The sequence below is a fragment of the Actinomadura violacea genome (genome assembly GCF_017573465.1).
In the GTDB taxonomy this organism is placed as follows: Bacteria; Actinomycetota; Actinomycetes; order Streptosporangiales; family Streptosporangiaceae; genus Spirillospora; species Spirillospora violacea.
Window position 1 is genome coordinate 277,867 of record NZ_JAGEPF010000010.1, and the last position, 51,061, is coordinate 328,927.

50 protein-coding genes and 4 tRNA genes (1 of these 54 cut by a window edge) are annotated in these 51,061 nt (G+C 71.0%); 25 read left to right on the forward strand and 29 right to left on the reverse strand.

The genetic code is table 11. The features are described 5' to 3' along the window. Window positions 1-235: the beginning of a potassium channel family protein gene (locus J4709_RS17920; protein WP_151545913.1), read on the reverse strand. It extends 425 nt beyond the left edge of the window; 235 of the gene's 660 nt are visible here — the first part of the coding sequence; its start codon is at window positions 233-235; its stop codon lies off the left edge, out of view. After that, window positions 235-900, reverse strand: a complete 666-nt coding sequence (locus tag J4709_RS17925; protein WP_208242143.1) for a potassium channel family protein — start codon at window positions 898-900, stop codon at window positions 235-237. Before J4709_RS17925 ends, J4709_RS17920 begins: the two co-directional genes overlap by 1 nt. Window positions 901-1,126: 226 nt before the next feature. Between J4709_RS17925 and J4709_RS17930 the strand changes: the two genes are divergently transcribed. From J4709_RS17930 to J4709_RS17940, 3 genes are all read left to right on the forward strand, one after another. Next, window positions 1,127-3,160, forward strand: coding sequence for an APC family permease (locus J4709_RS17930; RefSeq protein ID WP_208242145.1), 2,034 nt, complete (start codon window positions 1,127-1,129; stop codon window positions 3,158-3,160). A gap of 70 nt (window positions 3,161-3,230) precedes the next feature. Further along, window positions 3,231-4,547, forward strand: coding sequence for a class I SAM-dependent RNA methyltransferase (locus tag J4709_RS17935; RefSeq protein WP_208242264.1), 1,317 nt, complete (start codon window positions 3,231-3,233; stop codon window positions 4,545-4,547). Window positions 4,548-4,593: 46 nt separating this feature from the next. Beyond that, entirely contained in the window at window positions 4,594-5,781 is a 1,188-nt protein-coding gene (locus J4709_RS17940) for a GNAT family N-acetyltransferase (RefSeq protein ID WP_208242147.1), read from the forward strand. Window positions 5,782-5,806: 25 nt separating this feature from the next. On the opposite strand, the gene J4709_RS17945 is transcribed toward J4709_RS17940, so the two are convergent. After that, the gene (locus tag J4709_RS17945; RefSeq protein ID WP_208242149.1) at window positions 5,807-6,838 is read right to left on the reverse strand and encodes a glycoside hydrolase domain-containing protein; all 1,032 of its coding nucleotides are present in this window, start codon (window positions 6,836-6,838) and stop codon (window positions 5,807-5,809) included. Window positions 6,839-7,050: 212 nt separating this feature from the next. On the opposite strand from J4709_RS17945, the gene J4709_RS17950 reads away from it, so the two are divergent. Together J4709_RS17950 and J4709_RS17955 are read left to right on the forward strand one after the other, a co-directional pair. Further along, window positions 7,051-8,121 carry a DUF11 domain-containing protein gene (locus J4709_RS17950; RefSeq protein ID WP_208242151.1) on the forward strand — a complete coding sequence of 357 codons (1,071 nt, stop codon included), beginning with the start codon at window positions 7,051-7,053 and terminating at the stop codon, window positions 8,119-8,121. Window positions 8,122-8,165: 44 nt separating this feature from the next. Next, entirely contained in the window at window positions 8,166-9,092 is a 927-nt protein-coding gene (locus J4709_RS17955) for an LLM class F420-dependent oxidoreductase (RefSeq protein WP_208242153.1), read from the forward strand. 196 nt (window positions 9,093-9,288) lie between these two features. On the opposite strand, the gene J4709_RS17960 is transcribed toward J4709_RS17955, so the two are convergent. Further along, on the reverse strand, window positions 9,289-11,034 hold the full coding sequence (locus J4709_RS17960; RefSeq protein WP_208242155.1) for an MFS transporter: 1,746 nt from the start codon (window positions 11,032-11,034) through the stop codon (window positions 9,289-9,291). A gap of 169 nt (window positions 11,035-11,203) precedes the next feature. Here J4709_RS17960 and J4709_RS17965 point away from each other — a divergent pair, with 169 nt between their 5' ends. Continuing rightward, the gene (locus tag J4709_RS17965) at window positions 11,204-11,944 is read left to right on the forward strand and encodes a TetR/AcrR family transcriptional regulator C-terminal domain-containing protein (protein ID WP_307801325.1); all 741 of its coding nucleotides are present in this window, start codon (window positions 11,204-11,206) and stop codon (window positions 11,942-11,944) included. 27 nt (window positions 11,945-11,971) lie between these two features. On the opposite strand, the gene J4709_RS17970 is transcribed toward J4709_RS17965, so the two are convergent. Further along, window positions 11,972-12,799, reverse strand: a complete 828-nt coding sequence (locus tag J4709_RS17970; RefSeq protein ID WP_208242157.1) for a TIGR02452 family protein — start codon at window positions 12,797-12,799, stop codon at window positions 11,972-11,974. Window positions 12,800-13,303: 504 nt separating this feature from the next. Here J4709_RS17970 and J4709_RS17975 point away from each other — a divergent pair. From J4709_RS17975 to J4709_RS17985, 3 genes are read left to right on the forward strand one after another with little or no spacing between them, the layout of a single operon-like run. After that, entirely contained in the window at window positions 13,304-14,083 is a 780-nt protein-coding gene (locus tag J4709_RS17975) for a DUF3152 domain-containing protein (protein ID WP_208242159.1), read from the forward strand. A gap of 38 nt (window positions 14,084-14,121) precedes the next feature. Continuing rightward, on the forward strand, window positions 14,122-15,573 hold the full coding sequence (locus J4709_RS17980; protein WP_208242162.1) for a 3' terminal RNA ribose 2'-O-methyltransferase Hen1: 1,452 nt from the start codon (window positions 14,122-14,124) through the stop codon (window positions 15,571-15,573). Beyond that, window positions 15,570-18,125: a polynucleotide kinase-phosphatase gene (locus tag J4709_RS17985; RefSeq protein ID WP_208242164.1), complete on the forward strand. Its 2,556-nt coding sequence runs from the start codon at window positions 15,570-15,572 to the stop codon at window positions 18,123-18,125. Before J4709_RS17980 ends, J4709_RS17985 begins: the two co-directional genes overlap by 4 nt. A gap of 117 nt (window positions 18,126-18,242) precedes the next feature. Here J4709_RS17985 and J4709_RS17990 read toward each other — a convergent pair whose 3' ends face one another. The 3 genes from J4709_RS17990 to J4709_RS18000 all read right to left on the reverse strand — a co-directional run bounded on the left by J4709_RS17990 (window position 18,243) and on the right by J4709_RS18000 (window position 21,286). Further along, entirely contained in the window at window positions 18,243-18,500 is a 258-nt protein-coding gene (locus J4709_RS17990) for a TFIIB-type zinc ribbon-containing protein (protein WP_208242166.1), read from the reverse strand. Between the two features lie 79 nt (window positions 18,501-18,579). Further along, complete coding sequence (locus tag J4709_RS53385) at window positions 18,580-19,536, reverse strand: phosphotransferase family protein (RefSeq protein ID WP_307801326.1); 957 nt, start codon at window positions 19,534-19,536, stop codon at window positions 18,580-18,582. 43 nt (window positions 19,537-19,579) lie between these two features. After that, window positions 19,580-21,286: an AMP-binding protein gene (locus J4709_RS18000; RefSeq protein WP_208242169.1), complete on the reverse strand. Its 1,707-nt coding sequence runs from the start codon at window positions 21,284-21,286 to the stop codon at window positions 19,580-19,582. A 129-nt stretch (window positions 21,287-21,415) separates the two neighbouring features. On the opposite strand from J4709_RS18000, the gene J4709_RS18005 reads away from it, so the two are divergent. Continuing rightward, the gene (locus tag J4709_RS18005; protein ID WP_208242171.1) at window positions 21,416-22,255 is read left to right on the forward strand and encodes an MBL fold metallo-hydrolase; all 840 of its coding nucleotides are present in this window, start codon (window positions 21,416-21,418) and stop codon (window positions 22,253-22,255) included. Between the two features lie 34 nt (window positions 22,256-22,289). Here J4709_RS18005 and J4709_RS18010 read toward each other — a convergent pair whose 3' ends face one another. Then, on the reverse strand, window positions 22,290-22,781 hold the full coding sequence (locus tag J4709_RS18010; protein ID WP_208242173.1) for an Lrp/AsnC family transcriptional regulator: 492 nt from the start codon (window positions 22,779-22,781) through the stop codon (window positions 22,290-22,292). Window positions 22,782-22,887: 106 nt separating this feature from the next. On the opposite strand from J4709_RS18010, the gene J4709_RS18015 reads away from it, so the two are divergent. After that, window positions 22,888-24,078 carry an MFS transporter gene (locus J4709_RS18015; RefSeq protein WP_208242175.1) on the forward strand — a complete coding sequence of 397 codons (1,191 nt, stop codon included), beginning with the start codon at window positions 22,888-22,890 and terminating at the stop codon, window positions 24,076-24,078. Window positions 24,079-24,096: 18 nt separating this feature from the next. On the opposite strand, the gene J4709_RS18020 is transcribed toward J4709_RS18015, so the two are convergent. Beyond that, window positions 24,097-24,402, reverse strand: coding sequence for a hypothetical protein (locus J4709_RS18020; protein WP_208242177.1), 306 nt, complete (start codon window positions 24,400-24,402; stop codon window positions 24,097-24,099). An 86-nt stretch (window positions 24,403-24,488) separates the two neighbouring features. After that, entirely contained in the window at window positions 24,489-25,256 is a 768-nt protein-coding gene (locus tag J4709_RS18025) for an AraC family transcriptional regulator (RefSeq protein WP_208242179.1), read from the reverse strand. Between the two features lie 99 nt (window positions 25,257-25,355). Between J4709_RS18025 and J4709_RS18030 the strand changes: the two genes are divergently transcribed. Beyond that, window positions 25,356-26,552, forward strand: a complete 1,197-nt coding sequence (locus tag J4709_RS18030; protein ID WP_208242180.1) for an MFS transporter — start codon at window positions 25,356-25,358, stop codon at window positions 26,550-26,552. Window positions 26,553-26,646: 94 nt separating this feature from the next. On the opposite strand, the gene J4709_RS18035 is transcribed toward J4709_RS18030, so the two are convergent. The 6 genes from J4709_RS18035 to J4709_RS18060 form a co-directional block, all read right to left on the reverse strand. Continuing rightward, entirely contained in the window at window positions 26,647-27,819 is a 1,173-nt protein-coding gene (locus J4709_RS18035) for a site-specific integrase (RefSeq protein WP_208242182.1), read from the reverse strand. Window positions 27,820-27,907: 88 nt separating this feature from the next. Next, window positions 27,908-28,087, reverse strand: a complete 180-nt coding sequence (locus tag J4709_RS53390; RefSeq protein WP_208242184.1) for a helix-turn-helix domain-containing protein — start codon at window positions 28,085-28,087, stop codon at window positions 27,908-27,910. A gap of 154 nt (window positions 28,088-28,241) precedes the next feature. Beyond that, the gene (locus J4709_RS18045; protein ID WP_232383637.1) at window positions 28,242-29,969 is read right to left on the reverse strand and encodes an FtsK/SpoIIIE domain-containing protein; all 1,728 of its coding nucleotides are present in this window, start codon (window positions 29,967-29,969) and stop codon (window positions 28,242-28,244) included. A 59-nt stretch (window positions 29,970-30,028) separates the two neighbouring features. Further along, complete coding sequence (locus J4709_RS18050) at window positions 30,029-30,373, reverse strand: hypothetical protein (RefSeq protein WP_208242188.1); 345 nt, start codon at window positions 30,371-30,373, stop codon at window positions 30,029-30,031. 28 nt (window positions 30,374-30,401) lie between these two features. After that, a complete protein-coding gene (locus J4709_RS18055) occupies window positions 30,402-30,590 on the reverse strand; it encodes a hypothetical protein (RefSeq protein ID WP_208242190.1) in 189 nt (62 codons plus the stop codon). A 159-nt stretch (window positions 30,591-30,749) separates the two neighbouring features. After that, window positions 30,750-30,974 carry a hypothetical protein gene (locus J4709_RS18060; protein WP_208242192.1) on the reverse strand — a complete coding sequence of 75 codons (225 nt, stop codon included), beginning with the start codon at window positions 30,972-30,974 and terminating at the stop codon, window positions 30,750-30,752. A 178-nt stretch (window positions 30,975-31,152) separates the two neighbouring features. Here J4709_RS18060 and J4709_RS18065 point away from each other — a divergent pair, with 178 nt between their 5' ends. From J4709_RS18065 to J4709_RS18075, 3 genes are all read left to right on the forward strand, one after another. Beyond that, window positions 31,153-31,896 carry a helix-turn-helix domain-containing protein gene (locus J4709_RS18065; protein ID WP_208242194.1) on the forward strand — a complete coding sequence of 248 codons (744 nt, stop codon included), beginning with the start codon at window positions 31,153-31,155 and terminating at the stop codon, window positions 31,894-31,896. A 2-nt stretch (window positions 31,897-31,898) separates the two neighbouring features. After that, a complete protein-coding gene (locus tag J4709_RS18070) occupies window positions 31,899-32,375 on the forward strand; it encodes an NUDIX domain-containing protein (protein WP_208242196.1) in 477 nt (158 codons plus the stop codon). Window positions 32,376-32,479: 104 nt separating this feature from the next. Next, window positions 32,480-33,292 (forward strand): hypothetical protein, encoded by an 813-nt coding sequence (locus tag J4709_RS18075; RefSeq protein WP_208242198.1) that lies wholly within the window; start codon window positions 32,480-32,482, stop codon window positions 33,290-33,292. Window positions 33,293-33,297: 5 nt separating this feature from the next. On the opposite strand, the gene J4709_RS18080 is transcribed toward J4709_RS18075, so the two are convergent. The 5 genes from J4709_RS18080 to J4709_RS18100 form a co-directional block, all read right to left on the reverse strand. Next, entirely contained in the window at window positions 33,298-34,668 is a 1,371-nt protein-coding gene (locus J4709_RS18080; protein WP_208242199.1) for a hypothetical protein, read from the reverse strand. Window position 34,669: 1 nt separating this feature from the next. Further along, window positions 34,670-35,488 carry a serine/threonine-protein kinase gene (locus J4709_RS18085; protein ID WP_208242201.1) on the reverse strand — a complete coding sequence of 273 codons (819 nt, stop codon included), beginning with the start codon at window positions 35,486-35,488 and terminating at the stop codon, window positions 34,670-34,672. Between the two features lie 209 nt (window positions 35,489-35,697). Continuing rightward, window positions 35,698-36,246, reverse strand: a complete 549-nt coding sequence (locus tag J4709_RS18090) for an HD domain-containing protein (RefSeq protein WP_208242203.1) — start codon at window positions 36,244-36,246, stop codon at window positions 35,698-35,700. Window positions 36,247-36,295: 49 nt separating this feature from the next. After that, complete coding sequence (locus J4709_RS18095) at window positions 36,296-36,751, reverse strand: GntR family transcriptional regulator (RefSeq protein ID WP_208242205.1); 456 nt, start codon at window positions 36,749-36,751, stop codon at window positions 36,296-36,298. Window positions 36,752-37,195: 444 nt separating this feature from the next. Then, window positions 37,196-37,474, reverse strand: coding sequence for a hypothetical protein (locus J4709_RS18100; protein ID WP_208242207.1), 279 nt, complete (start codon window positions 37,472-37,474; stop codon window positions 37,196-37,198). 170 nt (window positions 37,475-37,644) lie between these two features. Between J4709_RS18100 and J4709_RS18105 the strand changes: the two genes are divergently transcribed. Further along, on the forward strand, window positions 37,645-38,376 hold the full coding sequence (locus tag J4709_RS18105; RefSeq protein WP_208242209.1) for a DUF5919 domain-containing protein: 732 nt from the start codon (window positions 37,645-37,647) through the stop codon (window positions 38,374-38,376). A gap of 931 nt (window positions 38,377-39,307) precedes the next feature. Here the strand turns inward: J4709_RS18105 and J4709_RS18110 are convergent. Both J4709_RS18110 and J4709_RS18115 read right to left on the reverse strand, forming a co-directional pair. Continuing rightward, window positions 39,308-39,919, reverse strand: a complete 612-nt coding sequence (locus J4709_RS18110) for a DUF2637 domain-containing protein (protein WP_208242210.1) — start codon at window positions 39,917-39,919, stop codon at window positions 39,308-39,310. Beyond that, window positions 39,912-40,133, reverse strand: coding sequence for a hypothetical protein (locus tag J4709_RS18115; RefSeq protein ID WP_208242212.1), 222 nt, complete (start codon window positions 40,131-40,133; stop codon window positions 39,912-39,914). Before J4709_RS18115 ends, J4709_RS18110 begins: the two co-directional genes overlap by 8 nt. Window positions 40,134-40,406: 273 nt before the next feature. Here J4709_RS18115 and J4709_RS18120 point away from each other — a divergent pair, with 273 nt between their 5' ends. Then, window positions 40,407-40,667, forward strand: a complete 261-nt coding sequence (locus J4709_RS18120; protein WP_307801329.1) for a sigma factor-like helix-turn-helix DNA-binding protein — start codon at window positions 40,407-40,409, stop codon at window positions 40,665-40,667. On the opposite strand, the gene J4709_RS18125 is transcribed toward J4709_RS18120, so the two are convergent. After that, window positions 40,657-41,538, reverse strand: coding sequence for a LysR family transcriptional regulator (locus J4709_RS18125; RefSeq protein WP_208242214.1), 882 nt, complete (start codon window positions 41,536-41,538; stop codon window positions 40,657-40,659). The genes J4709_RS18120 and J4709_RS18125 overlap by 11 nt on opposite strands. 81 nt (window positions 41,539-41,619) lie before the next feature. Here J4709_RS18125 and J4709_RS18130 point away from each other — a divergent pair, with 81 nt between their 5' ends. The 6 genes from J4709_RS18130 (at window position 41,620) to J4709_RS18155 (ending at window position 45,005) form a co-directional block, all read left to right on the forward strand. Beyond that, entirely contained in the window at window positions 41,620-42,474 is an 855-nt protein-coding gene (locus J4709_RS18130) for an oxidoreductase (protein WP_232383639.1), read from the forward strand. A 234-nt stretch (window positions 42,475-42,708) separates the two neighbouring features. Beyond that, a tRNA-Ser gene (locus J4709_RS18135) sits at window positions 42,709-42,793 on the forward strand. 5 nt (window positions 42,794-42,798) lie between these two features. Further along, window positions 42,799-42,871 (forward strand) — tRNA-Met (locus tag J4709_RS18140). Window positions 42,872-42,893: 22 nt separating this feature from the next. Further along, a tRNA-Arg gene (locus J4709_RS18145) sits at window positions 42,894-42,966 on the forward strand. A 1-nt stretch (window position 42,967) separates the two neighbouring features. Beyond that, window positions 42,968-43,042: transfer RNA gene (locus J4709_RS18150), tRNA-His, on the forward strand. Between the two features lie 103 nt (window positions 43,043-43,145). Next, window positions 43,146-45,005, forward strand: coding sequence for a glycoside hydrolase family 3 protein (locus tag J4709_RS18155; protein WP_208242216.1), 1,860 nt, complete (start codon window positions 43,146-43,148; stop codon window positions 45,003-45,005). Here the strand turns inward: J4709_RS18155 and J4709_RS18160 are convergent. After that, a complete protein-coding gene (locus tag J4709_RS18160; protein ID WP_208242218.1) occupies window positions 45,002-45,907 on the reverse strand; it encodes an NAD-dependent epimerase/dehydratase family protein in 906 nt (301 codons plus the stop codon). The genes J4709_RS18155 and J4709_RS18160 overlap by 4 nt on opposite strands. A 166-nt stretch (window positions 45,908-46,073) precedes the next feature. On the opposite strand from J4709_RS18160, the gene J4709_RS18165 reads away from it, so the two are divergent. Further along, window positions 46,074-47,045 (forward strand): GlxA family transcriptional regulator, encoded by a 972-nt coding sequence (locus J4709_RS18165; protein ID WP_443608433.1) that lies wholly within the window; start codon window positions 46,074-46,076, stop codon window positions 47,043-47,045. A 79-nt stretch (window positions 47,046-47,124) separates the two neighbouring features. Further along, the gene (locus J4709_RS18170) at window positions 47,125-48,357 is read left to right on the forward strand and encodes an ROK family transcriptional regulator (RefSeq protein WP_307801330.1); all 1,233 of its coding nucleotides are present in this window, start codon (window positions 47,125-47,127) and stop codon (window positions 48,355-48,357) included. Here J4709_RS18170 and J4709_RS18175 read toward each other — a convergent pair. From J4709_RS18175 to J4709_RS18185, 3 genes are all read right to left on the reverse strand, one after another. Continuing rightward, entirely contained in the window at window positions 48,335-49,444 is a 1,110-nt protein-coding gene (locus tag J4709_RS18175) for an AAA family ATPase (protein WP_208242222.1), read from the reverse strand. The genes J4709_RS18170 and J4709_RS18175 overlap by 23 nt on opposite strands. Next, window positions 49,441-50,085 (reverse strand): nicotinamide riboside transporter PnuC, encoded by a 645-nt coding sequence (gene pnuC / locus J4709_RS18180; protein ID WP_208242225.1) that lies wholly within the window; start codon window positions 50,083-50,085, stop codon window positions 49,441-49,443. The genes J4709_RS18175 and pnuC overlap by 4 nt, the downstream gene beginning before the upstream one ends. A gap of 93 nt (window positions 50,086-50,178) precedes the next feature. Continuing rightward, on the reverse strand, window positions 50,179-51,061 hold an 883-nt coding region (locus tag J4709_RS18185), incomplete at its 5' end, for a dihydrolipoamide acetyltransferase family protein (RefSeq protein WP_208242226.1).

Below are 51,061 nucleotides of genomic sequence, written 5' to 3' on the forward strand. Positions count from 1 at the left end.
GGTTGACCTTGTCGTCGCCGGACGAGGCGACCACGACCTGGCAGCGCTCCAGCGCCGCGTCGTCCAGCGCGGAGATCTCGCACGCGTCGGCCAGCAGCCACTCCGCGCGCGGCACCATCTCCACCTTGATGGCCTTCGGGCTCTTGTCGATCAGGAGCACCTCGTGGCCGTTCTCCAGCAGCTCCTGGGCGATGGACCGGCCCACCGCGCCGGCCCCGGCGATCGCGACCCGCATCAGGAGCCCTCCTCGTTGCGCGCCGCGACGGCGGCGTTGATCCGCTCGACCTCGCCGGCGGGCGCGATGATGTGCACGATGTCGCCGTCCTGGATCACCGTGTTGCGCTCCGGGACGAGCGCCTCGCCCATCCTGGACAGGAACGCCACCCGGCAGCCCGCGTGCTCCTCCAGCGCCCCGACCTTCTCGCCGACCCACAGGTGCCCGGAGTCCAGCTCCGCGAGCAGCACCGCGCCGGTCGGGTCGCGCCACAGCGGCTCGGCGCCCTCGGGCAGCAGCCGGCGCAGGATCTGGTCGGCCGTCCAGCGGACCGTCGCCACCGTGGGGATGCCGAGCCGCTGGTACACCTCGGCGCGCCGCGGGTCGTAGATCCGCGCCACCACGTTGTCGACGCCGAACGTCTCGCGCGCCACCCGCGCCGAGATGATGTTGGAGTTGTCGCCGCTGCTGACCGCCACGAACGCGTCCGCGTTCTCGATGCCCGCCTCGACGATCACATCGCGGTCGAAGCCGAACCCGGTGATGCGGCGGCCCTTGAAGCCGCTGCGCAGCCGGCGGAACGCCTCCGGGCTCTGGTCGATGATGGCCACGGTATGGCCCTTGTCCTCGAGGATGTGGGCGAGCGTCGACCCGACCCGCCCGCACCCCATGATCACGATATGCACGGCCGTTCCTTCTCCCGTCCAGAGGGGACGTCCCCCCCTGTACCCCCCGTGCCGTGCACGACGTCCGCCGCCGGTCCGCCGACGCCGTGCTGCACCCGAGGATCGCTTTCCTGATTGATCCCTGCCGGGCTGCAAAACTACACATCCGCCCAGGCGAGCACTACCCGCCCGGCCAGAGGGCGGGGCCGGGAGGGCGCGCCGGCGGGACGGGCTAGGCTCTCCTCTCGTGTCAAAGGTTCCGGACCTTGCGAAGCGGCTCATCCTGGGCCGCGCGCTGAGCAGCGCCCAGCAGCACGAGCAGCTGCTGAAGAAGAGGGTCGCGCTGCCGATCTTCGCCAGCGACGCCCTGTCGTCGGTGGCGTACGCCCCCCAGGAGATCCTGCTCGCGCTCGCCGCCGCGGGTCTCGTCACCTACCACTACACCCCCTGGGTCGCCGCGGCCGTCGTGGTGATCCTGCTCACCGTCGTCGCGTCGTACCGGCAGAACGTCCGCGCCTACCAGAGCGGCGGCGGCGACTTCGAGGTCGCCACCACCAACCTCGGCGGCAACTGGGGCGTGGTCGTCGCCAGCGCCCTGCTCGTCGACTACGTCATGACCGTCGCGGTGTCGGTGTCGTCCGGGGTGGAGAACCTCGGCGCGCTGCTGAAGTTCATGCAGCCGCACGAGGTGGCCGTCGCCATCGGCATCGTCGTGCTGCTCACCATCGGCAACCTGCGCGGCCTGAAGGAGGCCGGGGTCGCCTTCGCGATCCCGACCTACCTGTTCATGTTCTCCATCGTCGCCATGCTGCTGTGGGGGATCGGCCGGCTGGTGTTCGGCGCCCACCTGGACGCGGAGACCGCGCACTACCAGATCCGCGGGGACGAGGCGGGCGTCGCCGGGTTCGCGCTGGTGTTCCTGCTGCTGCGGGCCTTCTCGTCCGGCTGCGCCGCGCTGACCGGCGTCGAGGCGATCAGCAACGGCGTGCCGGCGTTCCGCAAGCCCAAGGGCGAGAACGCGGCCAAGACGCTGCTGGCGCTCGGCGTCGTCGCGATGACGATGTTCGGCGGGGTGACCGCGTTCGCCTACATCACGCACGCCAAGTTCGCCTCGCCCGACCAGGGCAGCCACCTGATCAACCCCGCCACCGGCAAGGAGGTCACCGACGCCGACCCGGTGATCGCGCAGGTCGCGCACACCGTGTTCAGCAACTTCGAGGTCGGGTTCGGGCTGGTCACCACGATGACCGCGCTGATCCTGTTCCTCGCCGCGAACACCGCGTTCAACGGGTTCCCGGTGCTGGCCTCGGTGCTCGCGCAGAACCGCTACCTGCCCCGCCAGCTGCACACCCGCGGCGACCGGCTCGCCTTCAGCAACGGCATCATCATCCTGGCCACCATGGCGGGGCTGCTGATCTACGCCTACGACGCGTCCGTCAGCCGGCTGATCCCGCTGTACACCGTCGGCGTGTTCGTCTCGTTCACCGTCAGCCAGGTCGGCATGGTCCGGCACTGGAACCGGCTGCTGGCCACCGAGACCGACCCGGCGCAGCGGCGCCGGATGCGCACCTCCCGCGGCATCAACGCCTTCGGCGCCACCCTCACCGGCATCGTCCTCGTCGTCGTGCTGCTCACCAAGTTCCTGCTCGGCGCCTACATCGTCTGCATCGCGATGCCGCTGCTGTTCCTGCTGATGCGGGCGATCCGGCGGCACTACGACCGGGTCGCCGAGGAGCTGGTGCCCTCCGGCGAGGACGTGGCGCTGCCCGCCCGCAACCACGCCATCGTGCTGGTCTCCAAGATCCACAAGCCGACGCTGCGGGCGCTGGCCTACGCCCGCGCGACCCGCCCGTCGTCGCTGGAGGCCGTCACGGTCGCGGTGGACGCCGACGAGTCGCAGCGGCTCCAGCAGGAGTGGGACGCCCTCGACATCCCCGTCCCGCTGAAGATCCTCGACTCCCCGTACCGGGAGATCACCCGGCCCGTCCTCGCCTACGTCAAGAGCGTGCGGCGGCGCAGCCCCCGCGACGTCGTCACCGTGTTCATCCCCGAATACGTCGTCGGCCACTGGTGGGAGCAGCTGCTGCACAACCAGAGCGCGCTGCGGCTGAAGGGCCGGCTGCTGTTCCAGCCCGGCGTCATGGTCACCAGCGTGGCCTGGCAGCTGCACTCCTCCGACCGGCTCAAGGGCCGGGTGGAGCCGCCGGGCCCGGGCTCGTCGCGGCGCCCGCCGCGGGTCGAAGCGCGCCCGTCCGGCGGTAGTGTTTCGGACCGTGAGTGAAACCGACGGAGTCGGCCCGGGGGGCAGGTCCCCCTCGCGAGGCACCGACTCGGAACCCGATGTCCCCGAGATCCTCGAACTGGAGATCGGCAACGTCGCCAACGGCGGCTTCTGCGTCGCCCGGTACGAAGGCCGCGTGGTGTTCGTCCGGCACGCGCTGCCCGGCGAGAAGGTGCGGGCCCGGGTCACCGACCGCACCAAGAACTTCCTGCGCGCCGACGCCGTGGAGATCATCGAGGCGTCCCCGGACCGGGTCGAGCCGCCCTGCCCGTTCGCCGGGCCCGGCCGCTGCGGCGGCTGCGACTGGCAGCACGCCTCCCTGCCCGCCCAGCGCGCCCTCAAGGCCGCGGTCGTCGAGGAGCAGCTGAGCCGGCTCGCCGGGATCACCCGCACGGTCGTCGTCGAGGAGGTCCCCTACCCGGTCGACGCCGAGGTGATGCCGCGGCCGGGGCTCGGCTGGCGCACCCGCGTCCAGTTCGCCGTCGACGGCGGCGCCGTCGGCCTGCGCAAGCACCGCTCGCACGACATCGAGCCGATCGACGAATGCCTGATCGCGCACCCCGGCGTCGAGCTGATGGGCATCGAGCACAAGCGCTGGCCCGGCGCGTCCGGCGTCGAGGGCATCGTGTCGGCCACCACCGGCGACCGGCTCGTCGTGCTGCGCGGCCGCGACCGCCGCAAGATCCGGGTGCCGCGGCTGGACGTCCCGGTCCGGCTGGTGCGCGGCAAGCCCGAGCCCGGCGCGAACCTGCCGTACGTCCGCGAGTCCGTCTCCGGGCGGATGTTCCAGGTCTCCGGCAGCGGGTTCTGGCAGGTCCACCCCGGTGCCGCACAGCTGCTCGCCGACGCCGTCCTGGACGCGCTCGAGCCGAAGCCGGGCGACATCGCCCTCGACCTGTACTGCGGCGTCGGGCTGTTCGCCGGCGTCCTCGCCGACCGGATCGGGCGCGACGGCCTCGTCGTCGGCGTCGAGTCCGACGGGCAGGCCGTCCGGGACGCCCGGTTCAACCTCCGCGACCTGGACAACGTCGCGATCGAGCGCGGCCCCGTCGAGGAGGTCATCGCCGACCTGGAGTTCGGCCGCGCCTCCGCCGGCTCGCGCACGCAGAACAAGCGCGGCGGCGGCCACCACCGGGGCGAACGCGTCCGCCGCGCCGACGTCGTCGTCCTGGACCCGCCCCGCACCGGCGCGGGCCGCGCGGTGGTCGAGCACGTCACCCGGATCGCCGGCCGCAAGATCGCCTACGTGTCCTGCGACCCCGCCACCCTGGCCCGCGACCTCGGCTACTTCGGCGAGCGCGGCTGGACGCTGGAGACCCTGCGCGCCTTCGACGCCTTCCCGATGACCCAGCACGTGGAGTGCCTCGCGACGCTGGTCAGGGGCTGACCGCCGGGCCGGAAAACCGGTTGCGGGCACTGGTTACCGTGGGCGCATGACCGATCTGGAGATCCGGGACGTCCCCGAGGCCGATGTCGACGGGATGATCGACTTCGCCGGTCTGGTGTTCCACCAGCGCATCCGCGAGCGCGATCTGGAACGCTGGCGCTGGATGATACGGCGCGCCGAGCGCATCGGCGCCTGGTCCGGCGGCGTCCGGGCGGGGCAGATCGCCGTGCTGCCGATGCGGCTGGCCGTGCCGGGCGGGACCGTCGAGTGCTCGGCGATCACCGCGGTCGGCGTGCTGCCGACGCACCGCCGCCGCGGCGTGCTGTCGGCGATGATCGAGCGGATGCACGCCGACGCGATCGCCGCGGGCCGCCCCGTCGCGGCGCTGTGGGCGTCGGAGAGCGCCATCTACGGCCGGTACGGCTTCGGTCTCGCGGACCGGGCCGTCGAACTGGAGGTCGACACCTCCCGCCCGCTGGCGCTGCGCACCGAGCCCGACCCGCGGCCGCTGCGGTTCATCGACCTCGCCGAGGTGCCCGCCGTCCTCGGCCCGATCCACGCGGCCGCCCTGGCGCGCCGCCCCGGCGGGCTGGTACGCGACGACGAGTGGTGGGCCCGCAACGTCCTGCCCGCCGAGGAGCTGAGCGACGACCGGCTCACCGAGCCGCGCGTCGTCGTGCACCCGGAGGGCTACGCGATCTACCGGACGGGCCGCGGCACCGTCCGGCTGGAGGACCTCGTCGCCGCGGACGCGCGGGTCGAGGCGGCGCTCTGGCAGTATCTCGCCGGCATCGACCTGACCTCGCGGATCACGGCGCCGAGCCGCCCGGTGGACGACCTGCTGCCGCACATGGCCGCCGACCCCGACCAGGTCCGGACGACCGCCGACTACGGCGCACTGTGGCTGCGGCTCGTCGACGTCCCGGCCGCGCTCCGCGCCCGGTCCTGGGCGGCCGACGACGCGTTCGTGCTGGACGTCGCGGACGCCCGCATCCCCGGCAACCACGGCCGGTGGCGGCTGGCGACCGGGAGCGAGCCCGGCTGCGAGCACACCACCGGCGCCCCCGACCTGTCGCTGGACGTCGCCGACCTCGCCGCGGTCCACCTGGGCGGCGCCAGGCTGACCACGCTGGTGCGGATCGGCGCGGTCACCGAGCACACGCCGGGCGCCGCCGCGCGCCTGGACGCGGCCCTGGCCGTCCCGCTGGCGCCCTACACCAACGACGACTTCTGATCCGCCGGGCCGGGGGAGCGGCGGGTCAGCGCCAGAAGAAGACCTTGGCGCTTCCCCCGGTCGCGACCTTCGCGGCGCCACCGCCGTGCTGGGCCACCTGGAACCGCAGCCGGTAGCCGTCACCGATGGTGTCGGCGGCCACCGAGTACACGATGTGGGTCTGGTCGCCGGCCGACACGTAGTCCTGCACGGGCCCGCCGGTGACCTTGCTGTCGTCCTTGGCGTCGACCTCGACCGCGCGGGCCTGGATCAGCGTGCCCGCGGGCACCCCGGTGACCGTCACGGCGGCGGTCAGCGAGTAGCGGGCCGGCCCCCACAGGATGCTCGGGCCGCCGCTGTCGGCGTGCTGGTGCTCGGAGTCGGCGTAGTCGTGCTGCCAGCTGACGTTGGTCCACTGGCCGGCGGGCAGCTGCTGCTCCTTGGTCGTGCCGACGGACACGTAGCTCGGCATTTCGTCGTCCTCACCGGGCGAGACGCCGACGCGCCACTGCCCATAGTCGCTCTTGACGGCGCGGTCGTAGTCGAGGCCGACGCCGTTGATCGTGTGGTCGTTGGAGTACTGCTGCAGCTGGGCGCGCTTGTCCCAGCGGCCGCCGGACCAGGCGTACGTCTGCCACCCGTAGGCGATCTTCCCGGCGTCGAACGCCCGGTTCACCGGCCCGTAGCCGGCGTACAGCCCGACCCGGCCGCGGCCGAGGACGGACGCGGCGCCGTCCAGGTAGGCGTTGATCGCGTCCTGCTGGGCGGACGAGGCGTCCCAGTCGACCGCGAAGTAGATCGGCCGGTCGTCCGGCATGCCGCACGCCTCGGCCTGGCTCGCGGCGGCCGTCGCGTCCGCCGCGCCGGCCGCCTTGCCGTCCAGCGCCCGGTTCGCGGCGGTCTCCCACACCACCACCAGCCACACGCCCGCCGCCGACAGCTCGTCGGCCTCGGCGCGGTTCAGGTTCTTGCCGGTGGTGTCGTGCGAGAGGTAGCGGCACGCGAACTTCGCCCCGGCGCGTTTCAGCGCGGCCGCGCCGGGGCGTCCCCACGCGTAGTCGACGCCGAAGACTGCCATGTCAACTCCATGATTCGGAACCAGGTCATTGCCGATTCAACAGGTTGCGCCCTTTTCGTCGCAGGAGATTCCCGAGGTTGATCGCCCCGAACGGGCCATTGCGTCCGTTGTGACTGTCCGTGACGACACGCCGACGTTGCGCTAGCGGTTCGCGCCCGCGCTCGCTACAACGGACCTGTCCGCTACGAAGCCGCAGGCCACGGGGGGGTTCCATGGTGATCGGGAAGAGGTCGGGACGCGCCGGCGCGCGGGGGGTCGCGGTGCTGGCCGCCGCGCCGCTGCTCGGGGTGCCGCTGCTGGGCGCGGCCGCGGGCGCGCACGCCGACGGGCCGGGCCCGTCGGGCCACAAGGGGCAGCACGCGCACAAGGGGCGGCCCGCCAAGCACCAGAAGAAGGCGCACAAGAAGAGCCTGTCCGTGCAGCTGCACACCAGCGGCCCCGGGAAGACGGTGCTGCCGGGGCGCACGTACGACTGGCCGTTCGCGGTGACGGCGAAGGCGCCGGGGAAGGCGGGCCGCGCGGTGTTCCGCGCGACGCTGCCGAAGTCGCTGGAGTTCGTGTCGGGGCGGCGCGACTGCGCCGTGAGCGGCTGGACGGTCGAGTGCGACTTCGGCGCGGTCAGGCCTGGTGAGACGATCGCCGGGATGATCCGGGCGAGGGTCGCGCGGCGGGCCCGGCCGGGGGAGGAGCTGCGGATCCCCGCGACGGTGACGTGGCACGGGAAGCGCGACGCCGCGGCCTTCCCGGTGGCGCGCGTCGCCCGGACGGCCGACCTCGTGCTGTCGAAGAGCGCTCCGGCGACCGCGCGGACCGGCGCGCCGATCTCCTACGAGCTGAAGGTCCGCAACCGGGGCCCCGCCACCGCCGAGGACGTGTTCGTCCGCGCGTCGGGGCCGGTCCGGCTGCTCTCCGGGAACGCCGCGTGCATCCCCGAGGAGCGGGGGTTCGTGTGCGGGGTCGGCGCGCTGCGGCCGGGCGAGACGCGGACGCTGCGCTTCAAGGTGCTGCCGGCCGGGAACGTCCGGGCCGGGCGGGTCCTGAGGTACGGCTCGCGGGTGACGTCGTCGACGACCGACCTGAACACCGCGAACAACTCCATCACGGTGCGCACCAGGATCACGGCCAAGAAGGCCGCTCCGGCGAAGAAGCCTCCGTCCAAGAAGGCCCCGGTGAAGAAGAGCCCGGTGAAGAAGGCTCCGGCCAAGCGGCCCGGGGGCAAGAAGCATGCGCCGAAGAAGGACCACGGGGGCGCGCCCCAGACCAAGCGGGCGGCCGCGAGGTAGGTCCCGCGGCGCGGGCGGGGGAGCGGCCGTACGAGGATGGACCCATGCGTCTACGGATCTTCACTGAGCCCCAGCAGGGGGCGAGCTACGAAACGCTGCTGTCGGTCGCGAAGGCCACCGAGGAGCTCGGCTTCGACGCCTTCTTCCGCTCCGACCACTACAGCAAGATGGGGGACGTGTCGGGCCTTCCGGGCCCGACCGACTCGTGGGTGACGCTCGGCGCGCTGGCCCGCGAGACGAGCCGGATCCGGCTGGGCACGCTGGTGACGGCCGGCACGTTCCGCTACCCGGGCCCGCTGGCGATCTCGGTCGCGCAGGTCGACCAGATGAGCGGCGGCCGCGTCGACCTCGGCATCGGGACGGGCTGGTTCGAGGAGGAGCACGCCCAGTACGGCATCCCGTTCCCGAGCCTGAACGAGCGGTTCGAGCGGCTGGAGGAGCAGATCCGGATCGTCACCGGGCTGTGGGGGACGCCGGACGGCGAGACCTTCTCCTTCGCCGGCGAGCACTACACGGTGACGGACTCGCCCGCGCTGCCGAAGCCGGCGCAGGCGGGCGGCCCGCCGGTGATCCTCGGCGGGTTCGGGCCGAAGCGGACGCCGCGCCTGGCCGCCGCCTACGCCGACGAGTACAACGTGCCGTTCCACCAGGTGGCGGAGACCGGCGGCGCGTTCGACCGGGTCCGGGCCGCCTGCGCGGAGGCCGGGCGGACCAGGCCGATCACCTACTCCGCCGCGCAGGTCGTCTGCTGCGGGCGGGACGAGGCGGAGATCGCGCGCCGCGCCGCCGCGATCGGCCGGGAGGTCGACGAGCTGCGGAGCAGCGGCCTGGCGGGCACCCCGGCCGAGGTCGTGGAGAAGATCGGGCGGTTCGGGGAGCTCGGCGCCGAGCGGATCTACCTGCAGGTCCTCGACCTCGGCGACCTGGACCACCTGGAGCTGCTGGCGTCGGAGGTGCTCGCCAAGCTCTGAACCGGGTCCGGCCGCCGGAGCCGGCGGCCGGACGGCGAGGGGCCCGCGGCGAGGGGGTGCGTTCCCCGAGGGGAGCGCTCGTCCTCGCCGCGGGCCGCCGTCCGGGGTTGCCGGGCCGGGGTCGCGGACCGCGGGTCGCCGGGTCGCGGACGCCGGGCCGGGAGCCGCCGGAGCGGTGGCCGCCGTGACCCGGGGGTCAGGCGGCCGCGGGCGCCGCGCCGTCACCGCCGCCCTCGCCGCCTTCGGCGTCCTCCGGGCGGGCGTGCATCGGCAGCAGGAAGGTCGCCAGGAAGGTCAGCCCGAGCATCCCGACCACGATCCACAGCGTGATCTTCATCGCGCCGGTGAAGCCGGTCTTGGCCGCGTGCGAGGCGTCCGACGCGATCGCCTTCTGGACGGCGGGCGCCGACGCGGGCGCCGCGGCGGCCGCGGCCTTGACCTCGCCCTGCAGCCGGGTGCAGGAGGCCGGGACGGCCTCGGCGTCCTTGGCGGTGGCGCGGTCGCGGCCGCAGTCGCGCAGCCCGGTCACGATGCGGTCCTGCTGCGCGGCCGGGACGGACGCGGCGGCGAGCTGCTTGCGCAGCCCGGCGGCGCCGTCGTCGGCGGCGGTCGCGACGTGCCCGCCGAGCAGCCCGAAGAAGACCGTGCCGAGCACGGCGGCGCCGAGCGAGCTGCCGAGCTGCTGGATCGCGGTGAGCGTGCCGCCCGCCGAGCCGGTCTCCTCGGGCTCCACGCCCGCCAGCACGGTGTCGAAGAACGGGCCCATCAGCAGGCCCATGCCGAGCCCGGTGACGAGCAGGGCGGGGACGAGCTGCCAGGGGGTGACGTCCGGGCCGGCCTGCTGGAGCGTGACCGACATCCCGGCGATGCCGGCGGCCATGATGACGGCGCCCGCGTGGATGACCTTGCGGCCGAACCGCTGGACGGCCTGGACGACGCCGAAGCCGACGATGATGCCGGCCGACCACGGGATCTGCGACAGGCCCGCCTTGAGCGGCGAGAACCCGAGGCCCATCTGGAAGAACAGCGACAGCACCAGGCCGATGCCGGCGACGCCGCTGAAGAAGACGACGCCGACGGCGAGCCCGCCGGTGAAGCCGCGCTTGCGGAACAGGCTCGGGATGATCAGCGGGTCGCCGCCGGCGCGCTGCTTGCGCACCTCGTACCAGGCGAACACGGCCCAGACGGCCAGGGACGCGGCGATCATCGCGAAGGTCCAGGCGGGCCAGTCCAGCTCGCGGCCCTGGACGAGCGGGTAGATCATGAGGCCGGCGCCGAGGGAGGCGAGGGCGGCGCCGGTGAGGTCGAGCCGGGAGGCGTGCGGGGAGCGGCCGTCGGGCAGGAAGCGCAGGCCGGCGAGCACCGCGGCCAGGCCGAGCGGCAGGTTGATCAGGAAGATCATCCGCCAGCCGGTGCCCCACAGGTCGGCGTCGATCAGCCAGCCGGCCAGCACCGGGCCGCCGACCGACGACAGCCCCATGACCGGGCCGAAGGCGCTGAACGCGGCGCCCATCTCCTTCGGCGTGAACATCTGCTTGATCATGCCGATGCCCTGCGGCAGCATCAGCGCGCCGAACAGGCCCTGGACGAGCCGGGCGCCGATCAGCATGCCGGGGGAGACGGCGATGCCGCACAGCAGCGAGCCGACGGTGAAGCCGGCGGCGCCGATGAGGAACATCCGCTTGCGGCCGTACAGGTCGCCGAGCCGGCCGCCGGTGATGACCCCGACGGCCATGGCGAGGGTGTAGCCGGCGGCGAGCCACTGGATGGTGGCGGCGGATCCGCCCAGCTCGCCGCGGATGGTCGGGGCGGCGATGGCGGTGATCAGGGCGTCGAGCATGTCCATGACCTCGCCGGCGAGGATCACGAACAGGGCGGCCCAGCGCCAGCGGAAGCCCGCGGCGCCGGCCGTCCCGGCTGGGGACTGCAGTGTCTCGGTCATGTCGGCTCCATCGGCGAGAACAACGTTCGTGGCAACGAACAACGTTCTACGGCGGGAACGGCGTTCGTGTCAAGTACGATGTTCGTGACGTGATTTTGTCTCTCAGGTAGAGAAGATATATCGCGATTCCCGGAAGTCAAGATGTATCGCGAAAATTGGGAGGTCCGAGGTGGCCGTCGCACGTCCCGAGATGCCCACGCCGCCCGGGCGCAGGCCGCGCCGGCCCGCGCCGTCCCGGCAGCCGCTGACCCAGGAGCGGGTCGTCGAGGCGGCGATCGCCGTCCTGGACGCCGAGGGGCTGGAGGCCGTCACGATGCGCCGCGTCGCGCAGGAGCTCGGCACCGGCCCGGCGTCCCTGTACGCGCACGTCTCGGACAAGCAGGAGCTGCGCGAGCTGATGCTCGACCGCGTCGCCGGCGAGGTCCGGCTGCCGTCCGAGCCCGACCCGGCCCGCTGGCGCGAGCAGCTCAAGGAGATCGCGAGCGAGGTCCGCCGCGTCTACACCTCGCACCGCGACATCGCGAAGGTCTCCATGGGGCTGATCCCTACCGGCCCGAACCTGCTCGCCATCGCCGACATGGAGCTCGGCCTCATGCGCGCGGGCGGTGTGCCGGCGCGGATCGCCGGCCTGGCCGTCGACACCCTCGGCATGTACATCGACGCCGACGCCATCGAGGACACCTTCTACACGGCCACCATCACCGGCGACGACGACCCGTGGGAGCACTTCCAGAAGTACCTTCGCGAGATCCGCGCGTACATGGCGGCGCTGCCGGCGGACCGCTACCCCAACATCGTCGCGATGATCGACGACCTCACGGCCGGGGGCGGCGCCGAGCGCTTCGAGTTCGGCCTCGACCTCCTGCTGCGCGGCATCGCGTCCTACGTCGAGGACCGGCCCGACGCGTAGCCGTCCGAGCCGCGGCGGAGGGCGGCGTCAGCCGAAGACGCGGCGGAACGCGTTGCGCCTGGGGGTGTCCTTGGCGGACTCCCAGACGGCGAAGACGACGTGCTCGAAGCGGTTCTCGAACTCTCCGCCCGGGCCGAGCGGCCCGGCGAACGCCTCCGCCACCTCCGTGGGGTCGTTGCGGAACACGCCGCAGCCCCACGCGCCCAGCACCAGCCGTCCGTGCCCCTTGGCCAGTGCCACCGCGAGGACCTTCCGCGCGCGCACACGCAGCACCTCGGGAATCAGCTCCGCCTTGGCGGGATCCCGGATCGCGCCCCGGTTCGGCGCGGGCGAGGTCAGGAAGGCGACCTCGTACGGCTCGTCCAGCAGATGCCCGGCGTCGGTGCGGATCACCGGCACGCCGGGGGAGTAGATCATGTGGTCGCTGTAGAGCAGGTCGCGCTGCTCGCGGTGGAAGTCGTAGTACTCCCGGGCGGCCTGCAGCGACGGGTACAGGCCGGACGAGCGCGCCAGGCCCTCCTCCTGCGCGTGCGCGCCGTTCAGGAAGCCGCCGCCGGGGTTCTTGGCGGAGGCGAAGTTCAGCGCCATCGGGACCGTCCCGGGCGCGAGCAGGCGCCGCGCCGCCGCGAGGGTGGTCTCGTCGGTCACCTCGATGCGCGTCGCGGCGCCGGTGCCGGCGGGGAGGCGCCGCAGGAGGGCGTCGAGCGCCTCCGGACGGTAGAGGACGGTGTCGCGCACGCAGCGCGCGAGGGCGTCGGCGATGGAGACGGTGTGCCCGGAGGGGGCGCGGTACTCGCCGCTTTCGAGGATGGCCACGGTCTCCTGCGCGGTCATCCGGCGGGGGTGTCTGCTCATGTCGCTCCGGATTGTGGCGGCCCCGGGCGGGTCGCCGCAATCCCTTTTCGCGGTTGACCCGCCACTCTTGGTGACTATGCGCAACGGGTCGGAGATGCAGGCACTTGTGGTGCTACCTGGGGATTTGCCGGAAATGATCATATCTTGACTACTTTCTGGCATGCTGGCTCCGCCATGCAGCCTCCACGATCACGACAGGGCCGGCGCCGGGCGTCGCCCCACCGCCGGACCGCCGCCCCGCCGCCCCAGCCGCCGACGCCGCCCGTCCGGCAGGGGCCGCCGGCCCCTCCGCAGGAGCCGTTCCCCGGGGAGGCGCCGTACCCGCAGGGACCGCCCCCGCCGCACGGCGGACGCGGCGGAGGCGGCGGACGAGGCGGACGTGGCGGAGGCGGCGGTGGCCGCCGGCGCGGCGGGCCCTCCGGAGGCGACCGGCGCCGCCCGGCCTCGACCGACTGGCTAGGCGACGACCTGGAGCGCGAGTTCGAGGGCGCCCGGCGGACGCGGATGCGCGGCGTGATCGTGGGCGTCACCGCCCTGGTGCTCGTCATCCTGGTCGGCCTCGGCGCGATGGCCTACCTGAGCTTCGGCGGCGGGGCCGAGCACGCCGCCGCGCCGACGCCGAAGAAGGAGACGGGCAAGAAGCAGGGCGACGCGCGCGTCGAGACGGAACCGCCCGACGCGCCCACCGGCAAACCCAAGCAGTCCGTGTACATCCCGACGAAGGGCACCGGGAAATTCCTTCTGCCCGCCTCCGGGAGCCGCGTCTTCGGGCACGGCAAGATCATGCGCTACATGGTCGAGGTGGAGGGCGGCTTACGGCAGGACCCCACGAAGTTCGCGCGCAGCGTCGACAAGATCCTCGCGGACCGGCGCGGATGGACGGCCAGCGGGAAATGGGCGTTCCAGCGCGTGAACTCCGGCTCGTACGACTTCGTGGTGCAGCTCGCGTCGCCGAAGACCGTCGACAGGATCTGCGGCTCCTATGGCATGACCACGAACGGCACGGTGAACTGCAGCGGCGGCAAGCAGGTGGTCGTGAACCTGCGGCGCTGGCTGCTTTTGACGAAGTACTACCGCGGCCAGCCGGACGCCTACCACGCGCTGACCGTCAACCACGAGGTCGGCCACCGGCTGGGCTTCGGCCATTCGACGTGCCCGGGGCGCGGCCGCCCCGCCCCGGTGATGATGCAGCAGATCTACGGGCTGAAGGGCTGCCGGATCAACCCGTGGCCGTTCGACGTGCACGGCCGTTTCCTGACCGGCCCGTCGGTTCCCGGAAAATGAATTAGGGGCGGCTCGCCGGGTTCCGCCACACTCGAGGCGTGCTCCTCACGATTACCACCACCCTGGACCGGGCGACCGACCTGGGCTATCTCCTGCATAAGCATCCGGAGAAGGTGCAGAGTTTCGGGCAGTCCTTCGGCACCGCGCACGTCTTCTATCCGGACGCGGACGAGCGGCGCTGCACGGCGGCGCTGCTGCTGGACGTCGACCCCGTCAAGCTCGTGCGCACGCGCGGGAAGGGAACCCCCGACTTCTCCCTCGGCCAGTATGTGAACGACCGTCCCTATGCGGCGTCGTCGTTGCTGGCCTCCGCCATGGCGAACGTCTTCCGCACCGCCATGCGCGGCAGGTGCGACATGCGGCCCGAACTGGCGGAGACCGCGATCCCGCTGGAGATCGTGCTCCCGGCGCTCCCGTGCCGGGGCGGCCCCGGGCAGGCCGAGCGCTTCTTCGCACCGCTCGGCTGGGACGTGTCGGCCGTGCCCGTGCCGCTGGATCCGGAGTTCGTCGACTGGGGCGACTCCCGCTACGTGACGCTCACGCTCACCGGCCGGATGCGGCTCGCCGACGCGCTCAATCAGCTCTACGTCCTGCTGCCCGTCCTGGACGACGCCAAGCACTACTGGATGGCGCCGGACGAGGTCGACAAGCTCATCCGCGCAGGGGAGGGGTGGCTCGGCGCGCATCCCGACCGGGCCGCCATCACCCGCCGCTACCTCGCCAACAGGCGCGCCCTCGTGCGCGCCGCGCTGGGCCGCCTCGCCGACGCCGAGGACGCGCCGGACGACGCGCTCGACCCGGTCGAGGTCGAGGAGGAGCCCGCGCGCCCTGAGAACGGCACAGAGAACGGTACTGAGAACGGCGCGGAGGCCGCGGAGGAGGCGCCGGCGTCGCTGTCGGAGCGGCGCGTCCAGGCGGTCGTGCAGGCGCTCCACGACGAGGACGCGCGCCGCGTCATCGACATGGGGTGCGGCTCAGGGAAGCTCCTCGCGCGCCTCGCCCGGGACGACTTCTTCAGCGAGATCGCCGGTACGGACGTCTCGTACCGCGCGCTGGAGGGAGCGGCACGCCGCCTGCGGCTCGACAAGCCGCGGCACCGTCCCGACAAGCGGCTCCAGGAGGTCTTCCAGAGCGCGCTCACCTACGCGGACGAACGCTTCCGCGGCTATGAGGCGGCCGTGCTGATGGAGGTCGTCGAGCACATCGACCCGCCCAGGCTCGCCGCTATGGAGCAGGTCGTGTTCGGCCATGCCAAGCCCCGCGTCGTCGTCGTGACGACGCCCAACGCCGAGCACAACGTCCGCTACGAGGGAATGGCGCCCGGCGCCATGCGCCACCCCGACCACCGCTTCGAATGGACCCGCGCGGAGTTCCGCGCATGGGCCGGCCGCGTCGCCTCGGCGCACGGCTACCGGGTCCGCCACGTGCCGGTCGGCGACGACGACCCCGAGGTGGGCGCGCCGACGCAGATGGGAGTGTTCGCCCGATGACCGAGATCCGGCTTCCGGAGATGGGGCTGGTCGTCCTGGTCGGCGTGACCGGGTCCGGCAAGTCGCACTTCGCGCGCAAGCACTTCGAGCCGACGCAGGTGGTGTCGTCCGACCGCTGCCGCGGCATGGTGTCCGACGACGAGAACGACCAGTCCGCGACCGGCGACGCGTTCGACCTGCTGCACTACATCGTCGCCAAGCGGCTGCGCCGCGGCCTGCTCACCGTGGTGGACGCGACGAACGTGCAGAGCAAGGCGCGGCAGGCGCTGCTGCGGCTCGCCAAGGAGCACGACGTGCTGACGGCGGCGATCGTCCTGGACGTCCCTGAGCGGCTCGCTGCCGAGCGGAACGCCGTCCGCCCCGACCGGGACATGCCCGCGCACGTCATCCCGCGCCAGCGGCGCGAGCTGAGCCGCGGGCTGCGCACGCTCGGCCGCGAGTTCCGCCGCACCTACGTGCTGTCCGGGCAGGAGGAGATCGACGCCGCCACGATCGTCTACGAGAAGCCGTGGAACGACAGGCGGGAGCTGACCGGGCCGTTCGACATCGTCGGCGACGTGCACGGATGCCGCGCCGAGCTGGAGGACCTGCTCGGCGGTCTCGGCTACGAGATCGAGCGGGACGCGCAGGGCCTGGCCGTGGACGCGAACCACCCCGGCGGGCGCACCGCCGTCTTCGTCGGCGACCTGGTCGACCGCGGCCCGGACTCGCCCGGCGTGGTCCGGCTCGTCAAGGGCATGGTGGAGGCGGGCAACGCGCTGTGCGTGTCCGGCAACCACGAGGCGAAGCTCGTCCGCGCCCTGCGCGGGCGCCAGGTACGGCTGTCGCACGGGCTCGCCGAGTCGATGGAGCAGTTCGGCGCCGAGACCGAGGAGTTCCGCGACGGCGCGCTGCGCTTCATGGACGGGCTCATCAGCCACTACGTCCTCGATGAAGGGCGCCTCGTCGTGGCCCACGCCGGGCTCAAGGAGGACTACCACGGGCGCGCGTCGGGCCGTGTCCGCTCGTTCGCGCTGTACGGCGACACGACGGGGGAGACCGACGAGTACGGGCTGCCCGTCCGCTACCCGTGGGCGCGCGACTACCGCGGCAAGGCGATGGTCGTGTACGGCCACACGCCCGTCCCCGACGCGGAATGGATCAACAACACCATCTGCCTGGACACCGGCGCGGTGTTCGGCGGCAAGCTGACCGCGCTGCGCTACCCGGAGCGCGAGCTGGTGTCCGTCCCCGCCCAGCAGGTCTGGTACGAGCCGGCCCGCCCGCTGCACGCGGCGTCCGCGTCGGCGCCGGGCGGGCACCGGGAGAGCGACGTCCTGAAGATCGACGACGTCCTCGGCAACCAGGGCGTGGAGACCCGGCTGATGGGGCGCGTCACCGTCCGCGAGGAGAACGCGCTCGCCGCGCTGGAGGTGATGAGCCGGTTCGCCGTCGACCCGCGGTGGCTCGTCTACCTGCCGCCGACGATGGCGCCCGCGGCCACCTCGCCGCTGCCCGGCCGGTTGGAGCACCCCGCCGAGGCGCTCGCCGCGTACCGGGAGAAGGGCGTCCTGCGCGCGATCTGCGAGGAGAAGCACATGGGCTCGCGCGCCGTCGCGGTCGTGTGCCGCGACGCGTCGGTGGCGGAGGCGCGGTTCGGCGTGGAGGACGGGACGACCGGCGCGGTCTACACCCGCACCGGGCGGTCCTTCTTCCGCGACGTGTCCGCTACGGAGGAGGTGCTCGACCGGGTTCGTTCCGCGATCGGCGCAGCCGGCCTGTGGGACGAGCTGGAGACCGGATGGCTCGTGCTGGACTGCGAGCTGCTGCCGTGGTCGGCCAAGGCCATGGACCTCATCCGCACCCAGTACGCCGCCACGGGCGCGGCGGCGCGCGCCGCACTGCCGATGGCGTCCGACGTCCTCGCGCGCGCACACGAGCGCGGCCTCGACATCGGCGGGCTCCGCGACCACATCGACCGGCGTGCGGCCAACGCCGCGCGTTTCCGCGACGCCTACGCGCGCTACTGCTGGCCGGTCGACGGACTGCAGGGTGTGCGCATCGCACCGTTCCAGGTCCTCGCCGCGGAAGGCCGCTCCCTGGCGACCGCGCGCGAGCACGACTGGCACATGGACGTCGCGGCGAGGCTCGCCGACGCCGACCCCACCGGCCTGCTCCAGCGGACGGAGTCGGTCATTGTCGACCTGGCGTCGCCGGAGTCGGAGGCGGCCGTCACCGCATGGTGGGAGAAGCTCACCGCGTCGGGCGGGGAGGGGATGGTCGTCAAGCCGCTCGGGCCGCTCCCGGAGGACGTGAAGGTGCAGCCGGGCGTGAAGTGCCGGGGCCGCGAGTACCTGCGGATCATCTACGGGCCGGACTACACCGAGCCCGAGAACCTCGACCGGCTGCGCGGCAGGTCGCTCGGCCGCAAGCGCTCCCTGGCGATGCGCGAGCACGCGCTGGGGACCGAGGCGCTCGACCGGCTCGCCGCGGGGGAGCCGCTGTGGCGGGTCCACCAGGCCGTCTTCGCCGTCCTGGCCCTGGAGTCGGAGCCCGTCGACCCGCGCCTGTGACGTCCGCGCCTGTGACGTCCGCGCCTGTGACGCCGGCCCCGGGCGCGCCGCCGGCCGTCGCCGGGACCCGCCGGAAATGACCGCGGCCCGCCTCCCTGGGGGGCGGGCCGCTCGGCGTCAGGTCGAGAAGAGCATGTGGAAAACGCTGCCGTGATGGCCGTGGTGCCCATGGTGGCCGTGGTGATGGTGGTGCTGCACGGCCGGGGCGCCCCATCCGGGCGCGGGCGGAGCGGCCCGGTAGCGGGACTCCATCTGGCTGAGGGCCTCGAGCTCGCCGTAGTCGAGGAAGATGCCCCGGCAGCTGTCACACTGTTCGATGTGGACGCCGCTGCGGTTGTAGGTCCGCATCAATCCATGACACTTAGGGCAGTGCATCGCCTTGTCATCCTTCCGCTATGGATCCCCAGGTAGAGGGTAAATGTAGGGCAGGACGCGCGCCACGTCATACGGGCCGTCACGCCGCGTCCCCCGCGGCGGAGATTCTGCCGCAGGCGTCCACCATCGCCTGTTCCGGTCCGTCCAACGCGCGTTCGTCCCCCCTCGCGGATATGACGCACGTGGCGGCGATCTGGATCGCCAGACTTCGCGCTGGTATGTCCAGGGTCGTCCAAGGGTCGGCGGCGTCGGGCACCGCGGGGCCGCCGGCCGCGGCGTAGGCGTCGAGGAACAGCGTCCACTCGTCGGGGTGCAGGACGCCGGACAGGTACAGCGCGGCGGGACGCGCCAGGTCCCATGCGGGGTCGCCCCTGCCGAGGTCCTCGATGTCGATGAGCCGCCAGTGCCCGTCGCGCGCGCGCACCATCTGCCCCAGATGCCAGTCGCCGTGGATGAGGTGCTCCGGCCGCTCGGGACGGGCCATCCCCGCGTCTTCACCGCGGATCCAGGCGGGCAGTGTGGCGAACGCACGCCGGATCTCGTCCTCGGCAGTGCCGTCCCCGAGGCGTGCTACCTGCGTGGCCACGCGCGTGGGCCGTCCCCAGGACGGTGCTTCCGCAGGAATGGGCGTGGCATGGACGCCGGCCAACAGCCGCCCGGCCTCCTCCCAAGGAAGCTCCTTCTGCGGATCCACGGGCTCGCCGTACAGCGAGAGCGTGACCGTACGGCCGTCCACAGTCGACGGTGGTCCGAGCGGCCCCAGCAGGAGGTCCGGCAAGGAGGCCGCCACCTTGATGCGCGCGAGGAACGGGTCCCCGTACTCGCGGCCGGGCTGGTGCGCCTTCACCACGAGGTCGCCCACCCGCACCACCAGGACGCCGTGACGGTCGTACAGCGTCTCCGGTTCGGCGGACGCGTCCGGAGCGTCCGCGCCGGTACGGGACGAGCCGGTGCGGGACGAGCCGGTGCGGGACGAGTCGCGCCCGATCTCAACGAGCCGGGCGAAAAGGTCCGGCGGGGCGGTCTCGGTCTCCACGGGACCAGTCAACCATCCGGCGGGCCCCCCAGGCGGGCCCGGTCTACGCGGGAGAGTTCACCGACTCGTCGCGCAGCTTGCGCCGGATGACCTTCCCCAGGATGTTGCGCGGCAGGTCCGTGCGCGGACGGAACTCGGCGGGCACCTTGTAGTGCGAGAGGTAGCGCTCGCAGTGCCGCCGCAGCTCGTCCGCCGAGAACGGGTAGGCGGGATGCTCCACCACGTGCGCGATGACGCGTTCGCCGCGCCGCTCGTCCGGCCCGCCGACCACGGCGCAGTCGTGGACGGCGGGATGGCGGCGCAGGACCTTCTCCACCTCGGACGGGAAGACGCTGAACCCGCTCACCTTGATCATGTCGCGCTGGCGCTCCAGGATGGTGACGAAACCCTCCTCGTCCATCACCGCGATGTCGCCCGTCCGCAGCCATCCCTTCGACAGGGTCTGCGCGGTGGCGAGCGGCGCGTTCCAGTAGCCCGCGAACACCTGCGGGCCGCGCACCACCAGCTCGCCGGCCTCCCCGGGCGGCAGGTCCCGCGTCGGCTCGTCGACGTCCACGATGACCGCGTCCGTCATCGGCAGCGGCAGCCCCACGGTCAGGTTCCGCGCGCCGCCGCCGAGCGGGTTGGCGGTGACCGCCGGGGACGCCTCCGTCAGCCCGTAGCACTGGATCAGCCCGCGCGCCCCCAGCTCGTCGAGGCGGTCGAGGGTGCGCTGCCCGAGCGCCATCGCGCCGCAGATGTAGACCCGCAGCGACCGCAGGTCCGACGGCCGGAACCGCGGGCCGTCCAGCACCTGCTCGTACAGCGTCGGCACGCCGGGGAACACCGTTGGACGGTACTTGCGGATGGCGCGCAGCGCGCGGTCGCGGTCGAAGCGCGGCAGCAGCACCACCGCGCCCGCCCGCATGATGGGCGCGATGAGGCAGCTCATCAGGCCGAACGAATGGAACAGCGGCAGGACCGCGAGCGTCACGTCCTGGCCCTCGCGCCCGCCGAGATCCCACGCGTGCTGCTGGCACGCGTTCGCGACCAGGTTCCGGTGCGTCAGCATGGCGCCCTTGGGGCGGCCCTCCGTCCCGCCCGTGTACTGGATCGCCGCCAGGTCCCGCGACGGGTCCACCGGAAGCTGGCGCACCTGCCGCTGCGGGACGCGCTGCAGCTCGCTGAACGGGACGACGCCGGCGTCGTCCGGCACGTCCGCGGTGATGGCCGCCCGCCGCCGCTGCGTCTGCACCAGCGGCAGCCGCAGCACGGCCCGCTTCACCGGCGACAGGTAGTCGACGAGGGAGGTGACGACGACGTGCTCCAGCCGCAGCCGGTGCCGCACCGCCCGCACCGTCCCGTAGGAACGATCCAGCACGACGGCGACCCGGGCGTCGCAGTCGGCGAGCTGGTGGAGCATCTCCTCCTCGGTGTACAGCGGGTTGTGCTGGACGGCGATCGCGCCCCTGCGCAGCACCCCGAAGAACGCGATCACCAGCTGCGGGCAGTTCGGCAGGATCAGCGCCACCCGGTCGCCGGGCTGCACGCCGAGCCGGTGCAGGCCGTCGGCGAAGCGGTCCGCCGCGTCCCGCAGGTCCCGGTAGGCGGTCCGCCGCCCGGAGAAGACCAGCGCGGTGCGCCGCGGGTACCGCTCCGCGGCGTCGTCGAGCAGCCGCGTGACGGGGACGTCCGGGATCGCGACCTCGGTGGGAACCCCCGGCTGATACCTCCGCCGCCACGGGAGTGATCTTTGTGACGAGGGCCACATAATCGAGAATTCAACCACGACCCGCCCGATCCCGGAACAGCGGCGCCCGCCCGTCCCCGCCGCTCCGCGCGCGCTTGGGCGGCCGTCCGCGGGGTAGGGGGTCCGACCGGGATCGGAGAGGGGGAAACGATGCCTGCGGACACAGCGACCCTGACCTTCGTCGGGAACGCGACCACGATCATCCGGTACGGCGGAATCACGCTGCTGACCGACCCGAACTTCCTGCGCCGCGGCGAGCGCGCCGACCTCGGCCACGGCATCACCAGCAGACGGGTGAAGGACCCGGCGATCTCCGTGGACGAGCTGCCCGAGCTCGACGTCGTCGTGCTGTCCCACCTGCACGGCGACCACTGGGACCCGGTGGCCGAGCGGCATCTCGACCGCAGGCTGCCGATCCTCACCACCGGGGCGGCGGCGCGCGCGCTGCGCGGCCGGGGGTTCCGCTCCGCGGAGGCCATGCGCACCTGGGACACCGAGACCGTCGCCAAGGGCGACCACGCGATCAGGGTCACCGCGCTGCCGGGACGGCACGCGCCCGGCCCGCTGCGCCGCCTCCTGCCGCCCGTCATGGGCTCGCTGCTGGAGTTCGGCCCGCCGGACGGCGAACCCCGGTTCCGGGTGTGCATCAGCGGCGACACGCTCATGTACGACGAGATCGCCGAGATCCGCCACCGGTACCCCGGCATCGACGCGGGCGTCGTCCACCTCGGCGGGACGCGGCTGCTCGGGCTGCTCACCGTCACCATGGACGGCCGCCAGGGCGCGCAATGGCTGGAGACCACCGGCTGCGCCACCGCCGTCCCCGTCCACTACGACGACTACACGGTGATGAAGTCGCCGCTCTCGGACTTCGACAAGGAGGTCGGCCGGCGCGGGATGGCCGCCCGCCTCCGCCACGTCGAGCGCGGCGGCACCATCACCCTCGGGCCGGCGAGGACCCAGTCGCCGACGCCTCATCCGGCGCGCTGACGCTCCCGGGCCCCGGGCCCCGGCCCGGGTCCCGTCAGCGGGTCCAGCCCTCCGAGGTGGTCACCGTGCGGGACTCCGGTGCCGGGGGCTCGACGGCCCGCGCCTCGTACGTGGTGGACAGCACGATGTGGGAGTTCATCTCGCCGTGCTCGCCGAGCCGTTCCAGCAGCCCTTCGAGGTGCGGCATCGAGGCGACCCGCACCTTGAGCATCGAGCACCAGTTCCCGCTGAGCTTGTGCACCTCGGTGACCTCGGGCAGGTCCTCGGCGGTGGTGGTCTTCAGCAGGCAGCGGCCGAGGGCGCAGCGCATCTGCACGAACGTGGTGAGCGGCTGCCCGACGCGGGCCGGGTCGATCCGCGCCTGGTAGCCGGTGATCACCCCGGTCTCCTCCAGCCGCCGGACCCGCTCGGCCACCGCGGGCGCCGACAGGTTGACGCGGGCGGCGAGCCGGTTGAACGACAGCCGCCCGTCGCGCTGCAGTTCGGCGATGATGCGCCAGTCCGTCTGGTCGAGCTCCCGGTCCATCCGAAAGGCCCCCTTCCGTGATTCGCTTCCGAACGACAGGTCGGAGCGTCCGAACACCATAGATCGCCCATTCATCCCGGCGCCGGACCTTTCTAGCGTTTACGGCATGGATCAGACCTTGAGCGTGCGTCCGGTGCGGGCGCGTCCGATGGCGGCGCTGTGCGCCGGGACCGCCTTCATGAACGCTGCGATGTCGATGGCGAGCGCGGCGGGCGCCCTGGCCGCCGCGGACCGGCTGGGCGCCGGCTGGGGCGGCGTGCCCGCCACCGCCGGGATCGTCGGCACGGGCGCCGGTGCGCTCGCGCTGACCCGGCTGGCGCGCCGCGCCGGCCGCCCCGCGGTGCTGACCGGCGGGTACCTCGCCGCGGCGGCCGGCGCCTGCCTCGCCGCCGCCGGCGTCGCGCGCGGCGACCTCGCGGCCCTCTGCGCCGGGATGGTGATGCTCGGCCTCGGCAACGCCGGCGCGCAGCTCTCCCGGTACGCGGTGGCCGACCTGTACCCGCCCGGCCGGCGGGGTTCGGCGATCGGCGTCGTCGTCTGGTCCGCCGCCGTCGGCGCGGTCGGCGGGCCGCTGCTGCTCGACCCGTCCGGCGGTCTCGCGCGCGGGCTGGGGCTTCCGTCCCTCGCGGGGCCCTTCCTCGTCGCGTTCCTGTCCAGCGCGGGCGCGGCGGTCGCGGCGTCGGCGTCCGCTTTCTCGGCACCCGCGGTCGACGCACCGGAGGCCGGCCGGCGGGTCTCGGTGCGGGCGCTGCTCCGGGGGCCGGTGACGCGGTCGGCGCTGGTGGTGATGGTCACGGCGCAGGTCGTCATGGTCGCCGTGATGACGGCGGCGCCGGTGGCGATGCAGATGGACGGCGACGGGCTCGGCATGGTCGGGATGACGCTGTCGGCGCACACGCTGGGGATGTTCGCGCTGTCGCCGGTGACGGGCCGGCTGGTCGACCGGTACGGGGCGCGTCCGGTGATGCTCGCCGGGGTCGCGGCGCTCGCCGCGTCCACCGGCCTGGCGGCGGCCGGAGACGGCGCCTGGACGCGCACCGTGGCACTGTTCGGGCTCGGCTACGCGTGGAACCTGTGCTTCGTCGGCGGCAGCGGGCGGCTCGCCCGCGAACTGCCCGAGCCCGCGCGGACGGACATCGAGGGCACGGTGGACGCGGCCGTGTGGACGATCGCCGCCGCGGCCGGGCTGCTGTCGACCGTCATCATGTCCGCGGCCGGGTACGGCGTGCTCGCCGGAATGTTCTGCGGCCTGGCGGTGCTGGCATCGGCCGCCCTACGCCGTCCCGCGCGCGCGTGAGCGGCGCGAGGCGCGAGCTCAGGGATTCGGGACGGCGGCTCGGGCTCCCTCGATGCGGCCCCGGACGAGACGCGGGTGGAAGTAGCTGATCGGGACCCGGGTCCCGTCGGCGACGCAGAAGATCTGGAAACCGTTGCGGCCGTCCTCGTCGGGGACGGAGAACTCCTCGGGGAGGAAGACGCCCTCGTCGTCCATCAGGGCGAACCAGCGCCCGAGGTCGAACTCGTCGGCGAACGCCTCCAGGCCCGCGCCGCGCCGGCCCAGCGTGTAGCGGACCTCGTAGGAGCAGCCGTCCGGCGGGAACGTCATGCGCGGCGCGTCCACGTCCACCACCTCCCCGGCGTCTCATCCTAGGCGCTGGGCTCGCGGGCGAGGGGCCCGCTTGCGAGTTCGCCGGCGAGCGCGGAAGGTCAGCGGAGCAGCAGGCGCCCGTCGACGCGCGCGCGGTGCGTGCCGGGCGTGTGGCCGAACGTGCGGCGGAACGCGTCGATGAACGCGCTGGCGGACGCCCACCCGGCCCGGTGCGCGACGGTCGTCACCGGCAGTCCCTCGGCGAGCAGGACCATGGCGTGGTGCAGGCGCAACTGCGCGCGCCACTGCGGGAAGGTCATGCCGAGCTCGGCGCGGAACAGCCGGGTGAGGGTGCGCTCGCCCGCTCCTGCGCGCGCGCCGAGCTCGGCTAGCGTCCGGTCGTCGGCGGGGTCGTCGCACAGCATCCGGCACACGGCGGCCAGACGCGGGTCCTTGGCGGACGGGACGTAGTCGGCGTACCTGGGGGCGCGCGCGACGCGGTCGAGCAGCACGTCCCGCAGCCGCAGCCACTCGGCGCCGTCACGTTCGGCGTCGGGGACGTCGGTGCACGCCACGATCAGCTCGCGGAGCAGCGCGTCCACCCCGAGGACGGCGGGACGGGCAAGGCCGAGCGGGTCGCGCGGCACCGGGATCCCGACGAGCCGCAGGTCGGCGCCGCCGAACGAACGGTGCTCGTGGACGGTCCCGGCCGGGATCCACAGCGCGCGCGCCGGCGACGCGAGCCAGATCCCCGCGTCCGTGGTGACCGACAGGACGCCGGAGACGGCGTAGGCGAGCTGGTGGTCGTCGTGCCGGTGCGGGTCGATCCCGCCGCCGGGCGGAATCAGCCGCAGGCCCGTGCTCGCGCGCGGGGTGTGGCGGGTCATCGGTTCAGCGTACGCACGGCACCGACATGGCGGGACATCGACACAAGTTGTCGAAATATCGGAAGCGCGACAGCGGCCCGCGGGGCGAGGCTGCCGGATATGAACCGCCGAGCCCCCGTCGCGCTCCTGTCGGCCGGCCACGCCTGCGTCGACGTCTACCAGGGCGCCGTGCCCGCGATCGTCCCGTTCCTCGTCACCGGGCGGCACTACAGCTACGTCGCCGCGTCCGGGATCGTGCTGGCCGCCACGCTGCTGTCCTCCGTCGTCCAGCCCGCGTTCGGGATGCTGACCGACCGCTGGGCGATGCCGTGGCTCGTCCCCGCCGGGACGGGCGCCGCCGGCCTCGGCGTCGCACTGTCCGGAGTGTCCGACGCGTACCCGCTGACCTGGGCGGCGATCGCCGTGTCCGGGCTCGGTGTGGCCGCCTACCATCCCGAGTCGGCGCGGATCGCGCGCGCCGTCACCGGCGGCGACCACGCCGGGATGAGCTGGTTCTCGCTCGGCGGCAACCTCGGCTTCGCCGCCGCGCCGCTGCTGGTCACGCCCGTCATCGCGGCGGGCGGCCTGCACGCCACGCCCTGGCTGGCGGTCCCGGCCTTCCTCGGGACGGCGCTCAGCCTCACCGCGATGCGGCGCCGCACGTCCGGCGCCGCGGCGAAGAAGGCGGCGGCGGACGGGCGCGACGACTGGCCGATGTTCGTCCGGCTCTCCCTCGTCGTGCTGTGCCGCTCGGTCGTGTTCTTCGGCCTCAGCACCCTGCTCGCGGTCGTCGCGCGGCAGCGGACCGGCGGCGGCGCCGACGCCGGGGCGGTCGCCCTGTTCGTCCTGTTCGCCGGCGGCGCCGTCGGGACGGTCCTCGGCGGCCGCCTGGCCGCGACCCTCGGCCGCGTCCGAACGCTGCGGGCCTCCTACCTGCTCGCGGTCCCGGCGGTCACGGGCGTCGCGCTCGCCCCCTCCTACGCCATCTACGCGTTCGTCGCGCTCACCGCTATCGCCCTCTACACCCCGTTCTCGATCCAGGTGACGCTCGGCCAGGACTACCTGCCCCGCCGCATCGGCACCGCCAGCGGCGTCACGCTCGGCCTCGCCGTCAGCGCGGGCGGCATCGCCAGCCCCGCCGTAGGAGCCCTCGCCGACGCCGCGTCCCCGCGCACCGCGCTCCTCCCCCTCATCGCCGTCCCCGCCGTCGCCTGGCTCCTCGCCCGCCTCATCCAGGAACCCGCCCCCCTCGAAGCCCCCGCATCCCCACACCAGCACACCGCGCCCGACATCCCGCCCCCCTCACTCCACCGTTAGCTCTTCCTTAATGAGCGATCTTGAGGCGATCCAGGTCAGAGCGGGTCGCGCTGCTGCGTCCGGGTCCGGGGGAGCTGCCATGGGAGCTACACGCCTATGCGAGCTTGTTCTTGCTTCCGAAAATCTCGTTCATGTGCTGGGCGCCGTCGCGGATCTCGGGCCTGAGCTGGTGACGGTAGACGGTCTGGGTGATCGTCGTGTTCTTGTGCCCGACGAGGTCACTGATGCGCTCGATCGGCACGCCGTGATCGCTCATGAGCGACACGAACGTGTGGCGCAGCTCGCGGGGGCACCACGCCTCCCCGTCGATGCCGGCCGCCTCCAGGATCTTGCGGAAACGGAGACGGACTTGCCCGGAGGAGTACGGCGCCCCGTTCTCGTGGCAGAAGACGAGATCGTGATCCTCGTACTCCTCGCCTGCCCTCAGTCGCTCCTCAGCCTGCCGCTTGTGCAGGCTCCGGAGAGCCTCAACCCCCATCTCGGCGATGCCGAGACCTCGTCGGCTCATGAGGGTCTTCGTCTCTTCCTGGTACCTGTCGGAACGCAGGACGTAGACAGTCGCCGTGTCGAGATCCACAGCGCTCCACTTGAGCTTGCGGAGTTCCTCGGTGCGGAGGCCCGAGACGATCGCGAGGATGACGTACGCCCCGATCCGATGTTCGGGCTTGCTCGCCTCCGCGAGCACTGCTCTGGCCTGTTCCAGAGACAGCGATCGGGACTTGCGTCCTGGCTTGCCCATCGGCGTATCGACCAGCGTCGCCACGTTGCGGCCGACCTTGTCATGCCGCGCCGCTCGATGAATCACGCGCTTGAGCAGTGCGTGAACGAGTCCCAGGGTGGACGAGGTGAGGTGTTCCGATCGTCCGTTGAGCCACCTCTCGACGTCGTCCGCCGTGAGGTCCTTCAAGCGGATCCGGCCGATGAACGGGATGAGCTGGTGATCCGCGAGCGACCGGTAGGTTCCGCTGGTCGACGGTGACTTGCCCGTCTTGGCGAATGCGGCGAGGAAGTCATTGACCGCGTTCGTCACGTAGTAGTGGGGATCGGGCTTCACGCCCCTCTCAAGCTCGTCCAGGGCTTCGATGAGCTTGTCTTTGACGGCGGCCTTGGTCGGCCCCTTCCTCTTGAGCCGCTTGCGCTTGCCGTCCGGCCCGAAGCCGAGCGCGACGGCTCCCGTGTAGCCGTTACCTTCCGGGTAGATCGTCCCTTCGTACTTGCCGATGAGGATCTTGGACAAGGGATCCCTCCTCGTGTCGATCGAGGTCACCACCGACCATAACTCAAGACGTCCCTAGACGTCCCTCGCGCGGGGAGGTCCGTTCGCGGTCATGCGCGGACGGACCTCCGGGCGGTTGTCAGCGGTTGGCCTCTTCGAGGGAGGTGACGAACTCGGCGATGTGCCGGTCAGTGATGCGGCGCAGCTTGCCGATCTTGATGCTGCGGAGTTGGCCGGTGCGGATCAGGAAGTAGACCTTGTCTCGGCCGATGTTGAGGATCTCGGCCACTTGCTCGACGGTGTACGCCTGCACGGTCACCACCTCCTCTCGCCCAGGCGGTGTGCCCGGGGCATGCGTGATGCGGGTGGGTGATCATCTCCTTGGTTGCGGACGGTGCTCGTCTCCGTCTCGTCTCACTCGCGTCTCTCGGCTCCTTACGTGCAGGCGCGCGTGAGACGAGACGTTGAGACGATCACGGAGTGTGGTCGGACGCCTTGTAGCGGCCTCGCCCGACCTGGACGGCGCGGCCGGTCTTCACCAGCTCGTTGAGGCGCCGGTAGAGGGTCGGCCGGCTCATCTCGCTGATCATGAGTAGGTGAGCGATCGGAAGCCCCTCGTCCGGCGCGCCGTCCAGAGCCTCTCTCAGGACGGTTTCGGCGCGGTCTTCCCTGGACGGCCTCAGCGGGGCGGACGCCGCTGAGACGGGCTGTACAAGCGGCGTAGCGGCATCGTCCAGCGCGCGCTGCGAGACCTCGTCCAGGACGGGGCGCAGGGCCGCGTGTCGCTGTGCGGCCTCGCTCACGGCGTCGTCGGTGAGCAGGTAGGCGCGGCCTCGTCGGGGTGTGTCGTGTTCGGGTGCGGAGAGCAGGAACTTGCCGGGGGCGTTGAGGGTGTGGGCGTGCCATCCGGCGTTGAGCATCCCTTGCCCAAGGATGAGGTCGACGTCTTTGCGTTCGCGGACGCGGAAGCTCACCCGGACGTCCATCTGTGAGCGGACGGCGCCCTTGCCCATGGCCTTCTGTGTGGGGCGCTGCGTGGCCGCGATGAGGGTCACGGCGACCGCACGTCCACGGCGCGCGATCGAGTCCGTGTCGCTCGCCGCGTCGTCGGCGAGTTCGGCGTACTCGTCCACGACGATGACGAGCGCGGGCAACTCGGGCGCTGGATCCCAGACGCGCCGCCCGTTCGCCGTGAGCCACGCCGCCCGCGCCTCGAGAATCATCACGGCGTCGCGCAGCATGGCGCGGGCTTGCTCCGGCGTGGTGGCGAGCCGATCGATACAGGACGCCCACGGCTGCAACTCCATCCCGCGCTTGAGATCGATCGCCCAGACGACCACGTCGCGGCACGCGCTGAGATTGCCCATCAGCACGTTGATGCCGCCGCTCTTGCCCGAGCCGGCCACGCCTCCGATGAGTCCGTGACGTCGCAGCAGCAGAACGCGCGCGCTGGTCGCGTCCTCGAACGGCCCGAGGTCGATCGGCTCGGTGATGGAGGAGACGGACGGTCCAGGCCATGGGATCGCATCGGCGTGCGGGTCGGTGTTGAGCACCCGAAGTTCGAACCGGTTGGCCTTGTCGTCGCGCGTGGGAAAGACGCGCACCGCGCCGCGGAAGGTCCCGAGTGCCGATTCGATCGCGGGCACTTTCGTGGTGACGTCCTGGATGGTCTGACCACGGGCGAGGGCGAAGCGCGCGCGCCATCCCCACACGTCCACCACGGCGGATTGCGCTCGGGAGCCGGCGAGCCCGATCGACTGCGCGATTTCAGGCCATGCCGCAATCTGCCGATCGACCCGCACCTTGGCGCGCCGGCGCCGATGCACCCACCACGGCACGGCGAGCACGAACCCACCCACGGCGAGCACCTGGAGGAGCGGAGAGAACGCGATACCGAGCGCGGTCACCGCAGCAAGCCACCCACCGACACCTACGACCACGGCCGCGCCGTACAGCCGTTCCATGCGCAGGGTGAGCCCGAACCGGTCGCCGAACATCGCCAGCACCCAAGCGGCCACCGTCGCAAGGGCGAGCAGGTACGGCCACCAGTGCGGACGAGCCGCGTGCAGGACGAGGCCCGAGACGACGAGCGCGGTCACCAGGTACAGGGGAGCGAGTTCCGACCGGTACCGCCACAGCGCCCGAGCCACCAGCACAGCGGCGACGTCCGGGAACTGGTCGTCACGGTCGATGATGACCAATGGCTGAAGTCCGTTGCGGCGCATCTTCTGTGCGTGCCGTCGCATCTGCCGTGACCGGCTCATGAACGCCCCCGGTCGTCCGGCGGTAGATGCCCTTGCGCGCGCAGCTCGTCGCGCAGGTAGTACAGCGGATCGGGATCGGCGTCGCGTGCGGCCTTGAGGGTGGCGCGCCCTGCCGCGGCTAGGTTCGCGCGGTCACGGCGCGCCTTCACCAGTTCGGCCGTGAGCCGGGACAGTTCGGAGACGAGGGCGGGGGAGTCGGCGAGCGCGGCATTGAGGCGAAGCCACAGATCGGCGATGTACGGCATGGCCTCCGATAGAGCGGAGACGATCTCACGGGCGGCGAGGTTGCGGGCACGGACCCCCTGAAGGTCGATCTTGACGTGCTGAGGGATGTCGGGCACTGGGGCATCACTCCCTTCAAGCGGGACGTCAGTTCTGAGACAGGGACTGGACGAGCACGGTCACCAGCCGGCGGATCTCCGGCGCGGCGCTGGTTGCGGCGAGGAAGAACCCGAACAGCAGGCACACCACGACGTGCCACGCGCGCAGGCCCATGTACCGCCACGCGAGCCACACCACCGCGCCGAGGACGGCGACCAGCGGGATCGAGACGTTCACGCGCTCACCCCTGCGGCCACATGTCGGGGTGCCGGTAGCCGCGCCCGCGCCGCAGCCAACGGGCGCGAGCGCGGCACTTGCGGCACCTGCGGTTGCCGGGGTCGACTCGCGCGCCGCACGGGCAGCGGTGACCGGTGATGAGGCGCGGCATCCGCATGCTCATCGACCCGCCGGGACGCGCGTCGGGGCCTCGTCACACGTGCGCGTGGTGAGCAGCCGTCGCGACACGGCGCCGGCGCGGGACGAGTCGGTACGGGACGGGTGGGAGCGGCTCCGCATCACGCGGCGCTCCTCGGCGTGGATGCCGATGACGAGCATGGCGAAGATGCCGCAGGTGGAACCGGCGAGGAACACGGCGATGATCGATGCCAGAACGAGGATCATGGGCGATCACTCCTCTCGTACGGCCCGTGTCCGGCGGGGGCGGCTCGGGCGTTCAGCGGGCTACGAGAAAGAGAGTGCGCGTGACCAGCGGGACGAGATCACTACATGACTGGACGTGTTCATGACGTCCTCATAGGGTTGACCGCGTCCCAGGACGTCCCGCGATCCGGACGGGTGCATGCCGAACGAACGCCTACGCGCCACACTGCTAGAGCAGGGCCTGACCATCGCCACGCTCGCAGAGTCGATCGGCGTCGACCAAAAGACCGTGGAACGGTGGATCACCAAGGACCGCACGCCCTACCGGCGGCACCGCTACGCAGTGGCTTCACGCCTGGGCGTTGACGAGACGTTCCTGTGGCCCGACGCGCTCACCAATGAGCAAGTCACCGCGGCCTCCAGCAGCGAACTGGTCACCATCTACCCGCGCCGCACCATGGTCCCCAGGGACGCATGGGGACGTCTGTTCGCTACAGCCAAAGAAGACATCGGCGTCCTGGTCTACTCCGGTCTCTTCCTCTCCGAAGACTCCGGCATCCAACGCACCTTCGCCGAGAAAGCCAAGGCCGGCGTCCGCGTCCGCATCCTCCTCGGCGACCCCGACAGCCCCCAGGTAGCCGAACGCGGCGCAGACGAGGGCGTAGGCGACGCGCAAGCCGCCAAAATCCGCAACGCCCTCGTCCTCTACAAGAACCTGCGCAAACAAGACGGCGTCGAGTTCCGGTACCACAACACGGTGCTCTACAACTCCATCTACCGCGCCGACGACCAGCTCTTGGTCAACACCCACGTCTACGGCATCACAGCCGCACTCGCCCCCGTCTGGCACCTCCGACGCATAGCCGGCGGAGACCTGGTGAACACCTACCTCGACAGCTTCGAACGTGTCTGGGAAGCCGCCACACCCATCCCGGGGGACTAGCTATGGGCCGCAGGATCGACTACTACGACGACCCCAACGCCCCCAGGGCCAACAGCCTCGTCCCGGCCGTCAACGTCGTCGTAGAGAACGACAAGGGCGAGATCCTTATGATCCGCCGCACCGACAACGATAACTGGGCCCTACCAGGCGGCGCGATCGACATCGGCGAGTCCGTCACTCAAGCCGCCATCCGTGAAACCAAAGAAGAAACCGGAATTGACGTAGAGATCACCGGACTAGTCGGCATCTACAGCGACCCAAAGCATGTCATTCATTACACGAGTAATGATGAAGTGCGCCAAGAATTCTCAATCTTGCTGAGTGGCTCTCCGAGCGGCGGGGACCTTGAAACCAGCGAAGAGTCATACGAGGTGTCTTGGATTCCCAAAGCGCAGGCGCCAACTAAGAAAATGCATGCATCGATGCGCCTACGGATCGTCGACTATCTGGAACAAAAAGTTGGCCCTGTATTGAGCTAGGACACTCAGCCTGTTTCGCTGAGCCTGCCCACACTATATTGCAGCATAGAAATCACGCCTATTATTTAGCGTACTGTCGGTGGTGTGCTCTATCCTCGTGTATCATGCAGTTAGACAGTATAGATGGCGAGGAAATGAGTAGTTTCATCCGCGAAGCCGACATGCTTCGCCCTATAGTTGATAACGTATCTCACTTCTTGTCCAAGGATGACAAGTGGGAGCACTTTTATGAAGTGCAGTCACCAAAGGGTGTTGTCGATATAGTTCTTGTTATCTTTGATGAGCATGCGCTGGAGCAGAGAAATGTCTGGGGAGTGCAGCCTGTTCAGGAAAGGTCGAGCTTAGAAGTGCTCGTAGCCATGTCTCAGGCACAGGATTCCTCGGTTTTCACGACGACAGACCTGGCAGAGAAGACTCTCTATTCGAGGTCTCATCTTCGGCGGCGCATACTCCCTAGCTTGGTCGACTTGGGATGGGTCAACAGAATCAATGAGCGAGAATGGATGTGCACGTATCGCTACAAGAGTCCCACGGCTTCTATCAATGCCATCGAGGTAAAGCGTAGCGAGTGGCAGCGCGGACTAATGCAGGCTGCTTCGTATACTGAATTTGCAAATAAGGCCTACCTTGCTATGGATGTGACTAAGATCCCCAAGAATCGACAATCAATTTATCGCTCCCTCAGGCATGCTGGTGTTGGACTAATCTCCGTTGCCAACAACCCAGGAGATCAGGACACTCTGGCGGTTAAGTTGGAAGCCTCAGAGCGAACGAAATGGGGAAATGCAAGGTTCGTGGTGGCGGAGCGTGTTGCCGCCATCCGTGAGTCCGGCGGGAATGCGGGCGCTTGGGGCCACGTCTTTGGCCGCTTGGTTTCGACCAGTTCCGGAGAAGATCCTCGGAATTCCGTGTCCTGACTAAGCTACAAACGCGCGAACCAGACGTCCAGGTGTTTAGGGGCATTCGCACCCTCCAGTGGGACTGGAGGGTCTGCGGCCTCTTTAAAAGCTAGAGCCTGCCTAACCACTGAACGACTGCCGGCACGTGCTCCACGCGGATGCCGTGATGAAGAAGCTATCGTGTCTGCAACGGCCTGAAGGTAGTGTGCTCCGGCCTTACCCTTGTCCCAGGTTCCGGGGATCTGCGTCCTGCAGAACTCGCATTGGCATGCCCGATAATCGGGTAGGTCTGCAAGCAGTCGCTCGGTCTGTAGATCGACCACGTGTAGAAGGCTCGTGTTGAAGGTACGATTTGTGGGGGCCGGTCGCGGAGTCGTCCTTTTGATTTTGATGACTTTGGTATCCGCGAAGGCTCGTTCTCCTGAACCGATGCCGGTGGAAAAGCCGTTCGCTCCCCAAGCCAGCGACAGCCAGCCCGTCATCGACGTGTTAGGAAGAATCAGCACCTTGTCGTTCTCTTCGCAGACGGCTGCAAGTTCCATATAACCGTCTAGTATTTCGGGCACAATCATTTGTCCATATGGCTGGCTGAGGAGAGGCCAGCGAACGCGGACATAAAAGACATCCTCGTCGAGGTCAAGCATTTCCGCCAGCAGATACTCCCGCAGACGTTCAGTGGTTAGCCAAGAACTCGGGATCGTTACATTTACAGCGAGGTTTTCTTGGCTTGAGATCGTTTGCCGGGACCAATTGACGGTATCCCGGAGTACGCTGAGACTCTGCACTCGCTCCGCAGGGTCCATCCAAAGGCCAGGGGTCAGGAGAACTGTCGCTCCCTGAGCACGTTGCGTTTCGACTACCTCGGCCACCCATTCGGGCTCCCAGCCTGCCGACAGGGGACGATTGAAGTAGTCCCATTTAGAAGCCGTAGAATTGCCAACGTACGGCTTGTCGTCGCGTTGGGCTTTGAGAGTGTCTCCATAAGAATCTAGGCGTGCGAAGCATTCAGGGTCAGCGATCTGGATAGGTGCGGTGGCAGCTGTGTTTCTAAAGAAGTTTTCAACACTTGATGGCCCTTTGGGACGCATACGTGGCATCGGTGCGACAACGCCAAGACTAAGTGTGTCGGTGTGGCGGGATGAAACCTCCTGCAACAGTGTCGGAATGATGGCTGAATGCTGATGGCTTCGCTGGACAAGGAAGATGGGCTTTCCGCCACGCAGAGCCTCCCGTGCTTGCACGAGGCGGTCGGCGTCTTGAGGAGAATCGGGACCCGATGCGTCCTGGTCGACTTCTTGATCGAGGCTAAACAGCTCTTCGCTAATTTCTTCCGCTGCGGGAGCATCGACGTTGTCAGAGTCGACTACGAACCTCAGCTCGTCTTCTTGTGCCATTTTATCGTCCCTTCAACCTGTCAATAGCCTTGGCGACCGTGCCGCGCTTATAGGCCTGCTCTGAGAGGCTTCGAGTTATTAGGTCAGCGATTACATCCGGGACGTGGCTTGGTATTGATAGGTCTCTCTTTAGGCGCTCAAAAAATTCGTCCCAGGTAATCGTTTCGTTGGGCGTAACGAAGGGATGCTGGCCGGTAGCGGCTTCATAGAGTATTACCCCGACAGCCCAAAGATCACTAGCTTTGAGAGCGCGTTCCCCGCGCAACTGCTCTGGGGCCATGTACATAGGCGTTCCGACGCGCTGCGGGTACCTCGTAATAGATTCAACATCCATTAGCTTGGCTAGACCCAAGTCCAGGATCACGGGGCGCGTGTAATCTCCACCTCTCAGAGCTATGTTCGCCGGCTTGAGATCCCTGTGAAGCAATTCGGCGCTGTGGAGAGCAAGGATGCCATTGAGGAGGCCACGAGCAAGCTCTTGCAGCTCGTCCGAATTTGCCGTCTTCTTCGTAATAGCCTGAGACAGGTCTCCGCCATCGATGTACTCGAAGACAAGAGTGGGTAGCCTCTTGTCGACGATCGAGAGGAGTAGGGCATTATCTAGGCGCACGACGTTGGGAGAGGTGACTCGGCGGTAGCTTTCGATCTCGCGCTTGAGTCGCTCCAGGCTTGCATCATCTCGATAAATGATCTTGTACGCAGCGTCTTCTTCGGAGACGCGTACCCTCCAAGTCTCGCCGAACGCGCCTGTGCCCAGGTATGTGACTTGAGCGCTGCCGACTGCGTGCTCGACCTGGCTTGCAGTGAACTGTTGATCCACAAGTGCCCCGCGTGTCCTGGATGCCTTCCTGTACCAGGTTATACATCCCCTGAGGGGTCGTTGGCGACTTACTGGGCGGAAGGGACGCCTGGGAAGGTTCCTCAATCATGATCAAAACCGGGGACTTGGTGAACAGCGTCCCTTTTGACCGGTCTTGCGACCGAAGTCTACATATTCGGTAGGAAGTGACACATTCGTGGAGCGAGAGGTCAGGGCAAGCGCTGCTGCACTCTCTCTACGGCGCCCGTCAGGAGGGGGGTGGCTCGACTGATGGCCGTGCTGACGACATGGCCTGAGCCGTAACGACGCCTGATCTCCAGGAGGCGGCTCTCAACGTGTACCAAGTTCCCGTTTGGACTCGTGGTCATGTCGCAGTAGATCAAGTGGTCGCTCAGCTTCGGAGGTGTGTCTCCGAACTCTTGCGAGAGGACGGTAGCGAGCTGTCGCTCGCGGGCCTCGATGAGGGCGCAAGAGTGATGGGCCACCAGGCGGCAAAGGTGATCGTCGGCGTAGTGGGTGTCCCGGAGGTAACGGGCGCCGTCCAGCGGGTGGAAGCCCGTCCCGACGAGGTCGGGGGCGTAGCCGATGTCGTGAAGCCATGCGGCGGCCTCTAGGAGGTCGGCCTTGTCGCCGAGGATAGGGGCGAGCGTTCGGGCTTGCCGGGCCACGCCTTGGGTGTGTGCCCAGCGGCGGGGGAGTGGGGTTTCCAGATGCTTGCGCGCGAGTTCGCTTGCCCATGCTGCGGTGTTCTTGTTCATGGGGTCGACGCTACGGGGACCGGTGTGGACGTCCACGGGCACGGATGGATCATCTAGGGACGTCTTGGCTGACGTAGCGTCCCTTGCCGTGGACACAGGTCACGAGGCCGGCTTCCTCTAGGGCCGCGAAGGCGTGGCGAGCCGTGTGGCGGGATACGCCGTAGCGTTTGGCGAGCCGGGCTTCGCTCGGTAGTAGATCGCCTGGACGGTAGTGGCCGCTCTCGATGTGGCGCCGTAGATCTGCGGCGATGCTCTCGTACCTGGTGTGCACGGCCGGTTTGGCGGTAGGAACGAATCGGCCTACCCCGGGGCGTGCGGTGATGAGGCCGTCGGTTTCGAGGGTGGACAAAGCCCGCCGCACGGTGTTGCGGGCGACGCCGAACTCGGCGCAGAGGGCGGCCTCGCCTGGGAGTTGGTCCCCTGGGGCGTAGGTGCCGTCTGTGATGCGCTGGCGTAGGGCGTTAGCGATGCGGGCGTAGGTGCCTGGTGCCGTGCGGCGGGCCATGTCCGGGTCACTCGTCCCTATAGCGGGTCGTTGCCAGAGCGACCCAGGGTGTGAGTAGGACTGTCACCTTGTCAGCGGCGAGGCGGGGGCGTGTGCAGCGTGCCAGCCAAATACCGGTGCTGGACTGGTACCACCAAGCGCTGTTGCCCCAGACGACGGAGACGGATTCGCCGATCGTCGGGGCGTTGTCGGCGTACACGCGCAACATCGGGTGCGTACCGTCGATGCGAAGTTCGGTCGTCCAGTCGTACCGGCGCAAGCGGCGGGCGAGCCGGGTTAGGTGCCAGCGGCCTCGCGACAGTCCTGCGTGGGTGGGCAGAGGAAGCACGGCCGGTGCGTCCGGGGGGACACTCACCGACCGCGCCGCCTCCGCCTCCCCCCGCGGAACCGCGCTCCCCTTCGCGGTTCCGGTCCATGGTGAGCGCGGCGTTCGCAGGCGTCCGATCACCAGTTCACCGCGCGCTTGATCTCGGCCCGTGCGGCCTCGTTGACGAGTGCCTCGCGCAACGCGGCGGGCGAGGACTGGATCACCGTGGGGTCGACTCCGGCGGACGGGTCGTGCAGGCTCGCGACCCAATCCCCGAGACTCCCGTCGCTGCGTACGCCGCGCCAGATCCGGTGACCGGTGAAGTCCCTCCGCAGGTTTGCGAGTTCCTCGTCAGCCGAGTCCGAGTCGACGGCGGTGTGCGTGGGGGCGGCCGGGTAGGGCCGATCGGTGTGCATGGTGGCTCCTTGGCGTGCGTGGGGTCGTCCTGGCGAACGTGGCGTTCGCGGTGTGCCTTGAGCCTCGCGTCCGGTCCGGGACCTCTCTATCGGCATCTAGGGACGTCTTGGGACGTCTTCTGTTAGCGTCGTTGAGTGCGTCGTCCTCGCTTGCGTCCCCGGGAGGTCTGGTGAACGACTTGTTGCGGCGGGCCCTTGCTGATGCCCGTCTCGCCGAAGCTGACGTCGCGAGGCGGGTGGGAGTGGATCCCAAGACCGTTCACCGATGGCTTGCCGGGCGCGTACCGTACGCGCGGCACCGCGGACGCGTGGCCGCGCTACTCGGGAAGGATGAGGCGGATCTCTGGCCACAGCCCGCCGTGCCGGCCGTCCGGACGGATCCGCCGGTGGTTGAGGTCTTGGCAACGTACCCGCACCGGTGGGCCGTCCCTCGTCCGGTGTGGCAACAGCTCTTCCAGGGCGCCCGGGACGAGATCGGCATTCTGGCCTACGCGGGACTGTTCCTCGCCGAGGACATGGGCATCATGCGCGCGCTCGCCGAGAGAGCGCGTGGTGGGGTGCGTGTGCGGATCCTGCTCGGAGATCCGGACGGGGCATGCGTTGCGGAACGCGGAAGTGATGAGGGCGTTGGCGAGTCGATGGCCGCGAAGATCCGCAACGCCCTTGTCCACTACCGGGCTCTCGGCGAGGTGGACGGCGTAGAGATCCGGCTACATGACACCGTCCTTTACAACTCGATCTACCGTGCCGATGACGACCTTCTGATCAATCCGCACGCCTACGGCATCGCCGCATCCCACGCGCCGGTGCTCCACCTGCGATGCGCGGAGGATGGCGACATGGCGAGCACCTACCTGGAGAGTTTTGAGCGCGTGTGGGCGGCGGCGTCGCCGGTCGGGTAGTGGACATGCCAATCCTCTGTCATGGACGGGATGGTTCGTAGCAGGAGCCTTCGTGGTTGCCGCCGGCGCGAGTTGCAGTGCCTTGGACGGCTGTCCAGCTCACCGACATGACCTGGCCTGGATATCCGCGCGGGAAGGCAGTGATCGCGTAGCGGCGTCAATGGGCTTCCAAGGTAGCAATGTACGCGATCGTTAGTTATGAGACACTTGCTGCATGCTGATACTGATAGATCCAACGCTACTGCTGACTCGGCGTGGGCAAGTTTGGATAGAGCGATTGCGAACAGATATGTGGAACAAAGTTGCAATCTCGAACAGTTTGCAGTCTGCGGTCGCCGGGCGAGACCCGATACCATTTTCGGCATATGCGTCTGGATTTATATTTCGTTCACTGGATCCTTGGCGTTTCTCGGGCGTAATACAGGGTTTGCGTGCCGTTCGCGCTAGAATGCCGGACGGTGTGACCAGAGACTTATTGGCTGCCGGGGGTAGCGGAGAGGTTGTTGCCGATCTCTGGACGGGCCTACAGTGCGGTGGGATCCTCGTTGCTCGGCGTCCTCCAACCTTCGATCTATTGGTACAAGCTGGCGTGCGTCTCGTGGTTGAGGGCAAAGAGAAGCGCTCCTACCTTGTAAATCTTATTTATCAAACAGTGGGAACTGGTCTAGGTGACGCCCTCATGCGACGGAGTAGGTTTGTGGCAATTTCTGGTTCTCCTATTCTGGAGTTTGACTGCGTGACGGAAACGACTGTCTATGTATCGGACGGTGGGCCTGGTCGTTATTAGTGTGCATTCTTGTAAGTGTCTGAAGGTTATAAGTTGTCACTGGCGGTGGCGCAGCCTAGACAGGCGGGGCGTTACTGAGTGCGTAGGGGAAGCATGCGAGAGCCCCTGTCGGTCTGGATGGTGCGTGACAGGGGCTCTCGTGGTTCACGCCGGCGCGGAGTGTTCCGCGTTGGTGATGATCTGCTTGACCTTGCGGCGGTCGATGTTGTGCTTCTCGGCTAGGTAGCGCTGGGAGAGGGGGCGGCCGGGGCCGTCCAGGCTGGCGAGATACTCGGCTAGTACCGCTTGTTCTAGGGTTTGCTCCACTTCGGTGCTTGGTGGTTCGTGGTGTTCCACGATGGTGCGTTGCTCGTCCTGGGGTGGTGCGGTGTGGCGCGCTGCGGTGCGAGTGAGCGTCATGAGTAGCTCGAACGAGCCGACCAGCGCGAGCGCCGGCCATGCGCTCACCAGTGCGCCTATGAGGCCGTGGGACGCGCCGTGCGCCACGTTGGCGCCTACCGTCGCCACGATGCCTACGGCGAGGCTCCACTTGGCCAGAGCGGGCGCCGGTTGCTTGCGGCGGCTCGCGTCCAGGATCACCATGGACGCCGCCCAGATGAGGCCGTCCACCGTGAACGGGACGAGGCGCGCCGTTGTGCCAGCCTCGCCGTGGGAGTGGACGAGTTCGTAGGCGTGCCGGTACGAGATGATCGCGGCCACCACGGCGACCGCGACGACCGCCAGAGCCGTTGTGATCCGGATGAGGCGGTCAACCATTGGCCAGTTCCCGACGCCACTCCATGACGCACAGGTCGTCCTCGCCGTGGGTGATGACGCGTTCGGCGAGCAACATGGCTGTGATCGCCGAGTTGCGGTCGAGTGGGCGTGGCCATGTGGTGACGTGCCAGCCGTCCGGGGTGCGGGTGGCCGTGGCGATGATCTCGCCGTTGAGGTCCGTGGTCATGGTGTTTTCGGTGATCCTCAGGGCCATGGTGTGTGCCCTCCTTCCTGCTGTGCGGAGGGGAGCCACGGGAGCCGCCGGCGGGAGCCAAGGTAAATCGATCTTGCTCGACCTACCTCGACTCCGCCGGACGGACCCTCGGTTTCCCTTCCTGTGTTTGCGCAGGTGAGCGGCTGCCAGGGCGACTCTTCCGGACGGTGCCGGACGTGATCGGATCCAGCCCTTCGGATCGGCCCCTCAACTCTTCCTTAAAGACGGCATAAGCGGGGGGCCGGACGGGGGCGGCGGTGCGAAGTTCGTTGCGTGGCACTGCGAATGGGCAAGCACACCGGTTCGTTCGCCCCCGGCGCACCGGGGGAGCGGGCGCGCTCCGCGGCGGTCGCCCGGGCCTTCCGGGCGCTGCCGTCGGCGCACCGCGAGATCCTCACCGAGACCGTCTTCCGGGAGCGCTCGGTCAACGAGGCCGCCGCTCTGCTGGGGGTGCCCGTGGACGTGGTCAAGGTCCGCGTCTACCAGGCGCTGCGCGCCCTGCACGCGACCCTCGGCGCGCCCGTCACCCGCTGACCAGGCCGCGGACGACCTCGGCGAACGCGCGCACCAGCGGGCCGTCCGCGCCGTCCGCCCAGGCGAGCGCGACCCGCAGCGGCTCGACGCCGGTGAGCGGCACCCAGACCATGCCGGGCCGCGTGTAGTACCGCGCCATGCTGGACGGCGCGAAGCAGATCGCGACGCCCTCGGCGACCTGCTCGAGCATCTCCTCGACGTTGTCGTTGGTCGGCCCCCAGCGCGGCTCCGAGCCGTCCGGGCGCGGGTTGACCGCCCACCAGTCCACCCATTCGCGCGGCGCCCGCTCCGTCCACAGCAGCGGCTCGTCGTTGACGTCGAGGATCCCGACCGCCTCGTTCCCGGCGAGCGGATGGCCGGACGGCAGCCCGACGATCCGCGGCTCGGTGTGGACGGTCTCGGCGTGCAGGCCGGACAGGTCGGCGGGCAGCCACACGAACGCCACGTCGACGTCCCCGGACCGCAGCGCGTCCGCCTCGCCGCCCCAATCGAACCGCTTCGGCTCGACCCGGACGCCGGGATGCGCGCGGGTGAACTCCGCGCGCGCACGGGTGGTCAGCTCGCCGGCGCCGCTCGCCTCGAACCCGACGCGCAGCACACCGGTCCGGCCGCGCCGGTGCCGCTCCGCCGCCGCGGTGACGCGCTCGGCCTGGCGGACCGTCCGGCGGGCCTCGGCGACGACGTCGAGGCCCGCGGCGGTCGCGGTGACCCCGCCGGCGTGCCGGTCGAACAGCCGCACCCCGAGCTCGGACTCCAGCCGGCGCAGCGCGTACGACAGCGCCGGCTGGCTGACGAACAGCGCCTCGGCGGCCCGGCCGAGGTTCCCGGCGTCCGCGATCGCGACGAGGTAGCGCAGCTGACGCAGCTCCATGCTGCGATGATAAAGGCTCTTTATCGGTCATGTTGATCTCTGTCTTGGACGCCGCCGCGCCGCGGCTGCGATAACGGAGACATGACGAACGCAACTGAGAGCAAGAACGGCCGGGTCTGGCTGATCACGGGGGCGACCTCGGGGTTCGGACGGGCGATCGCGGAGGCGGCGCTCGCGGCGGGCGACACCGTCGTCGCGGCGGCGCGCCGCCCGCAGGCGCTGGACGACCTGGTCGAGCGCCACCCGGGCCGCGTCACCGCGGTCGCGCTGGACGTCACCGACCAGGCCCGGATCGCGGACGTGGTCGCCGACGTGCTGCTGTGGCACGGCCGGATCGACGTCCTGGTGAACAACGCCGGGCGCGGCCTGGTCGGCGCGGTTGAGGAGACCACCGACGGCGAGCTGCGCGACCTGATGGACCTGCACTTCTTCGGCCCCGCCGCGCTGACGCGGGCGGTGCTGCCGCACATGCGCGCGCAGGGGTCGGGCGCGGTCGTGCAGCTGACGAGCCAGGGCGGCCGGCTGTCCTTCCCGGGCGTCGGCGGCTACTCCGCCACCAAGTTCGCTCTGGAGGGGCTGACGGAGGCGCTCGCCGCGGAGGTCGCGCCGTTCGGGATCAAGGTGATGATCGTGGAGCCGGGCGCGTTCCGGACGTCCTTCGCGGGCGGCGGGCTGCAGATGACCGCCGAGATGCCCGAGTACGCCGCCACCGTCGGGCAGGTGCGCAAGGGCCTGCCGGACAGCGACGGCAAGCAGCCGGGCGACCCCGCCAAGGCGGCGGCCGCGATCCTGACCGCGCTGGACGCCGAGGACACGCCGCTGCGGCTGCCGCTCGGCAGCGACGCCGCCGACGCGGTCGCCGCGAGCCTCGACGGCCTCCAGAAGGAGCTCGCCGCCTGGGAACCGCTGATCCGCAGCACCGATTTCGACGAGTGACACGGCGCGGCGGCCCGCCTCCGGGCGGGCCGCCGCGAAAAAGGCGTTGCGTGCCCGGAACGGCTTCGGCAATATGGGCGTCGAACGGAACGAGACCGGAAGGAGAGGGAAATATGCGTCAGCACCGAATGCATCACAGCAGCCACTCCGGTCTCGGGAGCCGCCGAAGGACGTGACGAACGCGTCCCTACGCCGACCGCCCGGAGTGACGACGGGCGGTCTTTTCTTTTTCCCGGAGGGTTGGCCGAGCGGAAAGGCAGCGGCTTGCTAAGCCGTGGTCAGGGGCAGCCCTGCGCGAGTTCGAATCTCGCACCCTCCGCGCAGGCTGGGCAGGGATGCTGGTGCATCCGGCGGTCTCATAAGCCGCATCAGGTGGGTTCGATTCCCGCGCCCAGTACGCAGGACAATTGAATATTCGAGTCTCCGTGGCGCAGGGGAGAGCGCGCCGGGTTGCGGACCCGGAGGGCACAGGTTCGATTCCTGTCGGAGACACGGCGTCCGTGGTGTGGTGGTCTGCACGCCAGGTTGTGGTCCTGGAGGTCCTCGGTTCGATCCCGGGCGGTCGCCCTTAACGCGAAATAGCACGATCAGGTGGGCGGCGGCCGGCAGATATTGCCGGCCGCTTGCGCCTGCTTGCGCCGGAATTGGCCGCCGCTGGAAAAACCTTCCTCATGCACTGCTCCTCCGCAAAGGCGGGCCGGTTCCGGCTGCTCGCGCTCGGCCTGCCGGCGCTGCTCGTCCTCGGCCCGCCCGCCGTGCTCGCGCTCGCCACCGGTGGCGCGGAGCGCCCGGCCGGCGCCGAGACCGTCCCGTACCTCGACCCCGCGCTGCCCGTCGCGGCGCGCGTCGACGACCTGCTGTCGCGGATGAGCCTGGACGACAAGCTCGGGCAGATGACGCAGGCGGAGCGCCGGTACGTCACCCCGGCCGAGGCGGGGACGTACCGGATCGGGGCGCTGCTGTCGGCCGGCGGCTCGGCGCCGAAGCCGAACACGCCCGAGGCCTGGGCGGACATGCACGACGCGTTCCAGAAGGGCGCGCTCGCCTCGCCGCTGCGCATCCCGGTCCTGTACGGCGTGGACGCCGTGCACGGCCACAACAACGTCGTCGGCGCGACGATCTTCCCGCACGACATCGGGCTCGGCGCGGCCCGCGATCCGGCGCTCGTCCGGGACATCGGCGCGGCGACCGCCGAGGAGATGGCCGGCACCGGCGCCGACTGGGACTTCGCGCCCTGCGTGTGCGTCGCCCGCGACGACCGGTGGGGCCGGACGTACGAGTCGTTCGGCGAGGTCCCGGAACTGCCGTCGGCCATGACCTCGCTCATCGACGGGCTCCAGGGCGCCGAGCCGGGCGTCCTCGCCACGGCGAAGCACTTCGTCGCGGACGGCGGCACCGAGGGCGGGCGCGACCGCGGCGACGCGAAGATCTCGGAGGAGGAGCTGCGGGCCGTGCACCTGCCGCCGTTCCGGGAGGCGGTCCGGCGCGGCGTCGCGTCGGTGATGGTCTCCTACAGCTCGTGGAACGGCGTGAAGATGCACGCGAACCGGGACCTGGTCACCGGCGTGCTGAAGGGCGAGCTCGGCTTCAAGGGCTTCGTCGTGTCGGACTACCAGGGCATCGGGCGGATCGACGGGAAGGCCGGCCTGACCAGAGCCGAGGTCGCGCAGGCGGTGAACGCCGGGATCGACATGGCCATGGTCGGCGACAAGTGGAAGGACTTCATCGCCGACCTGCGCGCGGAGGTGGAGGACGGGACCGTCCCGATGTCCCGGATCGACGACGCGAACCGCCGCATCCTGACCCAGAAGTTCCGGTTCGGACTGTTCGAGCGGCCGATGGCCGACCGCGGCCGCCTCGGGACGGTGGGCAGCGCCGCGCACCGCGCGCTCGCCCGCCGCGCCGCCGCCCGGTCGCAGGTGCTGCTGAAGAACGACGGCGTCCTGCCGCTGCGCCGCGGCGCCAGGATCTTCGTGGCGGGGCGCAGCGCCGACGACATCGGCATGCAGTCCGGCGGCTGGACGATCACCTGGCAGGGATCGCCGGGCAAGATCACGCCGGGGACGACGATCCTGGAGGGCATCAGGCAGGTCGCCGGCACGGCCACGAAGGTCGCCTACGACCGGGACGGCAAGGGCATCGACAGGTCGTACGACGCCGCGGTCGCCGTCGTCGGCGAGAAGCCGTACGCCGAGTACCACGGCGACCGGCCCGGCGGCCTTGCCCTCGACGAAGAGGACGTGCAGACCATCGACCGGCTGCGCGCCTCCGGCGTGCCGGTCGCGGTCGTGCTGGTCTCGGGACGCCCGCTGGACGTCGCCCCGCACCTCGCCGGCTGGAACGCGCTCGTCGCGTCCTGGCTGCCGGGCACCGAGGGCGCGGGCGTCGCCGACGTCCTGTTCGGCGACGCCCGCCCGTCCGGCCGGCTGCCGGTGACGTGGCCGCGCGGCGGCGACCAGGAGCCGATCAACCGCGGCGACGGCAAGGACCCGCTGTTCCCCTTCGGCTACGGCCTCGCCTACGACGGCTAGCCGAGCGACTCCTTGAGGACGGCGTCCAGGTCGGAGGCGGTCAGGCCGAACGTCGTCCGCACCGCCGACGCGTCGACCGCGAACGGCCGGTGCGTCATGTGCGCGGTCTCGAACAGCTCGCTCCAGAACGGGTCGCCGTAGGCGAGCAGCGTGAGGTCGCGGTCGGTCATCACCTCCAGGCGCGGCGCCGGCGCGCCCGCCAGCGCGGCGAGGCGGCGGGCCGCCTCCCGGACGGACACGTCGATCACCGGCGCGTGCCAGGCCCGCCCCCACGCCCGGTCGTCGCGGGACAGCGCGACGAGCGTGCGCGCGGCGTCGCCGATCGCGGTGAAGCCCTGCGGGACGTCCAGGTCGGCGGGGACGAGCGCGAGCCGTCCCGCGAGCACGTTCGGCTGCACGAGGAACGAGAACGTCGACGACGCGCCCGCGCCGATGAACTGCCCGGCGCGCACCTCGGTGACCCGGACCCGGCCCGCGTCGTGCGCCTCCTTGGCCGCCTTCCACAGTTCGGCGCGGACGCGCCCCTTCGAACCGGTGGCGACCAGCGGGAGGTCTTCGGTGACGGGGCCGTCGACAGGCCCGTATCCGTACAGGTTGCCCAGCATCACGTAGCCGGCGCCCGACCGTTCGGCCGCCGCGAGGATCGAGCCGAAAAGCGGCGGGAGCGTCTGCGGCCAGGTGTGGTACGCGGTCATCGCGGCGTTGAAGACGGTCGTCGCGCCTTCGGCGGCGCGCGCCAGAGCCTCGGGGTCGGTCGCGTCCAGCGCGACCCGCTCGATCAGCGGGTGCTCCGGACCGCTTCCGCTGCGGGTGACCAGCCGGACGCGCTCTTCCTCGCCGGCCAGCAGGCGGGCGGTGGCGGCGCCGGTTCCGCCGGCGCCGATGACGAGATGAAACGGCATTATCTTCTCCAAAGGACGGGCCGGGACCCGCGTGCCCCGGCCCCGCCCACTCTGCTGCTCGCCGAGGGGACGCGGCAGGGGTCCGCTCGCCAACCGTCCGGAGGTTCCGGCCATGCCCGCTGTCCCGCCCGTGCAGACGGTTCCGGCCCCGCAGGCGGTTCCGGCCGTGGAGACGGTCGCGGTCGTCGTGGTGCCGCCGGTGATGGCGTTCGACGTCACGATCCCGCACATGGTGCTGGGCGCGGCCGTGGTGGACGGCGCCCCCGGCTACGAGCTGCCGGTCTGCGCCGCGGAACCGGGACGCACCTTGGAGACCGTCGGCGGCCTGGACGTGGTGCCGCCGCACGGCCTCGACGTCCTGGACCGCGCCGGGACCGTCCTCGTCGTCGGCAGCGGCGGCCGGGAGGGCACCGACCCGCGGACCCTGGACGCGCTGCGCGCCGCCGCCGAGGAGGGCAAGCGGATCGCGGCCATCTGCACGGGCGCGTTCGTGCTGGCGGAGGCGGGCCTGCTGGACGGGCGCCGCGCCACCACGCACTGGGGGCTGGCGGCCGACCTGGCACGCCGGTTCCCCGCGGTCGACGTCGTCCCGGACGTCCTGTACGTGGCGGACGGCCCGGTCCTCACCTCGGCGGGCGCGGCGGCGGGCATCGAGCTGTGCCTGCACCTGGTGCGCGCCGACCACGGCGCGGCGGTCGCGGCCGAGGCGGCGCGGCAGACCGTGGCGGCGCCGCCCCGCCCGACCGGGCAGGCGCAGCTCGTGGACGATCCGCTGCCCGCCGAGCCGGACCTGTCGCTCGCCGCGACCCGCGCGTGGGCGCTGCGCCGCCTCGACGGGCCGCTGACGCTCGCCGACCTGGCCCGGCACGCGCGGGTCAGCACCCGGACGCTGACCCGCAGGTTCCACGCGGAGACCGGGTGCAGTCCGCTGCAGTGGCTGCTGCGGCAGCGGATCGGGCGGGCGTGCGAGCTGCTGGAGACGACCGCGCTGCCGATGGACCGGGTCGCCGCGCGGAGCGGGCTCGGCAGCGCGGACTCGCTGCGCGAGCACATGGTCCGCCGGGTCGGGATGACGCCGTCGGCGTACCGGTCGGCGCACGCCCGGCGGAGCGGATCCGGCCGGGCGGGGAGCGGGTGAGCTGGGTATCGTTGGCGCCGTCCGGAGCCCGGCCCCGAGGGCGCCCGGGGCCGCCCGCAGATCGCCGCCAGGGGGTGCCGTGGCCGAACGCTCGCTGCACGGGGGCGACCCGTCGGTGCTGCGGCGCCTGAACTCCGCCGCCACCCTGCGGGAGCTGCGCGACGGCGGCGAGTCCACGCTCTCCGGGCTCGCGAGCCGGGTCGGGCTGTCGCGGCCCACCACCGAGGGCGTGCTCGGCGAGCTGATCGGCCGCGGCCTGGTCGCCGAGGTCGCGCCGCGGCCCGGCAGCGCCCTCGGCCGGCCCGCGCGCCGCTACCGGTTCCGCGCCGAGGCCGGCCACGCGCTCGGCATCGCCGTCGACGCCCACCGCGTCCGGCTGCTCGTCACCGACCTCACCGGCGAGGCCGCCGGCGGGCACCGGGCCGGCCTCGACCCGCACGCCCGGCCGGACGCCCGCATCGCCGCCGTCCGCGCGGCCGTCAAGGAGTGCCTGGCCGCGGCCGGGGTCGGCCGCGCGTCGCTGCGGGCCGTCGCCGCCGGCACCCCCGGCGTCGTCGGCCCCGACGGCACCGTCACCCGCTGCGCCGCCGTGCCCGGCTGGGAGGGCGTCGGCCTCGGCCGCGAGCTCGGCCGCTCGTTCGCCTGCCCCGTGCTGGTGGAGAACGACGCCAACCTCGCCGCGATGGCCGAGCGGTGGCGCGGCGCCGCCCGCGCCGCCGACGACGTCGTCTGCGTGTACGCCGGGCTGCACACCGGCGCCGGCGCGCTCATCGGCGGGCGCCTGCACCGGGGCCGCTGGGGCGCCGCCGGGGAGATCGGGATGCTGCCGGAGCTGGGCCTGCGCGACACCACCGCGGTGCTGCTCACCGGCGGCGGGCCCGGGCCCGCGGCGTCCGGGGCGGCGCTCGCCGGCCTCGCCTCCGCCGGTCCCGCGCTGGACGACGCCGAACGCGTGCTCGCCGCGGCCGGGCGGCGCGACCCGGCCGCGCTGGAGGCCGTCGAGCGGCTCGCCGCGCGGATGTCGCGCGGCGTCGCCGCGATGGCGCTCGCGCTGGACCCGGAGATGATCGTCGTCGGCGGCCCGCTGGCCGGGGCGGGCGCGCCGCTGGTCGGGGCGCTGCGCCGGCACGTGCTGCCGCTGTGCCTGAGCCCGGTCCGCATCGAGGCGTCCGAGCTCGGCGACGAGGCGGTCGGGCTCGGCGCCGTCCGGCTGGCCCTCGACCGGATCGACGAGGACCTGTTCCGCGTCGACCGCGCGCCCGGAGCCGCCGAACCCTCGGAGGCCGGCGCTACGGAGTCAGCGGAGCGCTGAACGACCAGCCTTGCGCGAGCAGCGCGTCGGCGGCCTCGACGGCGGCGGCGAGCCGGTCCTCGTGCGGGCCGGTCACCACGATGTGCGGGAGGCCCCGGCTCTCCAGCTCGTCCCGGAAGCGGTCCGACATCCACGACCGGATCGCCTCGCCGTCCCGCCAGCCGTCCTGCTCGAACGGCACGCCGTCGGGCGAGGTGAGGATCCACAGGTGGTGCGGCACGCGCGCGTGGACGGCCTCGACGTCCGGCGCCGGCGCGGCGAGGTACCGCTCGTGCCAGAGCGCGGTCGCGAACGCGTCGGTGTCGCAGACCAGCAGCGGCGAGCCGGTGCGGGCGGCGGCGTCCTCCAGCGCGGCGTGCCGCTCGGCGATCTCGGTGAACTCGGCGGACTCCCAGACCAGGTCGTCCAGCCACAGCGACGGGTCGGACGCGGCGCGGCGCGCGGCGGCCAGCTTCTCCTCGGTGAAGGTGCGGCCGTACTCCGGGACCCACCGCGTCGCCTCCCACACGCCGCCGCGTCCGGCATAGTGCGCGGCGAGCGCGCGCGCCAGCGTCGTGGTGCCGGTCGACTCGGCGCCGGTCACCACGATCCGGCGCGCCAGGTAGGCGCGGACGGGCGGCGACAGCCACTCCCACGCCGCCGCCGGGTCCGCGCGGACGGCGGTGCCGCTGACCGGGAACCGCTCGCGCGGCGGGTCCACCGGCACGTGGACGGCGGAGAACCGCGCCGCCAGCTCGGCGCCGTACGGCTCGGAGCTGAACACCGCGTCCACCGGCGGGACGTCCACGCCGAGCCCCGACCGCAGCGCCAGCCCCGCCCGGAACGCCGCGACGTGCGCCGACCAGACCTCGTCGGACCCGTAGTCGATCTCCGCGTCGTCCACCACCGGGACGATCTCGACGTTCGGCTGCCGGTGCGCCTCCCGCAGCCACGCGGTGCGCAGCGCCAGCGGGATGCTCTCCACGGTGGACGCGGCGACGACCACCGTCACCCGCGCGCACGCCGCGGCGGCCGTGTCGACCAGGTGGTGGTGTCCGGCATGAGGCGGATAGAACTTGCCGATGACCAGGCCGTGCTCGTGGGTCATGCGGCCACCGGGGCCGGCTCCCGCCGGCGCAGGTCGCGGCGCCAGGCGACCAGGCCCGCGACGCAGAGCGCGAGGAACAGCACGTAGAGCGCGCCGGTCAGCTTCAGCTCCTTGTAGAAGTACAGCGGGATGTAGATCAGGTCGGCGGCGATCCACAGCCACCACGACTCGACCAGCTTGCGGGACTGCCCGTACGTCGCGACGAGCGACAGCGCGGTGGTCAGCGCGTCCCAGAACGGGACGGTCGAGTCCGTCCAGGCCGACAGCGTCCAGGTCAGCAGCGCCGTCCCGGCGGCGCCGGCGACCGCGAGCGCGGCCCACTCGCCGCGGCCGGTGCGCCGGACGGGCAGCTCGTCGCGCCCGTCGCCGGCGTAGAGCCACACCCACCAGCCGTACAGCTGGAGCACGACGTACACGACCTGGAGCCCGGCGTCGGCGTACAGCCCGCCGTCCAGGAACACCAGCCCGAGCAGCACGACGTTGGCGAGCCCGACCGGCCAGTTCAGGATGTTCTGCCGGACGACCAGCCAGACGTTCACCGCGCCGGTGGCGAAGCCGAGCAGCTCCGCCCACGTGGTGGGCACCGACCCGATATGGAACGCCGGGTCCAGCAGGGGACCCAGCGGAACGTTCACCGCCATGGCGGCAATGATCACATATCGTCAGAAAGACGACAAGTGCGGCGGCCCCGGTGACCTCCTCCGATCACCGGGGCCGCCGCCGCTACCGGGCGCTCACGCCACGATCAGCAGCGGGTTCTGCAGCAGCTCGGCGAGGCGGGCGAGGAACTTCGCCGCCGTCGCGCCGTCGCAGGCGCGGTGGTCGACCGAGAGGGTCACCGCCATCCGCTTGCCCGGGACGACCTGCCCGTCGCGCACCACCGGCTCGTCGCGGACCGCGCCGACCGCCAGGATCGCCGCCTCCGGCGGGTTGATCACCGCGGAGAACGAGTCGACGCCGAACATGCCGAGGTTGCTGACGCTGAACGTCCCGCCGCTCATCTCGCGCGCCGACAGCTTCCCGTCGCGGGCCTTGCCGGCCAGCTCGCGGGTCTCCGCGCCGATCTGCGAGACGCTCTTGCGGTCGGCGTCGGTGACGACCGGCACGACCAGGCCGTCCGCCACCGCGACGGCGACGCCGACGTGCACCCGCTTGTGGAAGAGCAGGTTCTCCTCGGTGTAGGAGACGTTGACCTCCGGGTGCTCGCGCAGCGCCGTGGCCACCGCCTTCACGACCAGGTCGTTCACGCTGACCTTCGCCGGGGCGAGCGCCTCGTTGAGGGTGGCGCGGAACGCCAGCAGCGCCTCGGCGTCCACCTCGCGGTTGAGGTAGAAGTGCGGCGCGTTCTGCTTGCTCTCGGTGAGCCGCCGCGCCGCGACCTTGCGGAAGCGGTTGAGCGGGACGGCCTCGACGTCCGGGTCCTCGGCGGCCTGCGGCTTCGCGGCGGCGGGCGCGGGCGCCTGCGCCGGAGCGGCCGGGGCGGCCGGGGCAGCGGCGGCGGGCGCCGCGGGCTGCGCGCCGTCGCGGGACCGGAAGAGCGGCGTGTCGGGGAAGGGGGGTAAGCTTACTGTAGGCTCCGGTTGTCCCCGTATCACTCCGTACCACGCGCCGGTCGCA

Coding starts and splice junctions, on each gene's coding strand:
- J4709_RS18000 (WP_208242169.1), bottom strand. CDS start 21,286: ATGTGGCCCTCGTCACAAAGATCACTCCCGTGGCGGCGGAGGTATCAG.
- J4709_RS18130 (WP_232383639.1), top strand. CDS start 41,620: ATGACGAACGCAACTGAGAGCAAGAACGGCCGGGTCTGGCTGATCACG.
- J4709_RS17985 (WP_208242164.1), top strand. CDS start 15,570: ATGACCGAGATCCGGCTTCCGGAGATGGGGCTGGTCGTCCTGGTCGGC.
- J4709_RS18090 (WP_208242203.1), bottom strand. CDS start 36,246: ATGAACAAGAACACCGCAGCATGGGCAAGCGAACTCGCGCGCAAGCAT.
- J4709_RS18160 (WP_208242218.1), bottom strand. CDS start 45,907: ATGCCGTTTCATCTCGTCATCGGCGCCGGCGGAACCGGCGCCGCCACC.
- J4709_RS18115 (WP_208242212.1), bottom strand. CDS start 40,133: ATGGCCCTGAGGATCACCGAAAACACCATGACCACGGACCTCAACGGC.
- J4709_RS17955 (WP_208242153.1), top strand. CDS start 8,166: ATGCGTCTACGGATCTTCACTGAGCCCCAGCAGGGGGCGAGCTACGAA.
- J4709_RS18065 (WP_208242194.1), top strand. CDS start 31,153: ATGCCGAACGAACGCCTACGCGCCACACTGCTAGAGCAGGGCCTGACC.
- J4709_RS18095 (WP_208242205.1), bottom strand. CDS start 36,751: ATGGCCCGCCGCACGGCACCAGGCACCTACGCCCGCATCGCTAACGCC.
- J4709_RS17970 (WP_208242157.1), bottom strand. CDS start 12,799: ATGAGCAGACACCCCCGCCGGATGACCGCGCAGGAGACCGTGGCCATC.
- J4709_RS17940 (WP_208242147.1), top strand. CDS start 4,594: ATGACCGATCTGGAGATCCGGGACGTCCCCGAGGCCGATGTCGACGGG.
- J4709_RS18125 (WP_208242214.1), bottom strand. CDS start 41,538: ATGGAGCTGCGTCAGCTGCGCTACCTCGTCGCGATCGCGGACGCCGGG.
- pnuC (WP_208242225.1), bottom strand. CDS start 50,085: ATGGCGGTGAACGTTCCGCTGGGTCCCCTGCTGGACCCGGCGTTCCAT.
- J4709_RS18070 (WP_208242196.1), top strand. CDS start 31,899: ATGGGCCGCAGGATCGACTACTACGACGACCCCAACGCCCCCAGGGCC.
- J4709_RS17990 (WP_208242166.1), bottom strand. CDS start 18,500: ATGCACTGCCCTAAGTGTCATGGATTGATGCGGACCTACAACCGCAGC.
- J4709_RS18110 (WP_208242210.1), bottom strand. CDS start 39,919: ATGGTTGACCGCCTCATCCGGATCACAACGGCTCTGGCGGTCGTCGCG.
- J4709_RS18100 (WP_208242207.1), bottom strand. CDS start 37,474: ATGCACACCGATCGGCCCTACCCGGCCGCCCCCACGCACACCGCCGTC.
- J4709_RS17945 (WP_208242149.1), bottom strand. CDS start 6,838: ATGGCAGTCTTCGGCGTCGACTACGCGTGGGGACGCCCCGGCGCGGCC.
- J4709_RS17950 (WP_208242151.1), top strand. CDS start 7,051: ATGGTGATCGGGAAGAGGTCGGGACGCGCCGGCGCGCGGGGGGTCGCG.
- J4709_RS18005 (WP_208242171.1), top strand. CDS start 21,416: ATGCCTGCGGACACAGCGACCCTGACCTTCGTCGGGAACGCGACCACG.
- J4709_RS18025 (WP_208242179.1), bottom strand. CDS start 25,256: ATGACCCGCCACACCCCGCGCGCGAGCACGGGCCTGCGGCTGATTCCG.
- J4709_RS18015 (WP_208242175.1), top strand. CDS start 22,888: ATGGATCAGACCTTGAGCGTGCGTCCGGTGCGGGCGCGTCCGATGGCG.
- J4709_RS18155 (WP_208242216.1), top strand. CDS start 43,146: ATGCACTGCTCCTCCGCAAAGGCGGGCCGGTTCCGGCTGCTCGCGCTC.
- J4709_RS17960 (WP_208242155.1), bottom strand. CDS start 11,034: ATGACCGAGACACTGCAGTCCCCAGCCGGGACGGCCGGCGCCGCGGGC.
- J4709_RS18010 (WP_208242173.1), bottom strand. CDS start 22,781: ATGGACCGGGAGCTCGACCAGACGGACTGGCGCATCATCGCCGAACTG.
- J4709_RS18030 (WP_208242180.1), top strand. CDS start 25,356: ATGAACCGCCGAGCCCCCGTCGCGCTCCTGTCGGCCGGCCACGCCTGC.
- J4709_RS18080 (WP_208242199.1), bottom strand. CDS start 34,668: ATGGCACAAGAAGACGAGCTGAGGTTCGTAGTCGACTCTGACAACGTC.
- J4709_RS18175 (WP_208242222.1), bottom strand. CDS start 49,444: ATGACCCACGAGCACGGCCTGGTCATCGGCAAGTTCTATCCGCCTCAT.
- J4709_RS18060 (WP_208242192.1), bottom strand. CDS start 30,974: ATGATCCTCGTTCTGGCATCGATCATCGCCGTGTTCCTCGCCGGTTCC.
- J4709_RS17975 (WP_208242159.1), top strand. CDS start 13,304: ATGCGCGGCGTGATCGTGGGCGTCACCGCCCTGGTGCTCGTCATCCTG.
- J4709_RS18075 (WP_208242198.1), top strand. CDS start 32,480: ATGCAGTTAGACAGTATAGATGGCGAGGAAATGAGTAGTTTCATCCGC.